The following is a 57,671-nucleotide window of genomic DNA, read 5'->3' as shown; positions in this document are numbered from 1 at the left end:
CGGCCGTGAGCATCAGCCCCATTCGGGTTCCTAGTGGAACATAAAGGGGCGCTTGCGCTGGCGTGCATATTCGGGCTGGAACCCCCGCCGTTGCTGGGTTTGACGTGCAAGACAGAATGACCGACTTTCAGCGATGTGCAAGCGGATACGATTGCACAACCCCATCGGGCTTCTTAGTGGAACATAAAGAGGTGCATACGCTGACGTGCAAAATCAGCCTGTAACCCGCATGGCTGCTGGGTTTGGGCTGTATTACGCCAGGTGCGTTTTTGAGGGGTATGTCATATACCACAGGGCGGAATCGGCCGCAAAGCCGCGCCAGTGCTGGCTTTGCGTTGTCATACACGGGAATTTGACGTTGATCGCGGCCAGGCCGGCGGCTGTGCCGACCTTGGTATTACCAAGTTTTTGGCGACTGGACGATGTGTACTTTACCGAAAAGAAGCACTTCTCTCATAAAACGTCTGATATGAACCAGAGTGCATAATTCGCGTGAGGTGTTGGATACATGCCGAAGACTCCTGGAGACCTTCGGCGAACAGTGGCGGTGGTCAGAACAGAGCACGGGGGCAGATACCGGCATTCGGACACGACCTCGGCTGTAGCGACTGATCAGCTTAGTCGGTCGCTACTCGATACGACCTGACGCGCTGGAGTCAAATTGGTTATCCAATAGATTGAGGGCGATTGCATGTGACCTTGCTGCCTGATTGGTGCTGCTGGCTGGTGGGCCATCGCTATGCTGCGTTGAGGTTGGAGCGCAGATGTGCTGCGCGTTCGCGGATGGCGGCCAGGTCTTCCTCGCTGATGCGTTGCAGCTGCTTGTACATCATCGCCATGCGGTGATTGTTCTCTAATCGGCCGCGGTTACGGTCCAGGAAATCCCAATACAAGGCGTTGTACGGACATGCGCGCTCGCCCACGCGCTGCTTTTTGTCGTAGTGGCAGCCCTTGCAGTAATCGCTCATGCGGTCGATGTAGGCCGCGCTGGAAATGTAGGGCTTGGTCGCCAGCAGGCCGCCGTCGGCGTATTGGCTCATGCCCAGCGTGTTGGGCAGCTCGACCCATTCGAAGGCGTCGATGTAGATGCCGAGATACCACTGGTGCAGTTCTTTCGGCGAGACCCCCGCCAGCAAGGCAAAATTCCCGATCACCATCAGCCGGTTGATGTGATGGCTGTGCGCGTGTTCCAGCGATTGGCCGATGGCGCTGGACAAACAGCGCATGCGCGTTTCGCCGTTCCAGAACCACCATGGCAGCGGCGTATTGTGCCCGAACACATTCAGCTCCACATAACCCGGCATGCGGTGCCAGTACACGCCGCGCACGTATTCGCGCCAGCCGAGGATTTGGCGGATGTAGCCTTCGGCCGCCGCGATAGGCGCGAGGCCGTCGCGCCATGCTTGTTCAACGCGTGCGATTACGGTGTGCGGCGACAGCATCTTCACGTTCATCGCAAACGATAGCAGCGAATGGAATAGTCGCCACTCTTTGTAACTCATCGCGTCCTGGAAGCGGCCGAAATGCGGCAGGGCGTGCTGGATGAAGGCTTCCAGCTGCACCAGCGCTTCTTCGCGGTTCAGCGGCCAGCGGAAGTTATCGGCTTGCGGCTGGCCGAAGCTGCGCGCACCGGAGGCCTCGATGGTGGCCCACAGCGCGCTGTGGTCGTGGCGCGGCCTGGCATCGTTTGGCTCCCATGGCATGCCGGGCCACGACTCTCGGTTGTCTTGATCGAAGTTCCAGCGGCCGCCGGCTGGCGCGCCGGTCTCGCTCACCATTACGCGATGACGCAAGCGCATGTGGCGGTAGAAGTGTTCCATCACCCAGTTGCTGCGCTGGCCGAAGAAGGTGGCTGCTTCATTGCGCGCGCTGTAGAAATGCTCGGTGTCGGCCATTTCGGTGGCGATCGTCAGGCTGGCCGCGTATTCTTGTAACTGCTGATCGAGCCGCCATTCGTCTGGCGCTTGCCATTGCAAGGCGCGGGCTTGATAGTGGGAGATCAGCTGATTGAGATTGCCGGAAACGGATTGCACGTTGTCGGCATCGTCGATGGCGAAGTAGTGCACCTTGTGGCCGCCCGCGTGCAGGCGCGCGGCAAAATCGCGCATGGCGGCAAAGATGGCGATGATCTTCTGTGCGTGATGCAGCACGTAGTCGGTCTCCTGCCGTACTTCCATCATCACGTAGATCACATCGTCGCGCACTTGCTTGTACCAGCTGTGCTGGCAGTTCAGCTGGTCGCCAAGGATGAGACGCAGTGTGGTCATGGCACGGCGGCGAAGCGGCGGCGCAGCCAGCGGATTGGCGCGCCGACGACCGGCAGCTTTTGCAGCAGTTCTTCCGCCGCGTCCCAATAGTCGCGGTGCAGCGTGACCAGGCCTTCGCTGTTGAAGCGGAAGTGCGAAGCGCCGGCTATCTCGTACACTTGGCCGCGCAGCGTGCAGACAAAGGTCCACGTGGCAAACGCCTGATCGCCTTGCAGGATGCGATCACCGATGATGAAGTGCGGGTTCTCGGTATGCGTGAACATGTGGCGCATGATGGTTTCGATGGCGGCCACGCCGCGCACGTTGTTGAATGGATCGCGGAAGTGGGCGTCGGCTGCGTAAAGCTGGCCGGCGCGACTGATGGTCAGCGGCGTCATTGTGGCGTACCAGTCGAGCAGGGCGTCTAGTTGGGTCATGGATGTACCAGTCGTGAAATCAGCGGGAAACGCAGGCGGTATGGCAGCCAGCGGAGCAGTTTTAACGCCAGCGTGAAACGGCGTGGGAAGTGGATCTCGAAACGTCCCGACGCCAAACCGCGCCGGATCGCGCGCGCAGCGGCTTGCGGTGTTTGCAGGGCCGGCATGGCGAAGTCGTTCTTGGCGGTCAGCGGCGTTTGCACGAAGCCGGGATTAATCAGGTAGACACTCAAGCCGCGCGGACGCAGGTCCACGTACAGCAGTTCGGCCAGATTAATCAGTGCAGCCTTGGTGGGGCCGTACACGCTGGCATTCGGCAGGCCGAAGTAGCCGGCCACACTGGCGACGATGGCAATGCCGCCGCTGCCGCGTTCCAGCATGGCCGGCAGCACGGTGGACAGGCCGGTGTAGACGCTGCCGAGATTCGTTTGCAAGGTGCGTGCCGCGCCGTCTGGGTCGACTTCCCAGCTGCGTTCGGGATGATAGGCGGCTGCGCAGAAGACGATCAAATCAATTGCGCCGAATGCCTCGCAGATTTGCGCGTGACGGTCACGCCATGCTTGCGTATCAAGGATGTCGAACGGCGCCACCAGCGCTTGCGGGTGAGCGCTGGCCACTGCCTGCAAGCGCTCGGCGCGGCGGGCCGACAGCGCTACGCGCGCTCCAGCCTGCAAGGCTTCCTGTGCTAGCGCCGCGCCGATGCCGCTCGATGCGCCGATGACCCACACCCGCAGTCCGGCCCAATCGCGCAATGGATGATTTAAGGGACGCATGCACGCCTCCTGAACGTCAATGTGACTTGGCCTAATTCAAAGCCGAACTTGCGCATGCTGGCGCGGTTCATCATGGTGCAGCGGTCGATCAGGAAGATCCAGTCGTCAAACTGCATTTCGTAGGTGGTGCCATCGACCGGCAGCAGCAGGGTGTATTGCCAGCGTAGGGCGTTGCCGGCGACTTCGCCTTGCGCTTCTCCTTTGACGTCGGCCGCAGTGCCGCGCCACAGGCCATCACCGTTGCGCGCCAAATGCCATACGCGCTGCTGCGTGGTGCCGTCGTCGTAGCGGAAGCGTTCATCCAGCGTGAGTTTGTTCTGTTCACGCGTGCCGGTGATCTCGACGTGGAAGCGCTTGACCACTTCGCCGTTACGGCGCTGGAACATGCCCCATGCGTCGGTGGTGCCGGTGAAGTACTCGGCCAGATCCAATGCCGGTGTGACGTTCTTATAGTGCTGCACATCGGTGCCAGCACAACCGGCCAGCAGGAAGGGCAGCAGTGCAAGGTGTCGAAGCTTCATGTTGGACTCCTTAATGTCGCAATGGCCAGCAGTTTGAGTAGGCAGGGTAGGACGGCGTAGGCCAATAGCAGGTGCGTGCCGCCGCCTGCGCCGGGCTGGTAGCCGAGCCATGCGAGTAGCGGCAGCGACAGGCCGGCCAGCGCCAAGGCCAGCTTGCCGAGTAGGGTGAATAAGCCGAAGCCTGTGCCGGGGCCGAGGCGTTCGCCCAGCGCTGCGGCCAGCAGCACTGGCGGCAGCGCTAGGTCGGCGCCTAGTGCCGCTCCGGCGGCGATGCATACGGCGGCATAGGGCAGCAGGTCGCCGGTGCCGAGTAGCGCCGCGCCGCAGAAGCCCAGCACAGATAACAGCATGCCGAGTCGCCAGCATTTCAGCGGCCCCAGTTTGCGGGCCAGCGCCGTCCACACGGGTAGACCGCAAGCCGCAGCGCCGAAATAGCAGGCAAGGAAAATGCCGGCGAGGTGAGGTGCGCCCAGTTGGTCGTCAATATAGAACAGCGCCAAGGTGGCCGGAATGGCGACTGCCAGCGCGTTGATAAAGTACGGCGCCAGCAACAAGCGCAGCGCGCGGTTGCCGGCCACCTCGCGCACAGTGTCGCGCCAGGAGTTGACCTCATTGCCGCCGCTGCCGCTATCGCCGCTCGTCGCTGGTGACGGCGCATGGCGTAGCAGGGCGAACATCGCGATCAAGAGCAGCAGTGCGTAGCCGATGCTGTACGCGCCTAAGCGAGGGCGAACTTGCGCTGCATCGGCGGCCAGGATGGCAGCCGGGATAAGACTGGCTGCCAGCATGCCGGCCAGGCCCATGCCTTCACGCCACGCGACCGGGCCAAGTGCGGACGGCAGGCGCGCGCCCCAAGACAGGTAGGCGATGTTGACCAGGCTGTGCGCGCCATAGGCCAGCACCAGCATCAATGCCAGCCAAGCGCCCGGCGCCACCGCCGGCGGCGGCAGCCATAGTGCGGCAAACGCCAGCGCCAGGGCCGCCGCGCCAAGCGCCATCCAGCGGCGGCGCTGTGCTTGCGCGCGGTCGAGCAGGTAGCCTAGCAGCGGGTCTTGCAGCATGTCGATCAGGCGCGCGGCAAACAGCACGCCGCCCAGCGGCGCGAGTGCGACGCCGAGATGCGTGGCGTAATAGGCCGGTAGTTGCACGAACAGCGGCAGCGCCGCCATTGCCAGCGGCGCGCCTAGCAGGCCGTAAGCGGCGTTGCTCATGGCTGGCCGCCGATCAGGCGTTGACGCAGCTTCTGATCGCGGCTGTCGGGGTTGAGCCAGATGTCGAAGAAGGCGCGGGCCAGCGCTTCATCCTCAACGTCTGCTAGCAGACGTTGACGGTCGTACAGCTGCATGCCTTTGCCGGGCAGGTAGACACCGGTGAGTTCATCGCCATCGCGCACATCGACGAAGGCCGTGTTGAGTAGCGCTTCCCAGCGCTTTAGCGTGGCGGCGGGAATCGGCGCGGCGCTCAGGCGGCGGATTTCATCGATGCTGGTGCTAACCAATCGCTCGCGGCTGATGCTGCGGTAGTAGCTCAGTTGTAGCGCGAACGGTTGCGACGCATCGAACGGCCGGCTGGCCGACCACAAGGTGGCGCGGTAGATGCGCAGGCCAAACCACGTCATATCGCCGCCGCCCAGTGCTTGCGCTTGCGGCAATTGCGCGCGCCAATCGGCGGCGGCCCATGCTGCGCAAGGCACGCCGGCCATTACGGCGGCGAGCAGCGTCGCAGCACGCAGGCAGCTGCGGCGCTTACTGCTTATGCAGAAGGAACTGGACGACATCGGTACGGCCCTCGTCAAATGCGGCTTCGCAGTAAGCGAAATACAGATCCCAGATGCGCATGAAGTGGTCATCGAAACCTTGTGCAATCACTTGCGCGCGCGTGGCGTGGTAGGCGCTGCGCCAGCGTCGCAAGGTTTCTGCGTAATCGCGGCCGAATGCGTAATGCTCATCGCAATGCAGGCCAGCGCGCGCTGCGCTGCGTTCAAAGCGCTCCACACTAGGCAGCATCCCACCGGGGAATATGTACTGCTGAATGAAGTCCGTGCTGCTGCGATAACGCGGGAAGTAGCGCTCGCCGATGGTAATCGACTGCACCAGCGCCTTGCCGCCTGGTTTGAGGCGTGCTTGCACGGTGTCGAAATACTGCGGCCAATAACGCTCGCCGACTGCCTCGAACATCTCGATGGAGACCACGGCGTCGTACTGGCCGTCGATGTCGCGGTAGTCGCGCAATTCCAGTTGTGCGAGATCGCCCAGGCCCGCAGCCGCGATGCGCTGCTGCGCCACCTGCAATTGCGATGGCGAGATAGTCAAGCCATGCACATGGATGCCTAGCCGGGCCGCATGCTCGGCAAATCCGCCCCAGCCGCAGCCGATTTCCAAAACGCGGTCGCCGGCGCGCAAGCCCAGCGTGTTGATCACGCGCTGGTACTTGCGGCTCTGCGCCAGCTCCAGCGGCTGGCTATAGTCGCCGTCGAAGATGGCGGCCGAATACGTCCAGCTGCGATCCAGCCACAAACGATAAAAGTCGTTGCCGATATCGTAGTGGCTATGAATATTACGGCGGCTGCCGTTGCGCGTGTTGGGACGCAGCCAATGGCGCAGGCGATACCAGCAGCGCGCCAGCACGCCGCCAAACACCGCCGGTTCCAGCGCCGCCTCATTGCGTATGGCGAGCCGCAGCAGTGCCACCAGGTCAGGGCTATCGATCCAGCCCGCGCCCCACGCTTCGGCCATGCCGATGTCGCCGGAGCGCAGGATGCTGCTGCAAGCGCGCCAGTCGTGCAGTTCCAGCGTGGCGCTGGGGCCGACGTGGGCGTCGCCGAACACCATGCGCGTGTGATCGGGCGTGATCAATTCCAGGTGGCCATGGCTGATGCGGTTCAGCAGATTTAAAAACAGCCTTGCAGCGGCGGGCGCGGTCTGCGTGGCGGTCGACAGCGTATGGTTCATCGGAGCGGCTCCTCGTGGACGGTGGTGTGATTGGCGGAACGCGGCGGCTTGCGGAAGAAGGGCACACCCTTGATCCAAAGGCGCAAGGCCTGCCAGTGAATGCGGAACACGATGCCCAGGCCTAGCAGCGGATAGCGCAGCAGGGCAGCGGCCAACGCGCGGTCGCGCATAGGCTCGGCGCGGCCTGATAGTGTGGTGCGTATCAGCAGGCCGTCTTCATCGTGGTAATCGAGGGCGGTACGCGGTTGCGCGCCGGCCGTATGGAAGCGGAAGCGGTAGCTGCCGGTCAGATTGCAAAACGGCGACACATGCATATGCTTGATGCAGGTGGCGGTGCCATCGTCGGCCACTTGCAGCAGGTAGCGATGCGTTTCACCGAAGGTGTTGTTGACCTCCGCCAGCACAGCGCATAGGCGGCCGGCAACATCATGGCAGTGCCAGAAGCTTACAGGGTTAAAGGCGTAGCCGAAAACACGTGGGAAGGTTTGCAGCCAGATTTCGCCATCGGCAGCGATGCCGTGAGTGGCGAGCAAAGTGCGCATCCAATGTTCGAGACTGGTACCGTCGCGCGGGCCATAGTCACGCGTGCGCAGCGACAGCGGGCGGCGGCGGTCAACGCCAAACCAGCGCGATTGGCATTCGCCGAGCCGCGCTAAATTCAGGCGCACGTAGAACACCGGGTAGACAAAGCGGTTCAGCACCGGTCGCAAACGCGCGTGCATCACGCGAGCGTGGATTAGCTGGGCTGGCGATGGCTGGTTCATGGCAGCGTTGCCCATGCAGGTGCTGCGCCCAAGGCGGTGGCGATGCGCAAGGCCGACTTCAAGCCATCCTCATGGAAGCCGTAGCCAGTCCAGGCGCCGGCGTACCAGATACCGCCGCCGCCCTGAATCTGCGACAGCGCGCGCTGGGCGTCGATGGCTGCTTGATCCATGATGGGATGATCGTATTCAAAGCGCGCCAGCACGGACTTGGCTTCCGGCGGTTTCGGCGGATTGAGCGTGACCACCACCGGCTGCTCAAACGGCAGGCTTTGCAGTTGGTTCAGCCAATAGCTGACGCATACCGGCTGACTGCCGTCGCTCTGGCGCGACGACAGGTAATTCCATGCCGACCATACCTTGCGCCGCTGCGGCAGTAGGCGCGCATCGGTGTGCAGCCAGGCGGTGTTGGGCTGGTAGCGCACCGCGCCGAGGATGGCGCGCTCGCTGTCGCTGGCATCGTCCATCATGGACAGCGTGGCCGGAGCGTGCGTGGCAAGGATCACTGCATCGAACGCTTCTTCTTGCGCGCCGGCGGCGACAATGACGTGGCCGTTTTCACGGCGCACGCTGCCGACCGGCGTATTGAGGCGGCAGTCCGGCAGCGTGGCGGCGATGGCTTGCACGTAGTTGCGCGAGCCGCCGCGCACGGTGCGCCACTGCGGCCGGTTGTTCACCTGCAGCAGCGCGTGGTTCAGGCAGAAACGCAGGAAGGTCGCGGCCGGGAACTGCAAGATATCCTGCGGCGAACTAGACCAGATGGCCGCCGCCATTGGCAGCAGATAGGCGTCGCGGAACATATCGCCGTAGCGGTTGCGCGCCAGCAGTTGGCCCAGTGTGGCGCCATCCGCTTCGCATTCGGCGAGAAAATCCTCGGCGCGGCCGTTGAAATGCAGGATGTCGCGCAGCATGCCGAGGAAGGCCGGGGAAGCCAGCCGGCGGCGCTGGGCGAATACCGTGTCGAGGTTGGTGCCGGCCCATTCCAGCGCGCCATCGTTCATCGACACGCCAAACGACATATCGCTGGCAATGCTTTCGACGCCCAGTTCAGCGAACAGGGCGATCAGGTTAGGGTAGGTCTTTTCGTTGTAGACGAGGAAGCCGGTATCGACCGCGCAGCGCTGGCTTTCCAGTTCGATGTCCACGGTGTTGGCGTGGCCGCCGAGGTAGCTGCCAGCCTCGAACAGCACCACATCGTGGTGGTGATTCAGGAAGTAAGCCGAGGCCAGGCCGGAAATTCCGGCGCCCACCACGGCAATGCGCTTGCGTGCAGTTTTCATAGGTTTTTAGGCGTTAAGCCGCCTGCTTTTATACCGACGTGATAATATTACTACTAACAAATCAGAAACGCTACTGATTAGTAGCGAAAATTTACCGATGAGTATTCTTTCAAAATTCAGCTTCAAAGATCAGGCATTCAAGCTGCGTGAAAACGCTATCCTCGACGCGGCCACGGCCGTGCTGGGCAGCAAGGGCTACGACTTGATGACGATGGACGACGTGTCCGGGGCGGTGGGCATTTCCAAGCCCAGCCTGTACAAGCACTTCAAGTCGAAGGAAGAGTTGGTGGGCGAGGCCATGATCCGGCTGCTGGATGGCGCGATTGAGCAGGTGGCGGGACTGGATCCGGCGCTCGGCCCGCAGGAGAAGCTGTCGGCCTTGCTGGAGTGGGCGCTGCGGGTGCGACTGGATGGCGGCTTGCCGTTCCTGCCGTCCACTAGTCCGCATGTGCGGGATATGTTGATGCGCAACGTGAAGTACATGCTGCGCGTGGTGAAGCTGAACCGCCAGCTGGAGGGCTTGGTCAAGCAGGCGCAGAAGGACGGACAGTTGAACAAGGCTTTGCCTTCCGACGCCATCCTGTTCAGCTACTACGCCCGCACCTGCGATCCTGCCGTGGAGTACTTGAAAAAATTCAGCAAGATGGCGGACGACGATATCGTCCAGCACATGCTGACCATTACATTTAGTGGGCTGCGTTGAGCGGCTTGACTGGCGCGTCGATCACCACTTTGCTGCGCACTTTCTGCGCATCTTCAATTTCCAGCGTCAGCGGCACTTTGTCGCCGTCTTTCAGCGGCTGCTTCAGATCCAGCAGCATCAGGTGATAACCGCCCGGCGCCAGCTTGACTGGCTTGCCGGCCGGCAGATCCAGCGATGGAATCTGGCGCATGCGCATCATGTCGTTATCCATTTTCATCTCGTGCACTTCGACCACGCCGGCCGCCGGCGAGCTCACGCCCACCAGCTTGGTGTTTTGCGTCGAGGTCAGCGTCATGAAAGCGCCGGTGGCTTTTTGTGCGGCCACGGTGGCGCGCACCCATGGTTCGCCCACGGTCACCTGGGCCAGTGCAGGCAGGGCCGCCATCAGCAGCAGGGAGAGCAGTTTTTTCATTGGAATAGTCCTTTCAGAAAGCCGGTTTCTTTTTTCGGCGTCATCAGCTTGCGCAGATCGTCGGCGCATTGCTGGGCGGTTTGTTCGTGCTTCATGGCGAGACGAATCTTGCCGTTGGCGTCGAACACGTAGGTGAGGGCGGTGTGGTCCATGGTGTAGGAGCTGCCGCTCGGCACCTTGCGGTAGAAAATCTTGAAGTCCTTGGCGGCCTTGGCGGTTTGCTCAAGGTTGCCGCGCACGGCGACAAAGGTCGGGTCGAAAGCGCGCGTGTACTCGGCCAGCAGCGGCGCGGTGTCGCGCTCGGGATCGACGGTAACGAACACCACTTGCAGCTTGTCGCCGTCGGCGCCGAGCAGGCGCTTGACTTCGACGGCACGCGCTAGCGCCGTCGGGCACACGTCCGGGCATTGGGTGAAGCCGAAGAACAGCATCACATACTTGCCTTTGAAGTCGCGCAGCGAAGCCGGCTTGCCGTCGCCGTAGAACAGCTGATAGTCCGGGCCGATGCTGGCGCCGGTGATGTCGATGGCGTTGAAGCCGGCGGCATGCGCGGTGCGCGTGACCAGCGGCAGGGCGGCCAGAGCGGAAATGAATAAGCGGCGTTGCATAAAATTCCAGTCAAACGAAGTGACAGCCGACAATTATAAATAAAAAAAACCGCCACCGTTTTTACGGGGGCGGCTTGCCGTGTGTTGCGCTGCGATTACTTGAGCGCGAGGTACTGTTTCTGCGCGTTGCGCAGCTGCGGCTGGCCGGCGTTGCTGCCGAGGTTGAAGATGCGCACCACGTCTTCCAGCTCGTGCGCCTGGTCTTGCAGCGCTTGCGCGGCAGCGGCGGCCTGTTCCACCAGCGCGGCGTTTTGCTGGGTCACCTGGTCCATCTGGGTGATGGCTTCGTGCACCTGGCCGATGCCGGCGCGCTGCTCTTCACTTGCGTGGCTGATTTCAGCCATGATGTCGGTCACGCGGCGCACGCTGTCCACCACTTCTTGCATGGTGGTGCCGGCTTGCTCCACTTGCTTGCTGCCGACTTCCACCTTGCTGACGGAGTCGTCGATCAGTTCCTTGATTTCCTTGGCGGCGGTCGCCGAGCGCTGCGCCAGATTGCGCACTTCCGAGGCCACCACGGCGAAGCCGCGGCCTTGCTCACCGGCGCGCGCCGCTTCCACGGCGGCATTCAGTGCCAGGATATTGGTCTGGAAGGCGATGCCGTCGATCACCGAGATGATGTCGGCAATCTTGCGCGAGGACGCGGTGATCGAACCCATGGTGTCGACCACCTGCGCCACCACTTCGCCACCCTTGGCGGCGATGCCGGAGGCGGCCAGCGCCATTTGATTGGCTTGCGAAGCGTTCTCGGCATTCTGCGTCACGGCGCTGCTCAGTTCTTCCATCGAGGCGGCGGTTTCTTCCAGGCTGGAGGCTTGTTCTTCGGTGCGGCCCGACAGGTCCAGGTTGCCCTGGGCGATTTCGCTCGACGCGGTAGTGATCTGCTCGGCACCAAGGCGCACTTGGCCGACCACGCCCGAGAGGTTGTCGCTGATGTTGTTCAGCGAGCGCAGCACGAGGCCGATTTCATCCTTGTTGTCGATCACGAGATGCACGTCGAGGTCGCCCTTGGCGATCTGGTCGGCGGCTTCGGTAGCGCGCGCCAGTGGACGCGACACGATCGAACGCACCAGCAGGAACAGCACTGCGGCAAACAGCGCCAGTGCGATCAGGCCAAGCAGGGCGTAGCGGTTGCGCAGCTGGGCGGCTTCCTGCGTGATCTCCTCGGTGTAGGTGCCGCCGACGATCAGCCAGTTCCAAGGCTTGAAGGTGTGGAACTCGACCATCTTCTCGCGCGGCGCATCGCCCGCCTTGTCAGCCCAATCGTAGGTGAGGCCGCCTTCCTTGGCGTCCAGCATCTCCTTGATAAACTGACGGCCGTCGGTGCTCTTAATGTCCAGCACGTTCTCGCCTTCCTTGGTCGGGTGCACCAGTTCCACGCCCTGGTTCTTGCCGGCGGCCGCGTTCACCACGTAGACATAGCCGGTCTCGCCGATCTTGATGGCCTTGATTTTTTCCTTCAGCATGGCCATGTTCTTGGAAATATCGAGGCCGATGAACAGCACGCCGATGACCTTGCCGCTGCTGTCTTTAATCGGATCGTACTGGGTAATGAACTGCTTGCCGAACAGGGTGGCCAGGCCGATGTAGTTGTTACCGGCGCGCAGCAGCGGGTAGCTCGGGTGGGCGTGGTCGAGCTGAGTGCCGACCGCGCGGTCGCCGTTTTCTTTTTTCAGCGAAGTGGTGACGCGCACGAACTCTTCGCCGTCAGCGGCAAAGATGGTGGCAATCACGCCGGTATCGTTGGTGAACTTGTCTGGAACGCTGAAGTCCAGGTTGAGCGCCTTGCCGCCGTGCTTGAGCGTGGGGGTAGGCTTGCCGCCGATGTCCACGGTGGCCGAGGGATCGAGCGTGAACTGGCCATCGCCGAACTCGGCGGCAAACAGGCGCGCAAAGCTCGACGCTTCGTTCATCATGGCGGTGTTGAACACTTCCACGGTGTTGGCAATGCCGCCCAGGGTGCTGGCGACGTTGGCCTTGGCGCGCTCTTTCAGCATGGCCGAGGTGCTCAGGTTAATCAGGGTGAGCAGGATGGCCAGGATGACACTGATCAGGCCAAAAGTAAAAACGGTAATTTTGGTACCGACACCCCAGTTACGGGGATTCATCATTATTGTTTTCATGGATCTCTTAGAGAAAAAAGATACTGCGATTGAGGTCGCTCGGAATCGAGCATGCTCCGGGGATTGGGGAGCATCTGCGTACGGCCAGTGGAGCGCTGCCGCTTGGTTGGATCAAGGCAGGGCCGTCAAACATGAAACTACGCCCATTATGATAGCAGATTTTTGCTAGAAGGCAACGAAACTGGCGAAGGTCTCGAAAGATTTCTATTTATAAAACAATGGCTTATGGAGAAAGTTGTATGGAAATAAGTATTTCTACCTAGTAAATCCAGGTGAAGAGTGTTTCATTTCAGCTACCCTTAAGCTTAGACAGAGAAACTCTGAAAAGCCAGTCCCGTGTGGACACCGCTATCCTGTAGAATGAGATTGCACCATCTACGTAGCGAAATCGATCAATTATGTTTCGGAGTAAGCCGATGAAGAAGCAAATGCTGTTGGTGGCCGTCCTGGCGGCCCTGTCAGTGCAGGCCGGCGCCGCCGTGCCGGAAAAAACGGCCGACACCGCCCTCAAGCCGCAACCCGGTCAAACCCAGGCCGCCCTGTGGGCTTCCCGCGTACTGAGCAAGCTGCACTACAAGCCGGCGCCGCTGGACGACGCCATGTCGGAGAAAATCTTCGACCGCTACTTCAAGTCGCTGGACGCGGAGAAAATGTTCTTCACCCAGGCGGACATCGACCAGTACGCCATCGTGCGCACCCGTCTGGATGACGCCATCACCGGTGAAAACCTCAGCGTTCCGTTTGCCATCTTCAACCTGTACCAGCAGCGCTTCAACGAGCGCATCGCCTATGCACGCGAACTGGTCAAGCAGGGCAAGTTTGAATTCACCTCCGACGAAAGCTATCAGTACGACCGCGAAAAAGCCGAGTGGGGCAAGAGCGACGCGGAAGTCAAAGACCTGTGGCGCAAGCGCGTCAAGAATGAATGGCTGCGCCTGAAGCTGGCCGGCAAGGACGACAAGGCCATCCGCGAGACGCTGGACAAGCGCTACGAAGGCTATTTGAGCCCGTCGCGCAAGCTGACCAATGAAGACGTGTTCCAGATCTTCATGAATGCGTATGCGATGTCCATCGAGCCGCACACCAACTACCTCGGCCCGCGCGCGGCGGAGAACTTTGACATCGCCATGCGTCTGTCGCTGGAAGGCATCGGCTGCGTGCTGCAATCGCGCGATGACTACACTGTGGTGCGCGAAGTGGTGACCGGCAGCCCGGCTGGCTTGTCGGGCAAGATCAAGGTCGGCGACAAGATCGTCGGCGTAGCCAAGGACGAGAAAACCCCGATGACCGAGGTGCTCGGCTGGCGCCTGGACGACGTGGTGGCGCTGATTCGCGGCCCGAAAGATTCGACCGTGAAGCTGGAAATCATCCCTGCCGACGGCGGCGCCGACGCCAAGCACCAGTTCGTTTCGCTGGTGCGCCAGAAGATCAGCATGGAAGAGCAGTCGGCCAAGAAGTCGATTTATGAAGTGAAGGACGGCGCCACCAAGCGCCGCGTCGGCGTGATCTCGCTGCCGACCTTCTACATGGACTTCGAAGCGCGCCGCAAGGGCGACAAAGACTTCAAGAGCGCTACCCGCGACGTGGCGCGCCTGCTGGCCGAGCTGAAGAAAGACAAGGTCGACAACGTGCTGATCGACCTGCGCAACAATGGCGGCGGCTCGCTGACCGAAGCGGTGGAACTGACCGGCCTGTTCATTGACAAAGGCCCGGTGGTCATGCAGCGCAACGGCGACAACAAGGTGGAAGTCGAGAGCGACACCAATCCCGGCATGGCGTGGGATGGGCCGATGGGCGTGCTGGTGAACCGTGGTTCGGCCTCGGCGTCCGAGATCTTTGCGGCGGCGATTCAGGATTACGGCCGCGGCATCATCATCGGCGAGCCGAGCTTCGGCAAAGGCACGGTGCAAACCTTGTTCGGACTGGATCGCTTTGCCCAGAACGACAAAGTGCACTATGGCGAGCTGAAGTTCACCATCGCGCAATTCTTCCGCATCAACGGCGGCACCACCCAGCTGCGCGGCGTCACGCCGGACATCAAGCTGCCGACCATGGGCGATTCGGACACCTTTGGCGAATCGAGCTACGAGAACGCGTTGCCGTGGACGCAGATCAAGCCGGCGATCTACATCCCAACTGGCGACATGAAAGAAATCGTGCCGCTGCTGGATAAAAAACACGAGGCGCGGGTGGCCAAGGACAAGGACTTCCAATACCTGGCCGAAGACATCGCCCTGGTGAAAAAACAGCGCAAGGAAAACTCGGTATCGCTGAACGAAGCCGTGCGCCGCAAGGAGCGCGACCAGCAGGAAGCACGCGCCAAGCTGCGCGAAGCGCGTCTGCTGTCGAACACGCCGGGTGCGGATGATCCTATCCTGGTGCCGGATCCGAAAGAAGCGCTGAAAGTCGCTACCGGCAAACCGACCAACGGCAAGGCCGCCAAGGTTGCCGGCGTCAAAGGCGCACTGCGCAGCGACGACGGCCTGCAAGGCGCCGAGCGTTCGTTGGCCGCCGAGCTGGAGGCGGAAAAAGCCGCCAAAGCCGCCAAAGATGTGCTGCTGAACGAAGCAGTCCACATCCTCGCGGACGAAGTGGCGGTCCTGAAAACCGACACCCGCATGGCCTCCCGCGTGCTGCCATACGCTGCCGACACCAAGTAAGCCTCACTGCGTAACAACCGAAGCCGAGTCCTGCATCACGCAGGCCTCGGCTTTTTTATGCCGCCACGGCGCTGCGGGTGATGTCGGTGAGCCAGTCGGCGAAGACGCGGACGCGCTGGGGGATGTTGCGGCGGTGCGGGAAGAGTAGGCGCATGGTCATGGCGGCAGGCTGGTGGTCGGGCATGACGGCGGTGAGTAGCCCGGCGTGGATGTCGGCGCGGGCGCGTAGCGTTGGCTGTTGCGCTATGCCGAGGCCAGCGCGGCAGGCGGCGGTGTAGGCGACGCTGTTGTTGACGGTGACTTTGTGGCGCATGGCGATGTGCAGCGTGCGGCCATCTTGCACGTATTCGAAGGCCGCCGGTAGGCTGGCGGGATTGGGCTGGTAGTTGATGAGCCAGTGGTCGCCCAAGTCTTCCAGCGTCGATGGCATGCCGTGCGCGGCGACATAGGCGGGGCTGGCGACGTTCATCAGTTCCATCTCCAGCAGTGGCCGGTAGACCAGCGATTCGTCCACCACTGCGCCGGCACGCACCACCAAGTCAAATCCCTCGCCGAGCAGATCGACCCGGCGGTCGGTGCTGAAGATGTCGACCTGGAGCTCGGGATGCGCCGCGAGGAATTCCGGCAGGCGCGGTAAGACGATGTCGGACGCCATTCCCAGCGGCATGTCAACGCGCAAGCGGCCGCGCAGTTGCGCGCCTTGCTGCTGGAACAGGGCGCCGATTTCATCGAGATCTTCCAGTAGTCGCTCGCAGCGTTCCAGCAGCGCCTCGCCCTCGCGCGTCACTTGCACGCGGCGCGTGGTGCGCTGGAGCAGGCGCGCGCCCAGTCGTTCTTCCAGCCGCTGGATGGCGTTTGAAATCGAGGTGCGCGGCAGCTGTAAATGCTCGGCTGCCTTGGTAAAGCTCGACAAGCGGGCCACCCAGCTAAAAATCCGCAAGTCTTCCGGTTCCGGTGTGATTGGTTTCATTTTTGGATTAGTGATGTTGGATTTCGGCAGATTATCTGTCGATTGTACCGATATACACTCCATTCCATCATCACACAAGGAGTTCGACATGAAAACAGCATTGATTACCGGCGGCAGCCGTGGCTTGGGCAAATCGGCCGCCATTTACCTGGCCAAGGCTGGCTGGGACGTTGTGATCACCTTCCAATCGCGCGAGGATTTGGCGCAGGAAACCGTGGCCGAGGTGCGGGCATTGGGCCGCAAGGCAGTCGCGCTGCGGCTGGACACCGGCGTACCGGCCGGCTTTGCCCAGTTCACCGACGGTTTCCGCCAGGTGCTGGAGTGCGATTTCGGCCGCAGCCATTTTGACGCGCTGGTCAACAACGCAGGCAACAGTTCCAACGTGCCATTTGCCGAGACCAGCGAGGCAGATTTCGACGCGCTGATGAACGTGCACCTGAAAGGCGTGTTCTTCCTGACCCAGTCGCTGTTGCCGCTGCTGGCGGATGGCGGCAGCATCCTCAACGTCTCCAGTGCGCTGGCGCGCGCCTCGGTGCCGGGCAAGTCGGCCTACGCCATGATGAAGGGTGGGGTGGAAGTGCTGACGCGCTACCTGGCCAAGGAATTGGGCCCGCGCCGCATCCGCGCCAATACCTTGGCTCCCGGCGCCATCGCCACCGATTTCAGCGGCGGCGCTGTGCGCGACAACCCGCAGGTCAGCGCCTTCGTGGCGGCCAATACCGCGCTGGGCCGTGTCGGCCAGCCGGAAGACATCGGCGGCGCGGTAGCCGCGCTGCTGGCACCGGAAAGCGGCTGGGTCAACGGGCAAGTCATCGAGGCGTCGGGTGGCATGTTCTTGTAATGCTATTCAAAATGTGAATGTCTATCATTGGAAAGATAAATTGGACTGATATGCTGTAACGCAGCATACTTCACCTGTCTCCTCTATTCTCCTCCAAGGAAATAGACTTCAGCCCGCTCCCAGAGCGGGCTTTTTTTTCGCCTGCATTTCGCCTGCATGTTGCCAAGATCGGTTAAGATTTCCATAAGTCAACGTTTAGGTTCAGATAAGTGTCTCCTACTCAACTCAAAATTGCATTCGTGGTGCTGGCCTTGGGCGGCGCGGCGGTTGGTGGTGGTATTGCCTATTTGCTCGTGCCGAAACCGGCTCATCACGACGCTATCGGCGAGGTGGCGCGGCCGTCGGCGGCCGGCACGCCAAGCAAGTGGCATGCGCGCGTGTCCACCATCGCCGGCGATGGCATGCCCGGCGCCAGCAACGGCCGCCGCACCCGTTTTAGCGATCCGTTTGGCGTGGTGCTGGACCAGGAAGGCAATCTGTACGTGGCCGACGGCGGCGACAATAACAGCATCCGCAAGATCGATATGGCCGGCGACGGCTCCACATTCGCCGGCGGCACCGAGGGCTACGCCGAAGGCAAGGGTAGCCTGGCGTCCTTCAACACGCCGTCCGGCATGGCGATCGACAGCGCCGGCAATCTCTACGTGGCCGACACTGGCAATAACGCCATCCGCAAAATCACGTCGGAGGGCGTGGTCTCGACGCTGGCCGGCGATGGCCTGGCCGGCGACAAGGACGGCAAGGGCGCTGGCGCACAATTCAATGGCCCGGTCGGCGTGGCGGTCGACGCCGCTGGCAATGTCTTCGTGGCCGATACTTACAACGACCGCATTCGCCGCGTCGCGCCGGACGGCACGGTCACCACCATCGCCGGCGGCAAGCGCGCCGGCAAGGCAGACGGCGCGGCGGCGCAAGCCCTGTTCGACACACCGACCGGCATCGCACTGGCCGCCAACGGCGACCTTTACATCGCCGACACCGCCAACCACGCCATCCGCAAGCTCGATAAAGACGGCAACGTCAGCACCGTCGCTGCCGCCAAGGAGGACGACCGCGACTCGCTGCTGCGCTCGCCGGTCGGCATTGCGTTGACCAAGGACGGTTTCCTCTACCTCGCCAGCAGCGCGCATGGCCGCGTGGCGCAGATCACGCCGGCCGGCGAAGTGGCGGCGCTGCAAGATGTCGATCATCCGGCCCAGCCGAATGTCGGCGCAGATGGCGGTGTGCGCCTGTACTCGCCGCGCGGCATCGCGGTGTCGAAAGACGGCTCGCTGTTCGTGACCGATGGCGCGACCTTCCGCCTGCATCACCTCGCCATCGTCAGCGCCGACGAAGAGCCGGTGGCCGATGGCCCGCTGCCCGGCCTGCCATCGCACAGCGCCACCATGCAGTGGCCGCTCAAGCCGCAAAACAAGGTGCACGAAGTGGTGGGCCTGATGGGCGAAGTGCGCGGCAATTTCGACGGCGAGAGCCGCGACCATTTCCATACCGGTCTCGACGTGCAAGGCGCGATCGGCACGCCGGTGCAAGTCATCACCGCCGGCAAGATCACCGATCCGCGCGCCAGCTGGGGCTACGGCGAACTGTCGGAAGGGCTGTCGCTGGCCGGCCTGCAATACGTGCACATGCGCGTCGGCCGCGATGCCAAGGACAAGATCATCGATCCGCGCTTCCTGCTGTCCCGGAACGAGAAGGGCGCGGCCGAAGCAGTGCGCGTCAAGCGCGGCACGCGCTTTGAAGCGGGCGAAACGCTAGGCACCATCAACCGCATGGCGCACGTGCATCTCGACTACAAGCCGAACGGCGGCCCGCTGAATCCGCTGCTGCTGCCGTTTGTCGATCTGGAAGACACCATCGCGCCGGAGATCAACAGCATCAGCGTGCTCGATAAGCAAGGCAAAGCCATCACGGAAAAACGCGACGGCCGTTTGTACATCCCACGCAGCCTCGGTGAAGTGCAAATCGTGGTCGATGCCAGCGATCAGATCAACGGCAACCAGAAGCGCCGCCGCCTCGGCGTCTACAAGCTTGGCTACCAATTGCTGAACAAGGATGGCGACACCATCCCCGGCATGACCGAGCCTATCATCACGCAGCAGTACGACCGCTTGCCGCGCAACCGTGAAGCAGTGAAGCTGGCCTACGCCGCCAACAGCGGCATTACCGTGCACGGCGCCAGCGAAACGCGCTTTGCCTACGCCATCAATAACAAGCTGATCAACGGCAAGCTGACGCCGGGCGCGTGGAAGGTGGGAGAGTTGGGGCCGGGCCATTACATCCTGCGCATCACGGCGGAGGACTATGCCGGCAACGCCGCCAATCGTAACCGCGAACTGGCGGTCACGATCGACTAGGCGGTTAAAGCATCAGGTCATATTCCCGGACAGCAGGAACGGCACCATCACGGCCGTGCTTTCCAGCTTGTTCCGCACTTCACCTTGGTCTGCCGCCAGCGATGCGTGCGACGGCAGGCTCAGCGTGGCCGGCACTTGGTTGGGTTGCAGCGTAACGCCAATGCTGGCAAGCGCGGCGATGGGGCTGCGCAGCAATTGTTCACGGAATTTGCTGTCCGTCAGTTTGTCGAGCATGGAACTGAGGTCGCTGGAAGTATGCATGGTTTAACCCTCACAGAGTTAGTGGATGATAGGCAGTGGTGTGCCTGCTGCCGAGTCCATCGTACGGCAAAGCCTGCGCGCTGCCAAGCATAAACATTGCTGCCGTTTCGGCCATGCGCTAGACTCGGCACACCGTTCCCTTCTGGAGTGATCGACATGAAGCTACGCCGCTGCGCCGTGCTATACATTGAGTCCCGCGAAGAGTTATCGATAGATTGGCCGGCAGTCCTGGCCGGCGGTAGCGCCCTGGCTGCCAACACGCATTGGGTGGCGCTGGCGCCGCACCTCGACCAGGAATTGACTATCGATGCGCAAGCATTGGCCGCGCTGGGCGGCATCGGTCAGACCGTGTGGCGGCCGCTTGCAGATTGCGAGCAGCAGTATGGCGCCGCTTGCATTGCGCGCCTGCTCGATCAAGGTTTGCTCATCAGCGATAACGCCGACTATGCCAAGGCGCGCGAGCGCGACGATACTTTGCGCGGCGCGCATTGGCGTCCCTTGTCGGCGCTGACGCATACCTTCAGCCGCTGGCGCGAAGTCAACAGCGAGAACGGCATGGAGGCGCCAAGCTTCCAGGCGCTGCTGGAACGCTACGGTGAACCGCCGCCGCCCACCTTGGAATTGCCGGATAACGGCGCGCTCAAATTACCGGCCGCTGCTGCCGGCCCGATGGATGATCAGCTGTTGCAACGCTATACCGGCCGCAATTTCGATTTGCAAGCGAGCTTGCCGCTGGACGTGGTGGCGCGTTTGCTGCACCGGACTTTTGGCGCGCAGGAAGTGCGGCAAGTGGGGCCGCATGCGTCCGTGTTGAAGAAGACCAGCCCGTCCGGCGGCGGCCTGCATCCGATTGAGGCCTTTGTGCTGGTGCAGCGCGTGGATGGCGTGGCGCCGGGTTTGTACCACTACCATCCGATCGATCATGCGCTGAATCCGCTGCGCACCATGGACAGCGCGGCGGCCGCTGAATTGGCCAAGCAGGTCCTGGCCGATCAGCACTGGCTGGCCGATGCGCCCTTGCAGGTGTTGATGGTGGGACGCGTGGAGCGCAGTTTCTGGAAATACCGCAATCACCAGAAGGCGTATCGCGCGCTGGCGCTGGATGCCGGCCACCTGTCGCAGACCTTCTATTTGCTGGCGGCGGAAGCGGGGCTGCCGGCGTTTGTCACGGCGGCCATCAACGATGCCGATATCGAACAGATGCTCGGACTCGATCAGCTGCGCCACGCGGTGGTGGCGGTCGGCGGCTGCGGGCCGGCGCGTAGCGGCCCGCGCACCATGGTCGAACTGCGTTACGGCGAGACCGACGCGATTTGATCCGGCGCGCTGCGGTCCAGCGCCTGAATGCCGTCGAGTACCGTCTCCAGCGCTGCGCCAAACGCGGCCAGCGCGTCTTCGCTGCGCGCGTGGTGCGGCGAGAGGAGCAGTTGCTCCAGGTCGCCGGCGGCCGTATGTAGTTCTTGCATGGAGAGGTTGCCGGCAGCGCCGCGCACTTTGTGCACCAGCAGCGCTGCTTGCTCGTAGGCGCCGGCCTCAATGGCCGCCAGCAGGCGTTGCGGACTCGACTCGAAGTCTTGCACGAAGCGGTCTAGCAACATGGCCAGCAGTTGGCGATTGCCGCCGAGGCGTGCCAGCACTGCCTCCATGTCGACACCGGGTAGGGCGGCGACGGTGATGGCCGGCGCGCTGGCGATGGGCGCTGAGGCAGGCGGGGGCGCGGCGGGGGCAGGGCGCGTGGCAGCTGCGGCAAGCTCGTCTAGCACGCTGCTCTGCTTGCGCAGCAGCTGCTCCGCCAGCACAGAGAACAGACGCTCAGGATCAATCGGCTTGGTGACGTAATCGTTCATGCCCATGCCAAGGCTGCTCTCGCGGAAGCCAGCCACGGCGTGGGCCGTCATGGCAATCAGCGGCAGTTGTGCGTGCTGCGGCTTGCTGCGGATGCGCGCCGTGGCTTCGTAGCCATCCATGCCGGGCATTTGAATATCCATCAGCACCGCGTCGTAGCTTTGCAGATCCACCATCTGCACCGCCTCCACGCCGCTGCCGGCCAATTCCACTTGCACGCTGGCGCGCAGCAGCACCTCGCGCGCCACTTGCTGATTGATGACATTGTCGTCCACCACCAGCACCCGCGCGCCGGCAATGCGCTGCGCCATCTCCGACAATTGCGGCAAGGCCGCGCTGGCAGGGCGCGCGGGCAGCGCCAGTCCCAGCCCGACCAGTACAGCTTCCAGCAACGGACGCGGCTGCAGCGGCTTCACCAGCGTGGCGACGATGCCCGCTTGCGCGGCTGCCTGCGCCGCCGGCTCGCGCGTGAACTCGGTCATCATCAGCACCAGCGGCAGTTGTGCGTGTGCGGCTTCGGCATGAATGCGGCGCGCCACATCAGCGCCATTCGCGCCTGGCAGATCCCAATCGACCAGCACCAGGTCGGCCGGCTGGCGCGCCAAATAGTCGAGCGCCGCACCACCGCTGGCGACCGATTGCACCTGGAAACCATCGCTGCGCAACTGCCGCTCCAGCATGTCGCGCAGCATGGCGTTGTCATCGATCACCAGAATGTGTTTGCCTTCCGCTTCAGCCGGCAGCGGCGACGGCACCGGCTGCGCACCTTGCTGGCGATGCACGGTTAACTCAAAGTGGAAGCTGCTGCCGTGATCGGGCTTGCTGTCGATGCCGATCACGCCGCCCATAGCCTGCACCAGTTGCTGCGAAATTGCCAGCCCCAGCCCGGTGCCGCCATACAGGCGCGTGGTGCTGGCGTCGGCTTGCGAGAACGCCCGGAACAAGCGCGCCTGCTGTTCGGCGCTGATGCCAACGCCAGTATCTTGCACCGTGAAGCGCAAGCGCACCGGCGCATCGGCGGCGCCGATCGGCTCCGCCAATTCCACGCGCAAGCCGATGTGGCCGCGCGCCGTGAACTTCAGCGCGTTGCCGACCAGGTTGACCAGCACCTGGTTCAAGCGCAGCGGATCGCCGACCAGGCGCAGCGGCACTTCCGGCGTGGCCCACGCCAGCAGCTCCAGGCCTTTTTCGGCGGCGCGCCACGAGAACAGATCGGCAATCTGCGCCAGCGTTTCGGCCAGGTCGAAGGGCACGGCTTCCAGTTCCAGTTTGCCCGATTCGATCTTGGCGAAGTCCAGCACATCGTCGATGATGTTGAGCAGATTCTGTCCGGCGCGGCCGATCTTGGTGAAGTAGTCGTGCGGCTTGGCGGCCAGGTCGAGGTGCGTGCCGAGGCCGGCAAAGCCGAGTATCGCGTTCATCGGCGTGCGGATCTCGTGGCTGATATTGGCGAGGAATTCGCTCTTGGCGCGGGTCGAGGCTTCAGCGTCGGCACGCGCGCGCTGGATGGCGCTGATGGCGCTGGCCTTCTGGAAAGCCGACACGAACGGCTCCTTCAGCGCCTTGAACATCTCCAGTTCCTTGCGCGCAAACGGCGTGCTTTGCTTGAATACCAGATAGCCTTGCACCTGCTGTTCGACGCGGATGCGTACCGCCAGCATGCTGCTTTGCTTGAGGAACATATCGGGCGCGATCACCGTCGCGGCATCGACAAACTGCGCCTGCGCCGCCGCCAGCGACATGCCGGCACGCGCCGACGGCAGCGCGTCGTGGCCCCAGCTGGCGCGGAGCGCCAGCGGCCCGCCGGGCGCTTCGCAAATCAGCGCGTAAGCAACGCCGACTTCGCCGATGGCGCTCGACTCGCGCAGAATCGTGTGCAGCAGCGCATCGAAATCCAGCTCGTCGTTGATCGACTTGACGATGGCGTGCACGCGCTCAAGGTGCAGCGTGCGCGAGTACACCTGCTGCTGCAAATTGCGCACGCGCCAGCGGTACACGCCCCACGCCGACGCCAAAATCGCCAGCGTGGCGCCGAGCCGCGCCCACCAGGTCTGATACCACGCTGGCAGGAAGTGCAGCTCCATGCTCAATTCATGCGGGCTCCAGGCGCCGTCGCGATTACTGCCGCGCATGTGCAGCCGGTAGCGGCCGGGCGGTACGTTGGCATAGGTGGCGGTGCGGCGGCTGGCGTCGGCTTCGACCCAGTCCTTGTCGTAGCCATCGAGACGGAAGGCGTAGCGGTTGCGCGCGCTGGCGGAAAAGTCGAGCGAGGCCACTTCCACCTCGACCTTGCGGGTGCCCGATGGAATCGCCAGCGGCGGCGCGCCGGCAACCATCAGCGGCGCCGGCGCGACCGTATCGCGATCCAGCAGTACCGAACTGACCACCAGCGGCGGCTGGTAGCGCCACGGCTGCGGCAGCTTCGGCTGCACCACCACGTAGCCGCCCGAGGTGCCGAACACCAGGTCGCCGCCGGCAGTCTGGCCTACCGCGCCGACGATGTAAGGCTGGAACACCAGTCCGGCCGGGCGGTCGAGCGTGTTTACGCGTAGCGTGGCGGTGTCGATGGCGGTAACGCCGTCCGAGGTCGAGGCCCACATGCGGCCGTCCTGGTCGGGGTGCAGCGCGGCGATGCTGTTGGACGGCAGCTTGTGGCTGGTATCGAGCCGGTGGAAGCGGCGCGTGCCGTCGGCGTTGCGGCCGTCGAGGATGCCGATGCCGTTGTTCAAGCTGCCGACCCAGAGCCGGCCTTGCTGGTCGAATGCGATGGTCGACACGATGCTATTCGGCAGCGAGTTCGGATACGCCGCTCCCGGCAGGATTTGCTCGGCGCGGCCGGTGGCCGGGTCAAAACGGTTCAAGCCATGGCGCGTGCCGACCCACAGCGCGCCATCCGGGGCGGCGCGCAGGGCGGTGATGCGGCTGTCGCTCAAGCCGCCGAGTTCGGGCGCGCCTTGGCCATACACTTCGGCACTGCGGCTGCGCAAGTCGTAGCGCATCAAGCCGGTCGGCACGCCCAGCCACAGCACCTCGCCTACCCTGACGATGGCGCCGATGCGCGGGTAAGGATCGCCCAGCGGCAGCGGCACGCGGCTAACGCGGCTGCCCTTGCCGCTGGTGTGATAGAGGCCGAGCGCGGTGGCGATCCAGGCTTCCTGCGGTTCGGCCTCGGCCAGGCCGAGCACCAGCCGCTTGGGCAGGGCGGTCTCGGGCGAGGCCGGATCGGGGCGCAGGCCGGCCGTGCGGCTGCCGTCGGCAGCGATCAGGTCGATGCCTTGGTCGCCCAGCGCCACCCACAGCCGGCCGCCGCTGTCGCTCATGAAGGCGAAGGCGGAAATCTCAGGCAGGCCGACGCCATCGAGAATGGTGTCGACGGTGCGGTTGGCGGGATTGTGGATATTGACGCCGCGCTCGTTGGCAACCCACACCAGGCCGCTGTGGTCGCGCCAGATGGCCGCCACGCGGTCGTTGGCGAGGCTGATGGAAATGGCCGGACGGTGCACGATGCGGCGGCCATGGCCGCTGGTGTCGAACTCGATGATGCCGCTGCCGTAGGTGGCGGCCCACCAGGTGCCGGGCACGGTTTCGACCAGCGCCAATACCATGGCGTTGCCGGCATCCTTGACCTGGTCGATGGCCAGCAGGCGCGCGCCGTCGCCGGCGCGGGCGATGCCGATGCCGCTTTTCAGCGTGCCAAACACCACCTCGCCGGCGCCGCTGCTGGACAGCGACAGCACGGCGTCGCTGTTGCCGTTGGCAATCGGCAGATCTTCGACGCGGCCAGTGCTGGCGTCGCGCCGCGCCAGGCCGGCGTTGGAGCCGATCCACAGGTCGCCGGCCGCGTCCATCGCCAGCGCGCGGATCTGGTTGCTGCGCGCGCCGCCGGCGGCGCTGGCGTCACGCGGGAAGTGGCCGATGGCGCCGCCGCGCATGGTGTCGATGTAATCGAGGCCGGCGGCGGTGCCGACCCAGATGCCGCCGCGCGCGTCGTTGGCCAGCGCGCTGATGGCCGGACTACTCAATCCGCTGGGCCCGGCCGGGTAGCGCACGAAGCGTTCCGTGAGCTTGTCGTACATGGCGACGCCGCCGGTGGTGGTGCCCAGCCATAGACGGCCTTGGCGGTCGACGTGCAGGGTCTGGACGAAGTCACCGGGCAGGCTGTGCGGATCGTCGGCGTTGAAGTAGAAATTACGCATGCGGTAGCCGTCCCAGCGGCCGAGGCCGGACTGGGTGGCAAACCACATGAAACCGTCGCCGTCTTGGGCGATGCTCATGGTGACCGGGTTGGGGAAACCGCGTTCGGCCGGCACCAGGTGCTCGAACATGGTGGGCGCCAGCTTTTGCCAAGGCGAGGGCGCGGCGCCGGCCAGCAGCGGCGCCAGCGCTAGCGCGGCCAGCGCAGTGCGGCCGGCAGAAGTAAAGAAGAGATCGCGCACAAGTAACCGTTTCATAGTCCCCATGCCCGGTAGCAAGGGGTATTGCGACTGAAAGCATACGGAATAGTTGGTCTACTGTCTATTTATTACAGCAAGGTGTGCACGCTTGCGGACACGCGTTGACAAAAAATATTTATCGGAATATATTTTGAATTCGCAATTGGAATCGTTTCCAATTTGTTCGAAGTGTGGATAGAGGAGACAGAATGAAAAACCAGAAATTTGTCTTATCCGCCGTTGCCGCCAGCCTCGCGCTGGCGTATGGCATGCCTGCGCAGGCCAGCGTCACCAGTCCCGTGATCGGCGCTCTGCTGTGGTCGGAAGAGTTCAACGGGACGTCGCTCAACACCGGTTTGTGGACGGCTTACGACGGCAACGGTTGCCAGATCAACCTGTGCGGTTACGGCAACCAGGAGCTGGAGTACTACAGCCCGAATAACCTTTCGATCGTCAACGTGCCGTTTGAAACGGCCACGCGGGCGCTGGCGATCCAGGCGCGCAGCCAGACGGTGGGCAGCAACGTCTTCACCTCGGGCAAAATCGATTCCTTCAACAAGGTGCAGGTGCAGTACGGCATGGTCGAGATCCGCATGGCGCAGCCGGCGCTGGGCACCGGCCTGTGGCCGGCCGCGTGGATGCTGGGCGTGAGCCCGCAAGCGTGGCCGCGCAAGGGCGAGATCGACATCATGGAATCGGGCCACAAAGCCAGCAGCCGCGCGGCGGCCGGCACGCCGACGCCGTCCATCGACAAGTTTGTCGGCTCCAATGTGATTACGTGGCAGCAGGCGGCATGCGTCCCCGGCAACGAGAGCTGCGCGGCGTCGACCGCCTGGCAGACCAAGAACTGGTACGTGCCGGCGCAATCGTTTGCGAATCGCTTTGTGATCTACCGCTTCTACTGGACTGAATCGCAGATGCGCTTCACCGTGATCGACAATGGGCTTGAGTATGATATGTACAACAGCCCGCTGCCGGTCAACTCGACGGCTTTGCAAGCGCCGTTCTACCTGCTGTTCAACCTTGCGGTAGGCGGCAACTTTACCGATGCGGCGACGCCGGCGCAGGTGACGGCGCCGCTGCCGGGCACCATGTACGTCGACTACGTGCGCGTGTACCAGCTCGATGGCAAAGGCTCGGTCAAGCTGGGCAACCAGACGCCGGCGGAAGTGGGCAAGTTTGGCGTCTACACCGACAACACGGTGGTCAACAACAAGCTGGAAGCGGGCAATACCTCGGACATCTTCGTGTGGAATACCGCGTCCACCTCGGCCGGGACGATTGCGCCGTATGAAGGGGCGAATGCGATGTCGTGGAGCTTCAACACGCCGGGCTCGTGGTTTGGCGGCAGCGTGCAGGCTAAGCAGGCGCGCGATATGAGCGGCTTCCGCAACGGCAATCTGAAATTGAAAATCAAGATTCCGGCCAACGTTGCCTTCACGGTGGGCATACAGGATACCTACACCAACCAGAACTCGGTGAAATTCCCGGCCAATGCCACGACGTACGGGCTGGTGCGCAACGGCGACTGGGGCACGGCGACGATACCGATTGCCGATCTGGCCGGGCCGAAAGTGGCGCTGCAATCGATGCTGGACATGTTCCAGATTGCCAGCGATGGCGCGGCCTTGCCGCAGTCGGCGTTCCAGATGTCGGTGGACGACATCATCTGGGACTGCGGGGTGCCAACGCCGACGCCAACGCCAACACCAACGCCAACGCCAACGCCAACACCAACGCCAACGCCAACACCAACACCAACGCCAACGCCAACGCCAACACCAACGCCAACACCAACGCCGACGCCAACGCCAACGCCAACGCCAACGCCAGCGCCGGCAGTATCGCAAACCAGTGCGACGATGTTGAAGTTCACCGTCAACACCAGCAGCTGGGCGGACGTGCACTACAGCGTCAACAACGGCGGCCAGTTAAACGTGCGGATGACTCAGGCGAGCGGCGTCAACAGCTACACCGCAAGCGGGCTGAAAGCGGGCGACGTGGTGCGCTACAACTTCACCTACTGGGACACCACCAACAACTACGCCGTCGACACCGCCCAGCAAACCTACACCATGCAATAAACTCCGGGGTCAGTTCTGCCAATCGCACACGGGCTCATGTACCAATGGCAGAACTGACCCCGGTTTTGGTTTAAGGGGTGACGGTGGCTTTGAGGGGATGGGCGGCGCGGGCGGCTTGGAGTTTGACTTTCTCTTGCCACTCGGCCGCCGTCTTCACATGGCCGGCGCGGTCCCATGCCGCGCCGATGTAGTAGCGCAGCGGTTTGCCGGATTCGACTGGCGCGAGGATCAGCTCGTTGAGCGCATCTTCGGTGGTGCCGGTCGAACCTGGCAGCACGATGGCGGTGCCGAACGCGCCCTTGGTCGCTTGCGTGACCCATTGCGTTAAGGCCACGCCGTCGCGGCCAACCGCGATTTTTTCATCCTGATTTTTGTCGGCCGGTTTCTTGTTGAGGCCGACCGCTACCGTCAACTGCTGCGGACCGCTGAAGGTGAAGGTACTGTCCATGGTGTCGAAGTCCTGGCCTGCATCGACGGTGAAGCGTTTGACCTCGCTGACCTTGGCGCCCGCTGCATCCCACGCATCGTAGGTCAGTTCAAACACGCTGCGGATCGGGCCGTTGGCCAGCACTTTCCACGAGGCGTAGTTGCGGCCTACGTACAGCTGCTTGCCGTCCCACACGCCGGTGCCGCCAGCGCCGCGCGATTTGCCGACGTTGTACATGTCCATGCCTTCACCTTCGTCATGGTGATAGTGGTCATGGCCTTTGTTGTACCAGCGGTCGACGATTGGATAGCTGACGCGCTTGAACCAGATGTCCAGCCCGCTCGTGACCAGAACCTCTTTGCCCACGCCCGCGGTGTCCGGCGCGCCCAGCGCGGGGCCGTAGGTGCGGTGCGCAACATGGTCGTTTTCCCAGCCGAAGTCGTCCAGGCGTTCCGGCACGTAGCGGGCGAAGGTCTTGGCGGCGAACGGCTGCGTTACGGTCTCGGTTTTCTCGACGGTGAAGGTCGCCTGCTTCTCGCCGGCGGCAAAGCTGTGCTGGAAGTACAGTTCGCCATAGGCGACGCCAATGCCTTGCGGATCCTTGGCCTGCGGCTTCACATTGCTGACCTGGTAGGGCAGCACGTTGCCCTTGCTGTCCTTGACCGCGATCTTCTGGATCAGTGCACCCGGCAGCGCGCGGTTGATCTCGCTCCACGGAATGGCAATGGTTTCCGATGGGCGTGCCAGGTCGAGGTCGTTGGTCACGGTGATCCTGGCCAGTTCGGCCGCGTGCAGTGCGCCGCCAGCCAGCAGCAACGCGATAGGCAGAAGAGTAGTGCGCATGGCGGTCCCTTTATTCATGGCTGTAGTTGGTCGCGCCCGCGTCTTTCGGCACGTAGTGGTAAGTGCGCAGTTTGACCTGGATGTCGATCTTTGGATTGTTGAGCAGCTTGATCATCTCGGCGCCAGCCAGCAGGGCCGGGCCGTAGCCGTGCAGCGCGTCGACGCTGGTCGGACGGTTGTAGTAGTAGATGTGATCGCTGGCGAAGGTGGTGCCTACACAAGTGCCTTCCACCTGGCCGCGCGCGTTGATGCGGGTCGACAGGCCGATCCAGCCGGCTTGCGCAATCGAGCCGTAGGTGGCGGCGTTGATCCAGCCTTCATTGACGGCGTGCGCGATCACGTAGGTGAAGATGGCGCTGGCCGAGGTTTCCAGGTACGAATCATGGCGGTCGATCATCTGGTGCCACAGGCCTTCACCCGATTGCTGTTCGGCGATGCCGCGCAAGCTCAGGCGCAGCTGCGCCAGCACCTTCGGGTAGCCGGGATGGTCTTTCGGCAGCACGTCCAGCAAGTCGCTCATGGTCAGCACGGCCCAGCCGTTGGCGCGCGCCCAGTAGAAACGCGGCGCGTCCGGGTTGTTGGCGTTCCAGCCGTGGGTGTACAGGCCGTTTTGCGGATTGAACAGGTAGCCGGTCATCTGCAAGACGTTTTTGACCGCGTCGTCGTAGTACTCGCGCTTGCCGGTCAGGCGGCCCATTTCGGCCAGCGCCGGCACGCCCATGTACATATCGTCGGCCCACAGCGACACCGCTTGCGGCCGCTCGCGCGCCAGGGTGCCGTCTTTCAGGCGGAATTGTTTTTTGTAGACCCAGTTGCTGCACACGTCGATGAACTGGCTCATGTCCGGGCCCACTTTGGCGAAGCGCGAACGGATCAGCGCGGCGCACATGGAGCCGGCGTCATCCAGCGAGCGCGGCTCGATGAAGCGGGCGAAGCTGTTGTTGCGCTTCAGGTGGAATTGCTGTTCCTGCGCAGTGAAGTAGGGCAGCTTGTCGCGCATGAACTGGAAGTGGCGCTCGGTCATGGCCGTGTATTTTTTGTCGCCGGTGACGGCGGCGGCTTTCAGCAAGCCCGCATGCACCACGCCCATTTCATATACCTGGATGCCCCATTCGGCGCTGCTCGGCTCGACGATGGCGTCGGCCACCGGCTTGCTGAAGTCGGTGATTTGCACGCCGGTGTCTTTGTGGATCACTTTGGTCGGCGTGGTCGCTTCCATATAGCCACGGATGCGGTCCAGCGAGGCGGTGATTTCGGCCACGGTCGGCTTCTTGTAGGGCACGGTGTAGGTGCCTTCGCCGGCGTCGTAGACGCTCTTGTTGTCGGGGTTGCGATACGGCCCCTCGGCATGGGCAGGGAGGGCGAGCAGGGTGGCGGCAACAGCCGCGAGCAGGGCGGTAGGGGAGGTCACGGGTTTTGTCTCGTTGTTGTTAAACGTTTATTTGGTCAGACCATTCTAAATTGGTCTGGCCACTTTTGCAATTCGGACAGGCCAATTTTGTGGCGCGCGAAAAAGCTTGCGAGAAAGTGAACGAATACCTTCATTCAGTCGCCCTATAAAAAGAGGGAGAGGAGTACAATCGTTTGGAACGGTCGTGCTTTTTAGAACAACGAGGAGACAGCATGGATTTGACTTACACGGCTGCGGATCTGGCGTTTCGCGACATGGTGCGGGGCTTCCTCGACACCAACTTGCCAAGCGACCTGCAAAAGAAAGTCCGCAACCACCTGCGCCTGGGCCGGCAGGATTATGTGCGCTGGCACCAGATCGTCGCGCGCCAGGGCTGGGCCGCGCCCGGCTGGCCGGTCGAGCACGGCGGCACCGGCTGGAGCGCCACCCAGCGCCACATCTGGGAAGAGGAGTGCGCGCGCGCCGGCACGCCGCCGATCCTGCCGTTCGGCGTCAACATGGTGGCGCCGGTCATCATGGCCTTCGGCAACGAGGCGCAAAAAGCCCATTACCTGCCGCGCATCCTCAATTGCGACGACTGGTGGTGCCAGGGCTATTCCGAGCCCGGCTCGGGCTCCGACCTGGCTTCGCTGAAAACCACTGCCGAGCGCGATGGCGACTATTACATCGTCAACGGCCAGAAGACCTGGACTACGCTGGCCCAGCACGCCGATATGATTTTCTGCCTGGTGCGCACCGACAGCACGGTGCGCAAGCAGGAGGGCATCTCCTTCCTGCTGATCGATATGAAAACGCCGGGCATCACGGTGCGGCCTATCATCATGCTCGATGAAGATCACGAGGTGAACGAGGTCTTCTTCGATAACGTCAAAGTGCCGGTGCAAAACCTGATCGGCCAGGAAAACAAGGGCTGGACTTACGCCAAGTATTTGCTGGGCCACGAGCGCACCGGCATTGCGGCGGTCGGCCGTTCCAAGCGCGAGCTGCTGTTCCTGAAAAAGATCGCGTCCGAACACTACAAGCACGGCAAGCCGCTGATGCAAGACCCGGTGTACGCCGCCAAGGTCGCCAGTCTCGAAATTGAATTGATGGCGCTGGAAACCACGGTGCTGCGCGTGCTGACGCGCGAGTCGCACGCGCCGGGGCCGGAAGCGTCGCTGCTGAAAATCCGCGGCTCGGAAATCCAGCAGCAGCTGACCGAGCTGATGGTTGAAGCGCTGGGCCCGGATGCGCTGCCCTTCGATACCGACTACCTCGAAGGCAAGGCCGACCACGCCGTGACCGGCGACGACGCGGCCGCGCCGCTGACCGGCTACTACTTCAATTTCCGCAAGACCTCGATCTACGGCGGCTCGAACGAGATTCAAAAAAACATCATCACCCAGATGATTCTGGGACTGTAAGGGGCGGCGATGGATTTCAATTTCAAGGAAGAACAGCAGCAGTTCGCCGACGCCCTGCGCCGCTGGGTGGACAAGGATTACGGCTTCGACGCGCGCCAGCGCATCGTGCACTCGGCCAGCGGCGTGTCGGACGTGGCGTGGAACACGCTGGTGGAGCTGGGCATGACCGCGCTGCCGGTGCCGGAAGCGCAAGGCGGCTTCAGCGGCGACGCGGTCGATATGCTGGTGGTGATGCAGGAGCTGGGACGCGGCCTGGTGGTCGAGCCCTACTTTGCCACTGTGTGGGGCGCCAAGTTTTTGCAGCTCGCCGGCAACCAGCATCACCGCCTGGAAGATGTGGCCAAGGGCGAGCTCAAGCTGGCTTGCGCGCTCGGTGAAAAACATGCGCGCCACGATTTGGCCGACATTAAAACCATCGCCAGCATCAATGGCGAAGGCTACCGCATCGACGGCACCAAGACCGTGGTGATCCACGGCGCACAGGCCGGCGCGCTGATCGTTTCGGCGCGCAGCGCCGGCACCCAGCGCGACACCAACGGCATCAGCCTGTTTGTGGTGCCGGTCGAGACGCCGGGCGTGGTGATCCGCGACTACCGCACCATCGACGGCCAGCGCGCGGCCACGGTGCAGTTCAACCACGTGGCGGTGCCGGCCTCTTCGCTGCTGGGCAAGATGGGCGGCGGCTGGGACTTGCTGGAAGAAGCGGCTGACTACGGCGTCAGCCTGCTGTGCGCGGAGGCAGTGGGCGCGATGGACGCCATCTTCAACGCCACGCTCGACTACCTGAAAACCCGCAAGCAGTTCGGCATTGCCATCGGCAGCTTCCAGGCCTTGCAGCACCGCATGGCCGATATGTACATCCATCTGGAACAGGCGCGCTCGATGGCGATGCTGGCGGCGGCGCGCATGTCGTGCGATGCGGAGGAGCGGCGCCGGATAGCGTCGGCGGCCAAGGTGAGGATAGGGCAGGCGGCGAGGTTTATCGGCCAGCAGGCGGTGCAATTGCACGGGGGGATGGGGGTGACCGACGAGTTGCCGGCCGCCCACCACTTCAAGCGCTTGACGATGATCGACCTCACGCTAGGCGACGTCGATCACCATCTGGAGCGCTTTGCCGCGCAACGCGGCTTCCAGCAGCACTCTTAGCGCGGGGTGCGCACCTGGCGGCGGCGGCGCGCCACGGCGCCGACCAACGCCAGGCCCGACAGCATCATGCCGTAGGTGGCCGGCTCCGGCACTGCCGTCACCGAGTTGATCCAGCCAACGTGCGAGAAGGTCGCGGTGGAACCGGACATGTCGCCGTAGCTCGACTTGTTGGAGTCGGCCAGGTCGCAGCCGCTCAGGCCGAAGTACTCGCAGGCGCCGCCTTGCCAGCCCCAGCTGTGTACGCCCGACAGCAGCCATTCCGTGCCGCTCCAGATGAAGTCGCCGCCGCCGGAGTCGCCGCCCGAAATCAGCGCTTCTTTAACGCCGAGGCCGGTGCCGCTGGTCCAGCCGGCGCCGATTTCGGCGCCGATGCGGCCGAGCGTGTTGTGGGCGGCGGTGCCATCGTCGAAGTCGCTCATGTAGGTGACGCCCGGCGCGTAGTAGGCAGCGTCGTAGCCCCAGCCGGGGATGGCCGCGTCGGCGTCCTTGTTGAAGGTCTTGCTGTCGACGTCGAAGGTGTTGAAGCCGTAGTGGCCGAAGCCGTAGTCGTCCCAGTTGGTGCCGCCGGGCAGGCTGCCGTTCGAGGTGGTGCCGTAGCCGGCCATCAGGAAGGTCTTGCCGACGTCGTTGGTGGTGCTCAGCTTGTAGCCCTGGATGGAGGTGACGGCCTGGTCGAGCTTGAGGATGGCGATGTCGGCGCCGGTGTCGAGTTCGCCGGTCCAGTTCGGGTTGACGTAGGCATTGCCGACGGCCACGGTGCGGCTGACGGTGGCGACGTTGTTGACCACCCCGAAGTCGACCTTCATGCTGGTGAAATTGTCGGCACAGTGGGCGGCGGTCAGCACGTACTGGCCGCCGGCCAACAGCGAGCCGGAGCAGGCCCAGCTACCCGCGGAATTTTTGAACGACAGGCGCGCCACGCCGTCGAGCGCACCGGCCACGCCGTTGAACGACTGGCCCGGCAGGAAGTGCCAATTGGACGGGTCGGAGGTGTTGCCGGTAAGCGGCGTCAATAAATCGGCGTTGCTGGCTTGTGCTGCCGAGGCTGCCATTAGGCTGGTGGCGATGGCGACCAATTTTAGTGCTACGGACTGGAATCTCATGAACTCTACCCCTGATCGATAATGATTATTGTGAAGTTTGCTCTTTGAATTCCGCGCGTCGTTCAACGTCGCGGAATTATCAATATAGCATTATCTCTGCAATAAGAATTATGTATTTTTCACAAATACATTTTTGCAACAATCTATTGCCAAACCAGGGGTTTTTGCGCTAATTAGCGCGTGGCGGCTGCGTCTCTGGCGGCCTGCTGCGCGCGGGCATAGCTCTCCATCACGGCCGCATAATTGGGCGCGGCCAGTGCATACAGCTGCGCCAGGTCGGCGGCTTCCGGGCGTGCCCAGGTACGATGCAGTTCCGACAATAGCGCATTGGTGCTGGTGGGCTTGACGCCGCCCTGCACGAAGCGCGCCAGGGAGACGCGCGACGCCATCTCGCTCGGATCGCCGGAAGCATCGATGACGGCATACACGTCGTAGCCCGCCGCGACCGCGTCGAGCGCGGGAAACATCACGCAAACACTGGTCCAGACGCCGGCCATCACCAGCGTTTTGCGGCCGCTGGCGCGTACTTGCTCGACAAAGTCTGGATTGTCCCAGGCGTTCACCTCGCCTTTGCGCGGCACGTACACGGCATGCGGCGCCAGCTCGTGAATTTCCGGCATCAGCGGGCCATTGCTGCCGGCCGGCTCCGAGGCCGTGGTGATCACCGGGATCTTCAGCAAGCTGCACAGCCTGGCGATCATCGCCACATTGCGCCGCAGGTCGGCGACCGCGATATCCTTGACCGTCTGGAACAGGCCGGACTGGTGATCGAGCAGCAGCACCAGCGTGTCGGCCGGATCGAGCAGGCGCGCGCCGCCGCCGGTGGCCAGCACGCTGGTTTTGGGATTTGCATTGGTTTGCATGGTGGTTCTCCTGTGTTGAAGTTATGGGCGGTACATAGTTGAATGCTGGCGCAGGGACGCCGCCAGCAAGTCGATGAAGTGGCGCACCTTGGGCGAGCCGAAGTTGCTTTCCCGGTGCAATATATGGACTGGCAGCGGCGCTTCCTCGTGCTCGGCCAGGATGATTTTGAGGCGCCCCGCGGCCAGTGCGGCGTCGACCTGGTAGCACATCAGGCGGCAAATCCCCAGGCCGGCCAGCGCCGCTTCGAGCGCTTCGTCATTGCCGGTGACGGTCAGGCGCGGTTTGATCCTCAAGGCGGTGCGGTTGCCGGCGGCGCCGAACTTCCACTCCACGCTTTGCGGCGCGCCTGCGGTGGCGATGATCGTATGCCGCAGCAAATCGCTGGGGTGCTGCGGCACGCCGTGCCGGGCCAGATATTCGGGCGAGGCGCACAGCACCCGCCGCACTTGTCCGACGCGCAGCCCCTTGGCGCTGGAGTCCGGCAAATGCCCGATCCGTACCGCCACGTCGACGCCTTCGTCCACCAGGTTGACGAAGCGGTCCACGAAGTGGCCCGAAACCTCAACCTCGGGATAGCGCTTCAGGAATTCGACGATGCAGGGCATGATGAACATGCGGCCGTAGCCGGCAGGCGCGGTGACCGAGAGTTCACCCTTGGGCGCGGCGTTGCCGCCGGCGGCGACCTCGTTGGCTTCGGCGATGCTGGCCAGGATCTCGCGGCTGTCGCTGAGGTAGCGGCGTCCAACCTCGGTGAGCCGGACATTGCGCGTGGTACGGCGCAGCAGGCGCACGCCCAGCAACGCCTCCAGCCCGCCGATGGCGCGCGTCACCGAGGCCGGCGACAAGTCGAGTCGCCGCGAGGCGCCGACAAAACTTTCCTGCTCGCCCACAGCAACGAATACTTGCATGAGGTGTATCTGATCCATAACGTGGCTTCTCCAGATTGGTTCGGCGGAAGACCGAATCCATGGAAGCCAGTTTGAACGATATTTATCGCTGCAGCGCGGCCCGCGGCGAATATGGCGCCGCGTTTTCCCCCTTAACGGGGGGAGCCGCAACAGTGAAGGATCAGAGGCTGAGGATGCCCCGTTCCAGCCCGATCATCACCGCGTGCGCGCGGTCGCGCGCCTGCAGCTTCAGCAGGATGCTGCTGACGTAGCCTTTGACGGTTTCGGGGGAGAGGCTCAAAGCCTCGGCGATCAAGGCATTGGTGTTGCCGCGCGCGACCAGCTTGAGTACATCGATTTCGCGCCCGGTGATGGCATTGCCGCCGCGGGTCGCCACCAGGGCATGCACCAGCGATGGCGGAATGCAGTGCTTGCCAGCGTGGACGCTGCGCACCGTTTCGATCAGCGTCTTGCGCACCGCGCTCTTGAACAGATAACCGACCGCACCGACTTTGATGGCGCGCGCGGCGTTGAGATCGCCTTCCAGCGTGGTCAGCACCACCAGCCGGGCGGCAGGGAATTCGGCGCGGATTGCGACGATCAGGTCGATCCCGCTCATGTCGGGCATTTGCAGATCGACCAAGGTGACCGCAGGGCGCGTTTCACGGTACAAGGCGAGCGCCTCCGCGCCGTTGGCAGCCTGGCCGACCAGATACAGATCCGGTTCGTTGGCGATGACGCTGGCGACGCCCTGCTGGAACAGGGGATGGTCATCCACTGTCAGGACGGTGATCGGTAACGGCTGGTAAGCGCTCATGCGGGTGGGGAAAAGTCTGACGTAATATCAGACTACACCAGCCACCGCATGAGCTCAATCCCTCAATAGTCCTAGGATCAAAGGCCCGGTATCAAAGGCCCAGTTCGGTCAGGCCGGGATGGTCGTCGGGACGGCGGCCCAGCGGCCAGCGGAACTTCCGGTCAGTCTCGGCGATCGGCAAGTCGTTGATGCAGGCAAAACGCCGCTGCATCAAGCCATGCTCGTCGAACTCCCAGTTCTCGTTGCCATACGAGCGGAACCAGTTGCCCGAGTCATCGTGCCACTCGTAGGCATAGCGAACCGCGATGCGGTTGTCGCCAAATGCCCACAACTCCTTGATCAGGCGGTAGTCCTGCTCCTTGGCCCATTTACGCGTCAGCAACTGTACGATCTCTGGACGGCCGGTGGCGAACTCGGCGCGGTTGCGCCAACGGCTGTCCGTTGTGTACGCGAGGCTGACTTTCTCGGCATTGCGCGTGTTCCAGCCATCCTCGGCCAGGCGTACTTTCTCGATTGCGGACTCGCGGCTAAACGGCGGCAGCGGCGGGCGGGTTTCAGTGGTGGCTGTCATGCTGGCTCCCGGATTCACGGCTTGAGGGTGCGGCCGAGGAAGTTGCGCATCAGCGCGCCAATTGCGGCGCTATCTTCTTCCAATGCGAAGTGGCCGGTATCGAGCAGGTGCAGTTCCGCCTTCGGCAGGTCGCGCAGGTACGGATGGGCGCCGGCTGCCGGGAAGATCTTGTCGTTCTTGCCCCAGGCGATCAGCATAGGCGGCTGGTGTTTGCGGAAGTAAGCCTGCCATTCTGGATAGTGGCCGGGATTGGTGCCGTAGCTGTAGAACATTTCGATCTGGATATCTTTGTTGCCGGGACGATCCAGGTAGGCTTGATCCACGGTATACGCGTCGGGGCTGATGCGCGTTACGTCGCGTACGCCCTCGGTGTACTGCCACTTGGTGCCGCCGATTTCCAGCAGCGGGCGCAGCTTGTCTGCATTGGCGGCCGTCTTGTCGGCCCAGTAGGTTTTGACCGGCGCCCAGAACTCGTTGTCGAGGCCTTCGTTGTAGGCATTACCGTTTTGCACTACGATCGCGGTAACGCGCTCAGGGTGGGCGGCGGCCAGACGGTAGCCGATAGGCGCACCGTAATCCTGGACATACAGCGCATAGCGCGACAGGCCGACGGTCTGGGTGAACTTGTCGATCACCTTGGCCAGATTGTCGAAGCTATAGGTGAATTTATCCATCGGCGGCATATCGCTCTGGCCGTAGCCTGGATAGTCGGGCGCAATCACGTGATAGCGGTCGGCCAGCAGCGGAATCAGGTTGCGGAACATTTGCGACGAGGTCGGGAAGCCATGTAGCAGCAGCAGGGTAGGGGCGTTCTTCGGCCCGGCCTCGCGGTAGAAGATCTTCACGCCATCGACTTGCGCAGTGCGATAGCTGACACTGGCGGTGCTGGCGACATTGCTGGCCGCTGGTGCGGCGTGGGCCGCGGCGTGGACAAACATGGCCAGGCTAAGCGTGGCCACGGTCTGGCCAAGAATGCGGGAAATGTTCACGGTGACATCCTTTATTAAAGTAATACGCGGTTTAAGGTGTCTTCATTGTAGAAAGTCGGCCGTGGCGCGTGAATGACGTCCAGTGAAATTGTAAATTGTAGCTAGCGTAATGATGTCCCCACCGCCCCTAGGCATAATGCTGGGTATTAACCCACCCTGACGATAACCATGAAAAAAATCCTGGCAGTGGCAGTAATGGCCTGGCTGGTATTGAGCGGCGCCCCGCGCGCCATCGCCGAGCCGGCCAAAAATCAAGCCCCGGCGCCGATTGAATTGCAGCACACCGCATGGACCGCCCGCGATGGCGTGCCGCCCAACATCCGCAGCATCGAACAGACTGCTGACGGCTGGCTGTGGCTGGGGGCCGAAGACGGCCTCTATCGCTTTGACGGCGCCAAATTCGAGCTGTACCAGCCGCGCTCGGGCAGCCTGTTCAGCGGCGGCGTCCTGGCCATGGGGCGTCTGTCCGACGGCCGCTTGTGGATGTCGTCGAACGGCGCCGACCTGGCGCTATTGCAGGATGGCGTGGCCACCAGCTACCAGGAGGCCGACGGCCTGCCGCATGCGGCGATCTACAAGGTGGTGCAGGAAGCCAACGGGCGCTTATGGCTTGCCACCTCGACCGGTATCCACCAGCTTGAACCGGGCGCCAAGCGCTGGCACGACGCCAATGCGGCGCTCGGCCTGCCTGCCAAATTCCTGGTGCTCGATTTGATGCAAGACCGGCGCGGTACTTTCTGGCTGCTGAGCACTGCCGGCCTGTTCTCGCGCCCGGCAGGCGCCACGGCGTTTACCAAGGTGGCGGAACGGAACGTTTCCGGCCGGCTGGCGGAAACAGCGGACGGCCGGGTATGGGCATCCGAGCCCGGCGGCCGCGGCGTGCACCTGTTGTACACACCACCCGGCATCAAGGCCGTGTTGCCGGATCTGCGGAATGCCAACAGCATCAGGTTCTTGTTCGATCAGGCGGGCAATTTGTGGTGGTCTGGCGGCGAGGGCGTGCGCCAGATGATGTTTGACGGCGGCAATACCATCGTGCGCGAGCTCAACGTCCACCAGGGGCTGTCGGGGGCATCGGCGGAAGCGCTGTTCCAGGACCGTGAAGGCAATATCTGGATCGCCACCCCCGAAGGACTGGATCAGTTCCGTCCCCGCCGCGTGCAGGCCTTGCAGTTGGCGCCGATTATGTCCTTTGGCGCACCGTTGCTGGCCGGTAGCCATGGCGATGTCTGGATCGACCAGTATTACTATCCCGCGCTAGGCGCCGAGCCCGTGCAATATGGCCCTGGCGGCGGTGATGCCACGCTGGTGACGGTGCTATATCGCGATCCGCGCGGCCAGCTATGGAGCGGGGCGCGCGATGGCCTGTGGCAGGTTAACGGCAGCCAGCGCGTGCACGTTCCGCCGCCAGGCAGCCTGGGCAAACGCCGGTTTATTGCCATTCTCGATATGGTCATGGATGCCGATGGCGGCCTGTGGGTATCGTTTGCCGGCAGTGGCGTGTTCCGGCTCAAGGATGGCGCCTGGACTGCGCTGGGCGGCATGCCGGAACTGGACCGGGCGGTGGTGGTGAGCATGACGGCCGACACGGGCGGCCGCCTCTGGTTCGGCGCGATTGACAATGCGGTGTTCAAGCTGGAGCGCGGCAAGGCCATCAAGCTGGGCGCCAAAGAAGGGCTGAAGCTGGGCGAGATCGACGCCATCACACCGTATCGCAATGGCGTGCTGGTAGGGGGGGCAACCTGGCTTGATGTGGTTTGACGGCAAGGTGTTCCGGCCGCTGAAGGGCGCCGGCGAGGCCCGCTTTTCCGGTGTCAAAGGCATACTGGTGGCGCCCGACGGCCGTGTCTGGATCAATTCTTCGCAAGGCCTGCAAGCCATCGATGCCAGCGAAATGGCGCGCGCGATGCAGCAGCCTGACTATGCGGTGCGGGTCTTGCAATTCAACTTCAATGATGGCATACGCGGCATCGCGGCGAGCGAGTCATCGACGCCGCGGCTGACACGGCTCAGCACCGGCGAGCTGCTGTTTGCGACCATCAGCGGCGTTTACCGGCTCGACCCGGAGCGCTATCGCACCAATCCGTCGCCGCCACCGGTGTATATCACCGGGGTCTGGTCAGACAAGACGGCGCAACCATTGTCGCCATCGCAGCTGGAAGCGCAACTGCCGTCATCGCCCGAGAGCGTGCGCATCGATTACACCGCGCTGAGCCTGACCTTGCCGCAGCGGGTGCAGTTCCGCTACATGCTGGAAGGCGTGGATACGCAATGGCAGGAGGCCGGCAACCGCCGCTCGGCGTATTACACCACGCTGGCGCCGGGCAGTTACCGCTTCCGCGTCATGGCCGCCAACGAAGATGGCGTCTGGAATACCAATGGCGCCAGCGTGATGCTGGTGGTGCCGCCGACGCTGGTGCAAACGGTGTGGTTCAAGCTGCTGTGTGCGCTAATGGCGGCGCTGCTGGCGTGGTGTGTCCACCGCCTGCGGCTGCGCGAAGCGCTGCGCCGCATGCAGCGCAGCTTCGATGTGCGGATGGCCGAGCGCGAGCGCATCGCCCGCACCCTGCATGACACTTATTTGCAAAGCGTGCAGGCGCTGATACTGCGCTTCCACAGCATCAAGGCCAAGCTGCCGAAAAGCGATGAGATCCAGCAGCAGATCGACGCCGCCCTCGATGCCGCCGAAGCAGTGGCCGAGGAGGGCCGCGACCAGTTGATGGAACTGCGCGTCAACCACGTCTGCCAGGGCGATCTGGCGCCGGCGCTGGCAGCCGCGTGCAGCGCGGCCTGCAGCCAGCAAGGCGTGGCGTTCTCGTTACACGAGCAGGGCGCGCGGCGGCCATTGAAGGCCGGGATCAAGGACGAGCTGTTTGCCATCGCCCGCGAGGCCGTGGCAAACGCGCTACACCATTCCGGTAGCCCGCAGGTGCGGCTGCAACTGGTCTACGGCGCCACCAGCTTTAGCCTGGAAGTCCGCGACCAGGGCAAGGGCTTTGAGGACGAGGTGCTGCAGTTGGGCAAGCGCGAACGTCATTGGGGACTGACCGGCATGCGCGAGCGGGCCGCGCGCATAGGCGCCACCCTGGCGATCCACAGCACGCCCGGCACTGGCTGCGCCATCGAGCTTGTGCTGCGTGCCAAACTGGCGTATTTGTAGGCTGGCGATCTAGCTGTCGAGGCTCAGGCAGTAGCGGTTGCGGCCGGTTTGTTTGGCGCGGTAGAGGTTGGCGTCGGCGGTGCGGATCAGGGCGCTCGGGTCGGTGCTGTCGGATGGCGGCAGCCCGGTTGCCAGACCCATGCTCAGCGTCACTTGCGGCGCGCTCGGCGAGGTCGCATGCGGGACGGCCAGCCTGCCCACTTCTTCCAGGATGCGGTTGGCCACCACCTCGGCGCCATCGGCGCCTTCCTGCGGCAGCAGCAGGATAAATTCTTCGCCGCCGTAGCGCGCCAGCAGGTCCTGCGGGCGGGTGGCGCAGCGCTTCATGGCCGCGCTCACTTGCTGCAGGCAGGCGTCGCCGGCCTGGTGGCCGTAGTGGTCGTTGTACAGCTTGAAGTGGTCGATGTCGATCATGATCACCGACAGCGGCAGGCCGGCACGCGCGCAGCGGCGCCATTCGGCGTCGATGGTGTCATTGAAGTTGCGGCGGTTGGCAACGCCGGTCAGGCCGTCGGTCATGCTCAGTTCACGCATCAGGTCGGCCTGGCGCTTGATGGTCAGCTGGCTGCGCACGCGCGCCCGCACCACTGCCACGTTGAACGGCTTGCTGATGAAATCGACCGCACCGCCGTCCAGCGCCCGCGTTTCGTCTTCGGGCTGGCTCAGGGCGGTCACGAAAATCACTGGGATATCTTGCAGGCGCGGCGAGCTGCGCAAGGCCGCCACCACCGCGTAACCGTCCATGCCCGGCATGACGGCGTCCAGCAGGATCAAGTCCGGCTGCTGGTCGCGGGCGATTTGCAGCGCTTGCTCGCCGTCCAGCGCGAACAGCACCTCGTGCTCCTCGCGCAGCGCATGGTGCAGGATCTGGATATTCTCCATGGCGTCGTCCACCACCAAGATGCGTCCATTGCGGGCCAAATCGGTCCAGCTCATGCACTTTCCTTTCGCTGCAACATTTCTTCCACCATCTGGTACGCGGCCTTGAAGTTGAGGGTCTCGACTGCTTCGCCCAAGGCCTGCGCCTGCCCGGCCGACGCCAGTGCAGGGCGCAAGGCCCGGTAATGTTCTAATGCTTTCAGATTGTTATTCTGAAGCAAACCTTGTAACTGCGCCAGTTTTTGCTCCAGGTCCGGTGTGGCGGTGTGGCTTGTCGGTGCGTCTTGCGCCGGCGCGACCAGGCCGCGGGCGGTGCGGGTGACCAGTTCCAGCGCCTGTTCCAGCCGGCTCAGGGCGGTTGGCATGGCCAGCGTGTCGGCGGTATTTTCGTGCAGGACGGTCTCGGCAGCGGCAGTCAGGCGGGCGACGTCGGTGGCGCCCAGGTTGGCCGCCACCCCGCGCAGGCGGTGCAGCACTTGCGCCGCTTGCTGGCGCTGGCCGGCCGCCAGCAGGGTGCGCACCTCGGCCACGGCGCCGCCTTGCGATTGCTCGAAGCGCTTGAGCAGCGAGGTCAGGGCGTCGTGATTGCCGCCCAGCCGCGCCAGCGCGGCTTCCACGTCGATGCCCGGCAGCGGCGACAGCGGCGGCATCAGCGTGGCGGGCGGCACGGCCGGCGGCGCTTTGGCCGGCACCGGCGCCACCATGTCGCGGCTGGCATCGCGGATGGTGACCAGCCGGGTTAGTACCGAGATCAGTTCTTCCACATCGATCGGCTTGGCGACGTGGGCGTTCATGCCGGCCTCGGCGGCGCGGCGGCGGTCGTCCTCCAGCACGTTGGCGGTCATGGCGATGATCGGCAAGGTCAGCAAGCCCAGGCGGCGGATCTCGCGGGTGGCGTCGTAGCCGTTCATAATCGGCATTTGCACGTCCATCAGCACCACGTCGTAGCGCTCGGCTGCGGCGGCCAGCAATTCCACCGCCAGCTGGCCGTTGGCAGCCACTTCCACCGTGGCGCCCGCGTGCAGCAGCATGTATTGCGCGACCTCCTGGTTGATTTCGTTGTCTTCCACCAGCAGGATGCGCATGCCGTTCAAGCGGCCTTGCAGCGGCGTGTGTTCCAGCTGGCTGAGGATGCCGCTGGTGGCTTGGTCGCCGGCCAGCAGCGCGCTGACTCGCTCCAGCAGCCGCGCCGGGCTGACCGGCTTGGCCAGCACACCGGCCAGGCCCAGCGCGGCAGATTGCTGCACCAGCGTGGCCGCGCTGTGCTCGGAAGTCAGCATCAGCACCGGCGGCAGCGCCAGGCCATCCGGCAGCTGTTGCAGCATGGTCGGGCCATCGATGCCGGGCATGTCGCGATCCAGCATCAGCAAGTCATAAGGACGGCCGGCGCGGGCCCGTTCCTGCAGCAAGGACAGCGCTTGCTGGGCGCCGGCGGCGCAGGCCGTGTGCCAGCCGAAGCTTTGCCCTGCTGCGTGCAGCGCATTGCGCACGCTGGGGTTGTCGTCGACGATCAGCACCGACAGTGATTTGACGGCCGGCGCCGGCGTTGGCGCGGCCAGCGGCGCGGTGCATTCCAGCGGGCAGGCGAACAGGAACTCGGCGCCGCGTCCCAGCTCGCTGCTGACGCTGATCGCGCCGCCCATCATGTCGGCCAGCTGGCGGCAGATGGCGAGGCCGAGCCCGGCGCCGCCAAACTTGCGGCTGGTGCTGCTGTCGGCCTGCGAGAAGGCGTCGAAAATGCCGGCCTGTTGCTCTGGCGCGATGCCGATGCCGGTATCGCGCACGCGGAATTCCACCAGCATGGCGCGGTCGCCCGGCTTGACAGAGCCGGGCGCCGGCCGCGCCGACAGCACCACCTCGCCGTGCTCGGTAAATTTAATGGCGTTGCTGACCAGGTTGAGCAGCACCTGCTGCAAGCGCATCGGGTCGCCCGCCAGCTCGGTCGGGATGGCTGGATCGATGTCGTACACCAGCTCCACGCCTTTCTCGGCGGCGCTGCCGCTCAGCATGACGCTGATGCTGTCCAGGATGTGCTGCAGGTGGAAGTTGGCATGTTCCAGCACCAGCTGGCCGGCCTCCACGCGCGAGAAGTCGAGCACGTCGTTCACCAGGCTCAGTAGCGACTGGGTGGCAAACTGGATCTTGTGCAGGTAGCCGCGTTCACGCGGCGCCAGCGGTGCTTCTTCCAGCAGGCGCGCCAGGCCGATGATGGCGTTCATCGGCGTGCGGATCTCGTGGCTCATATTGGCCAGGAACTCGCTCTTGGCGCGGCTGGCGGCTTCGGCGCGGTCGCGCGCCAGAATCAATTCCTCGTTCACTTCCTGCAAGTGCAATTCGGCTTCCTTCAATTCGGTGACATCGGAGACTAGCATAAAGAAACCTTTTACGGCACCTGTATCGTCGACATCGGGGATGTAATTGACCCAGATGTGGCTGGTTTCGCCAGACGGCCACTGCAGCTTGCCGGCAAAGCCTTGCGCCTCACCCGCCAACGCCGCTTGGATGTAGGGCCCGCGCTCGTCGCACTGCTGCTGGCCGACCACGTCCGGCATGTAGGCGCCGATGATCTGTTCCTGGCTGACGCCATGCCAGTCGAGGAAGAAGCGATTGCCAAAGCGGCAGCGCAGCGCGGCGTCCCAATAGGCCACCTTGCCGGGCAGGTTGTCGGTCACGGCGCGCACGAAGTGCTCGCTGGCGGTAAGGCGTTCGGCGGTGGCGCGCAGTTCGGCCTCCACGCGCTTGTGTTCGGTCACGTCCAGCAGCAGGCCGGTAATGCCGGTGATCTTGCCGTCAACGCCGAACTGCGGATAGTAGCTGACCACCCAGTGGCGCAGTTCTTCCGGCGAGGAGGCCGGGTGGCCGGCGCGCTCGATGCCGGTCAGCGGCTTGCCGCTTTCCAGCACGATGCGGTAATCCTCCAGCACGGCGTTGCGCACGGCGTCGTCCGGGATCATGTCGCCGATGTGGCGGCCCAGGTGGGCCACCACTTTTTGCTGGTTCAGCGCGGCGAGGTAGTCGTTGATGCGCAGCACGCGCAACTCGGCGTCCACGTAGCTGAGGCCGACCGGCGCGGTGGCGTACAGGGTTTCCAGCTGGCTGCGGTTTTTTTCCAGTTGGCTGGTGCGCTCGGCCACCAGGCTTTCCAGTTCCTGGCTGTGGCGGTGCAGGTCGCCTTCAAGTGCGTGCAGTGCGTGCGCCAGCATGTCGGCTTCGGCGAAGGTGGTTTCCGGCATGGCAAACGGCTTGCCGCTGGCCAGCGCCTGCGCCGGCCCGACCAGTTCGCGCACCGAGCGGGCAATGCGCCCGCCGACCGACCACGCCAGCGAGAAGCCGGCCGCCAGCACCGCCAGCATGGTCAGCGAGATCGGCGCGACCGCTTGCAGCAACTGCTCGGTGGCGCGCGATTGCGGCGTCGAGATCGCCACCACCGCGCCGTTGACCGGCGCGCGGCTCAGGCCCATGTAGACCGGCGTGCCGGCGGCGTCGTCGGTTTGCAGCAACACCTCATGTTTTTTATTGAGCTGTTCGCGCAGCGCCGGATCGGCCGCGTGGCCGAGCAGCAGGCGCGGGCCGCCGGCCTGGGCGATGATATTACCATCGGGGTCGAACAAGGTCATCGCCTGATCGGCCGTGATGTGTTCGTCCTTGAGAATGCGCGCCAGCCGGTCTGGCTTGAGCAGGGCGGTGATGGCGTAAGCGACCCGGCTTTCAAGGAAAACCGGCACGTCGATCGTTAGCAGCGCGCTGCCTTCCACTACCACCACCGACATCTGCGGCCGGCCATGGCCGAACAGCGCCGTCAAGCGGCGCGCGTTGTTGGCCTGGTTGAGGGTGTCCGGCAGCGGCGCGCCGACATTCAGCACGGCTTTGCCGCCGGCATCGCTGACGATGAACTGGGACGCTGGAAACTGCGGGCTAAGCAAGGCACCGGCTTGCAGACGCAACGCGTTGAAGTCGCCGGAACGCAGGCTGGGCGAGGACGCCAGCGCGATGATCGCGCCTTCGCTTTGCACCAGGTCGCGGTCGATTGCCGCGGCGACGGCGCGCGCGGCTTGCTGCGTATCGGTCTTAAGGGTTTCGCGTTCGTTGCTGTAGAACTGGGCGACCAGGGCGCCGAAGCCGATCACCGTCGGCAGTGCGCACGCCAAGACCAGCAGCGCAATCTGCGAGCGGATGGATGGCAGTTGTTTGCGTTTTTCTTCTGGCACGCGGCTGGCCTCGGTAGGGTGCTGGCACGATAGTAGCCGAGGCCGCCGTTTTCATAAAGGGCTTTTACTTAGATTGCCTTGCCCTGTGCATAGGCCCAGCCCAGTTCCGCCATCGGCCGCGCCATCTGGCCCGATTCCAGCGCCTGCGCACTGGCGGCGGTGCCGTCGACGTAGCGCTTCATGATGCCTTGCATGATGCTCGCAAGGCGGAACATATTGAACGCCAGGTAGAAGTTGAAGTCGGACAGCTGGATGGTCTTGCCGGTGCGCTCGGCGTAGCGGGCGATGTATTCCTGCTGCGATGGAATGCCCAGCGCCGCCAGATCCAGGCCGGCAATGCCGCGGAATTTTCCCGGCTCGATGTGCCAGCTCATGCAGTGGTACGAGAAGTCGGCAAACGGATGGCCCAGCGTCGATAGTTCCCAGTCCAGCACCGCGAGGATGCGCGGCTCGGTCGGGTGGAACAGCAGGTTATCAAGGCGGAAGTCGCCGTGCACGATGGCGGTGTCCTCGCCGGCCGGGATGTTGGCCGGCAGCCAGGCGATCAGCTGATCCATGGCCGCTATGGTTTCGGTTTGCGAGGCCAGGTATTGCTTGGCCCAGCGCTCGATCTGGCGCGCGAAGTAGTTGCCCGGCTTGCCGTAATCGGACAGGCCGATGGCGTTGTAGTCCACCGTATGCAGCTGCGCGATCACGCGGTTCATTTCGTCGTAGATGGCGGCGCGCTCGGCGGGCGTCATGCCGGGCAGGGCTTGGTCCCACAGCACCCGGCCTTCGACGAATTCCATAACGTAGAAGGCGCGCCCGATCACCGCCTCATCGGTGCACAGCGCGTATTGGCGGGCGGCCGGGAAGCCGTGCTTTTGCAGCGCGTCCATCACGCGGTACTCGCGTTCGATGGCGTGGGCGGAGGGCAGCAGCTTGGCGGCCGGCGCGGGCTTGGTGCGCAGGACATAGTGCTGTCCCGCGATGCTGAGTTTGAAGGTGGGATTTGACTGGCCGCCCTTGAACTGCTCGACCGCCAGTTCGCCTTGCGGGTAGCCTTCCACGTGCTGGCGCAGGTAGGCGTCCAGCGCGGCCACGTCGAACTGGTGGCGCGCCGATACGGCCTTGGTGCCGATGAATTCTTCAAACATAGCTGTCTCCTGCTTATTGTTGGTGACAGCTATTCTAAACCAATAAAAGTACGGGCGTGCTTTTAATTTTAGAAGAACAGGGCGGTGCGCTGGACGATGCTGCCGTTGTTGGTGTAAGGGCTGGTGGCGCGCACCGAGCCGGTGTTGTATTTGCCGTCATCGAGCTTGCTGTCGACTTGTTCGGCGAACGAATCCGGCAGGTTGTCGAGGCGCACGCCGTTGCCGCCGCGGCCGGCCACCACGTCGTTGTAGATGTAGACGGCGCCGCCCTGGGCGCTGGTCATGAAGTCGGTGGTGCCGTTGAACGAGCCAGTGATGAAGCCGGCCAGCGCGAGGTGCTGCGGCGCCAGCAGGTACTCGCCGATCTGGCCGTCGCCGTTGCCGTTGCCGGTGGCGCCGGGCGCATGGGTGGTGCCTTGCACGTCGTCGCCGGGCAGGGCGCGGAATTTGTCCTGGTAGGCGTTGACGGCGGCGGTCAGCGAGGTCGATTGCTGGATAATGTTTTTAACGCGGGCGCTGTCGATCAGCCCTTGGCCTTTCAGCACGCCGCCCAGCAGCAGGCCAATGATGACTAGCACGATGGCGATTTCAACCAGGGTAAAGCCGCGTTGGCGTGCAGTGATGGGGCGCATAGGAGTCCTTTCGTTGTTATCTGGGTAGTATAGCAAGCGGCCTAGGGCTTGTGGTTGGCATTCAACTGATCTAGCCGGTCGGACAGGAATTGCAGTTCGTGCGGATCGGTGATTTGGCCGCTGCGCAGCAGGCCGCCGATCAGGGCGCGGGCGGCGTCGCGCTCGTTCATGTCTTCGGCGATGAAGATTTCCAGTTCGCGCGCCCATGGCGGCACGCTGGCTGCGGTGGCGTGCAGGCGGATGGCTGCGGCGTAGCGGCGCGCCAGCGGCAGGTCGTGCAGGCGGTGACGCGCCACCAGCGCCGCGTGGGCCAGCCATGGCCAGCGGCGGTTGGGATCTTCCTGGAAGCGGCTGTAGACTAAGTCCAGCATTATCCGTGCGCGTGCTGAATCGGTGACTGCGCCGTAGACTTCGCTGGCGGCCAGCAGCGGGTATTGGCTGCGCGGGTCGAGATCGAGCACGCGTTGCAGCCAGGTGGCGATTTTGGTGTAGTCCATGTCGCGCCATGCGATGCTGACGCCAGCTTGTTCGTCGAAGCCTTGGACGTACAGCATGGTGGCCTTGGACAGTGCGACCGGGTCGCCCAGCGCGGCCAGTTGGAGCGCAGCCAATGATGGCGCCGGCGGCAAGTCCTGCGCGCGCGCGCGCGGCGGCGGGCGGCCGGCTTGCCAGCCGATTTGCACCGCCAGCGCAAGCAACACGGCCAGCAGCACGGAGCGCGGGGCGGAGCGGGTAGCTGGTTGCATGTGCGGCCCCTCTTAGATGGCCTTGCGATGCAGGTCGAACAGCGCGGCGGCGGTCATCAGTGCGACGTAGATTGCGGTTTGCGCGGCGATGGCCGCTAGTTCTGCGGCGCTACCGCTGTGGTAGACCAGCCAATCGCTGCGCGTGAATTGATCCAGGTGCGGCAGCAGCAGCGCCAAGCCGTCGATGCCGGTGTTGAGCGCTTGCTGGCTGGCGCTTTGCACGCTGCCCGCACCATGGCCTAGCAACTGCAGGGCCGCGATCACGCGCGCCAGCAGGTAGAACGAGAACGCAGCGGCCAATGCCGGCAGCACTTGGCTCAAGGTCAGCATGCACAACACGCTGAACGCCGCCACGATCCAGCATTCGCACAACAGCGAGAACGCCCACAACGCCGCTTGTGCGGGCGGCGCAAAGAATAATCCTAGCGCGCCAAACAAGGCGGCAGGCAGCACCGCCAGCGCAGCAAAGCCGGCCAGCTTGCCGAACAAGTAGACCGCGCGCGGTATCGGCAACGCCATCAGCAATTCCAATCCCTTGTCATTGGCTTCGCGCGCCATGCTGGTGACCACGAAGGTGGCGATCAGGAACACCGCCGCCAGCCGTAGCACCGCGCCTAGCAAGGCGGCCTGCAATTCGCGGCTCTCGGTCAGCGCCAGCTCGTTGAGGAAGCCGCTGACCGCCACCGCGCCTGCCGCCATCACCAGCAAGAGCCACAGCAAGCGATTGCGTAAAGCTTCCAGCAGCGTGTAGCGGGCGATCGTGAGCGCTGGCGAGATCATGGCAAGCGCTGTGCCGCCACCATGCGGTTGTACAGGATGTTCGGCGAGATCCACAGCACCAGGTCATCGAAGGCGCCGCCGGACGCGCGCGCGTCGTCGCTCGGATCGCGCGCAATCAGCGCGGTGCCGGAGCTTTGCAGATTGGTTTTCTCATCGAGATTGCCGGAACCTGCATCGGCCACGATGGTGTTTTGATCGCTGGTCGCGCCGTAGCCATTGCGGCCGAACGAAATCAGCGCGGCGGGAATGTCGTTGACGGCGGTCGCCGCCACCAGTTGGCCGTTGCGGTTGCGGGTGGCGATGGTGATGTCGCGCGCGGTCTTCAGTGTGAACGGCGCGCCGGAATCGGCAAACTCCGGCGTTACGGTGTAGCCCATCAAGCGGTTCCAGCCATCGAGCCGGTTCACGCCGAGCGTGGCCCATGGCAGGAAGCCGTAGCGCTTGTTGCAGACATTGCTGGTGCGGTCTTCCAGGCCGTTGGTGGCGGAGATGGCGGGGCAGGGCAGGTAGCCGTTGCGCAGGGCGAAACCGAACAGGGCTTCGCGTGCTTCGTTCATCACGCGCTGGGTATCGCTGACGCGGCGCTGCTCCATCTGCGACGACAGCGGCGCAATCAGGCCGCCGATCATCAAGCCGACGATCAGCAGCACGATGGCGATTTCCACCAACGTGAAGCCGGCCTCGCGGCGGTGCAGGGTCTTACTGTTCATTGACATCCTTGATGCGGCTTTCATTCAGGTCGTAGCGCTGGCCGGCCTTGAGCGTGATCTTGCGGCCGGAGGGCAGAGTCACTGTGACGTCGGGCGAGCCTGCGTCTTTGCGCGACAGCTTGTTTTGCAGGCCTGGTTGCGGCACGCCGTTGAGCCAGACCACGGTGCGGTTATCGCTGCTTCGCAGGACGCCGGTCATGGTCAGCAACGACGCGCCGGCTGGCGTTGGCCCCGCGCCGGCAGTAGCCGGGCCGCCAGCGGACGCGCCGGGCGGAACACCAGCTTGGCCGCCAGCCGGGCCAGCAGGCAGCGCAGCGGCGGGGGCGGAGGCCGATGGGCCGATTGCACCGGAGATGGGGCCAGCACCGCCGCCCGAGGCCGAGGTGTAAATCTGCACGCCGCTCGGTATGCCGGAGGCGGATGCCGCTGGCGGCGGGCCGCCCGGCAAACCCGCCGCCGGTGCGGTACCTTGCGAGTTAGGCAACAAGGCCGCCGAGCCGCCGCGCGTGGCTTCCATCTGCGCGCGTTCAGCGGGCGTGGCGAACAAGCGGCCCAGTGTAACCTGCGCGTGCGCCGGCGATGCGGGCAGCATTGCCGCCAGCATCGCTAGCATTACCGGCATTGAGCATACGCTGCGCATCATGATTTGCCTTTCGGCGAGGCGACCGTCAGTGACGGCGCTTTCGGTGCGGTGTTCAGCGTGATCCAGTTCAGCGTGCAGTCCGCGCCCAGGCTAGAAGCTCCCGGCGTACCCGCCACCACGCCTAGCCGCTTGATCGAACAATCCTGGACTGCAAAGTAGCTACTGTCGCGCAGCGCCTGGAAGAAGTTGAACAGATCCAGTTCATGCAGCAGCTCCATGTGCAAATGCATGCGGCTGCCGCGCAACTGAAACTCGCCCAGATCGAGCGGCCCTTCCAGCTGTACCACCACCTGCGGCTCAATCTCATAACTGAGCGGCGGCAGTTTGAGTTGCTCCTGCGTTTGGCGTATCGCATCCAGCCACTCCAGCCGGCGTTCGTCGCCGATCAAACCGCGCTGGCGCAGTTCCACAAAGCGATGCTGGAAATTACGGATGTCGCGCTTCTCGTTATCGACCTGCGCGTAGCGCGAATACGCCGCATCGCGCAGGCGCTGCGAATGTTCGGCCAGATCGCTGGCATCCTGCCGTTTGTAATCGCTGAGCAGCACACCAGCCACCGATACGATCACCGCTGCGCACAGCGTCAGCAGCGCGGTGCGGATCAGCGCAAACTCCGCAATCCAATACGGCAGCGCTACCGTGTCTGCCGGTTTCTTTTTGGCTGTGATGGGATTAGGGCTCATGGCTTCCACACCAGGTTCAAGGTGAATTTGGCGCGCCCGGAAGCCGCAGCCTGCGGCCCCGACTTACCTGCCAGCTTCACGGACGACCGCGTATCTACCGGCGGCTTATCGATTTCCACGCTGATGCGCGGATGCTTGGCCAGCGCTTGCGCGAACTGGTTCATGCTATCGACCGCACCGCGATAGTCATCCTGCTCGCCGATGATCTCCGCCTCCAGCAACAGCGCTTGCGGCGCGCGGTTCGGAATGCCCGCCGCCAGCGACGAAATCGGTGCCGCCTGCGTTTCATCCTGCCCCGGTTGCGGCGCATTGGCGGCGGGCAGCGTGAGCTTCCAATCCATTTGCAGCAAGCGGATATTCGGCGAGGTCTCCAAGGCCTGGCTGATGACGGTCGCCATGCCCAGCGGCGTGGCCGACTGCGTGGCCAGCATGCGCTCGACGTTGACTGCCGCCCGCATATTGGCGGTGGAGGTGACGCGCGGCGGCATCTCGGCCATCACGTCGCGGTAGCGCTTATCGAATTGCGCGGCTTCAGCGCGCAAATGATCGCTGTCGATGTCGGCGCTGATTTGCTGCCACAGGTTGTAGCCGGTCCAGCCGGCGCAGAACACGGTCAGCACCGCGCTGGTGGCGTACATCCACACGCGCGCTTTCCACAGCTTGTAGTAGCGCTGCCATGCGCCGAGCGTGTAGTGGGTCTTTGGATCGCGCTGCGCGAGGAAGGCCAGCAGCATCGGCTCGGCCATGTGTTCAGCCACTTCGGCCACTTTGCCTTCGCCGAGTTTGAGTCCGGCGCGCGCGGCCACCGACTCCAGCGTCACAAAACGGAACTCGGTTTCCGGGCCGTCCTTGCACTGTTCATCGAGCGCGCCGCTGTCCTCAGCCGCCGTCACCACCACCGTTTGCAGCGCAATGCCGCGTCCCAGCAAGCGCTGGCTGGTCAGGAACTGCTGGGTCTTGGCGGTTTCCGTGCCGATGTTGACCGGATTGCCGTCGCGGTCTATCGCCGGTGTCAAACGCGAGAACTTCACCATGCCTTGCTGGAAGTAGCTCTGGCGCCAGCCGGCCGATTGCTGCGTCACCAGCAGCAGGTGCTCGTCGCGCAGTTTCAGCTTGTGCGCCAAGTCCTCGCTCAGCAGCGTGGTCGAATACACGCCGGCCAGCGGCATGTGCAGCTGTTCGAGCGCTTCCACCCACGGCTGCACCGACGATGGATTGGTCAGCGCCGACAGCAGCACGATGTCGTCGCGGCGGCCGTTGGTCTCGCGGCCCTGAATTTCGTGATGGCGGAACGGCGTCTCGCGGTATTGCTGCTGCAAGCGGCGTTGCAGCAGCTTGCTGGCGGCCACGCCGCTCACGTGCGGCATGGTCACGCGCTGGAAGTCTTCCTCGATCAAGTCCGCGAGGATGTACGCCGACGAGGCCCGGTGGCTGTCGACGTAGTCCATGAAATCGTCGATGCCGGCGCGGTTGTTGGCGAAGACGGTGCCGCCGGTCAGCCGGCCGCCTTGCCACAGGTAGGCGCAAAGCTGGTCGCTGGTGAGGTAGAAGAGATGTTTGCTGAACACGATGGCCTCAAGTCCTGATCTTGCTGATCGTGTCGTAGATCGGCCCCATCACCGACAGCATGATCCAGCCCACCATCACGCCCAGCACCACGGTGATGGCTGGTTCGATCATGGACTGGACTTTCTCGATCGACTCTTTCACTTCGCGGTTGTAGAAATAGCTGACGTTATGCAGCGCGCCATCGAGCGCACCGGTGGCTTCGCCGACCTTGAGCATGCGGATCACCAACGGCGGGAAGATGCCGGTGTTGGCGAAAGCGGCGGTGATGCCTTGTCCTTCCGAGATTTGCTGCGCCGCGCGGCGCAAGCCTGCCGCCACCACGCGGTTGCCGACGATGCCTTCGGACAGGCGGATGCATTCCAGGATGGTGATGCCGGAGGCGTACATCATCGCAAAGAAGGTGGCAAAGCGGGCCAGGATAATCTTGTGCAGCACCGGGCCGACCAGCCAGATGCGCAGCTTGAAACCGTCGGCCGTGTAGCGCGCCTGCTCGCTGTTGGCCAGCCAGGCGCGCAGGCCGAAGAAGGCCACCACCGGCAAGGCCAGCATGATATACCAGTAATCGATGAAGATGTTGGAGACGAAGATCAGCGCCTTGGTGTGCAGCGGCAGCGTGTTGCCCATGTTCTTGACGAAGGACGTCAGCTGCGGCACCAGGTAGATCATCAGGAAGAACATCACGCCGGTGACGAACAGGCCGACGGCGGCCGGGTACATCACGATCTTCTTGGTTTGCGAGGCCAGTTCGTCCTGCCACTTCAAGGTCTCGGACAGGTTTTTAAAGACCTCGGTCAGCTTGCCGCTTTGCTCGCCGGCGGTAATCAGGCTGGTGAAAGTAATGTCGAACACTTCCGGGTAGGCCGCCATCGATGCCGACAGCTGCTTGCCGCCCTCGATATTTTCAATCAGGCCGGTAATCATTTCGCGGAAGCGCGGGTGGTCGATGCTGTCGCGCAGGTCGTTCAAGCCGTCGAGGATGGAGACGCCGGCGCCGGTCATCTGCTCCATGTGGAAGCAGAAGTTGATCAAGTCCTTGCGGGTGATGACGCGCTTTAGCGCGATGACCTTGTTGCGCGAAACGCGGCAATCGATCAAGTCCAGGCCCATGCGATGCAGGCGCAGCTCCAGATCCGGCTCGTTGGCGGCGTCCATATTGCCCGGCTGGATAGCGCCGGCTGCATCCATCGCGCGGTAGAGATATTGCGGCATCAGCTCAGCCTTTCGGTGAGATCCACCACGCGGCCGACTTCTTCCAGCGTGGTCACGCCTTCCAGCACGCGGCGCAAGCCGTCGTCGATCAGGCTATGGAAACCGCCTTCGGCTGCGGCTTTTTTCAATTCGCGCGAAGAGGCGCGGCGCGCCACCAGTTCATCCAGCGCAGGCGTCATTTTCAGCAGTTCGATAATCGCGATGCGGCCCTTGTAGCCCTGGTGCGAGCATTTGTCGCAGCCGACCGGGCGATACAGGGTTTGCGGGCCGCTGTCGTCGGGGATGGCCAGCAGGCGGCGTTCGATGTCGTCGGCGACGTGGGCTTCGCGGCAGTGGGTGCACAGTTTGCGCACCAGGCGCTGGGCGACGATGCCGATGATGTTGCCAGCCATGATATCGGGCAGCACGCCGATATCGAGCAGGCGCGGGATCGAGCCGATGGCCGAATTGGTGTGCAGCGTTGAATACACCTGATGGCCGGTCATGGCGGCGGCAAAGGCCATTTCGGCGGTTTCCTTGTCGCGGATTTCGCCGACCAGAATCACGTCCGGGTCTTGCCGCATCATCGAGCGGATGCCTTCCGCAAACCCCATCTTGGCCGATTCGTTGACCGAGGTTTGGCGGATCATATTCATCGGGTATTCGACCGGGTCTTCCAGCGTCATGATGTTGACGCTCTCGGTGTTGATGTGGTTCAGGATCGAATACAGGGTGGTGGTTTTACCGGAGCCGGTAGGGCCGGTCACCAGGATCACGCCGTCGGGACGGGCGATCATCAGTTTCAGCAAACTCAGTTCTTCTTCGGCGAGGCCCAAGCCGTCCAGCGGCACAATGCCTTTCTGGCGATCCAGCACGCGCAGCACGAAGTTTTCGCCGTGCGTGGTCGGCTGAGCTGAGGCGCGGAAGTCGATCTGGCGGCCGGAGAATTTGATCGAGATGCGGCCGTCCTGCGGCGCGCGCGTCTCGGCGATATTCATGGTCGACATCACCTTCAGGCGCACTGCCATCGCCGGCCAATAGGATTTATGCAGGCTGCGGATCTGGCGCAGGATGCCGTCGATGCGGTAGCGGATGCGCAGGAACGATTGCTCCGGCTCGAAGTGCAAGTCGGAGGCGCCGTTCTGCACCGCGTCGGCCAGAATCGCGTCGATCAGCCGCACCATCGGCTGGCTGTATTCGTCGGAGGTGGTGCCCAGGCTGGCGTAATTGACTTCGCCGGTTTCGATCTCGTGCAGGATGCCGTCGATCGACAGCTCAAAGCCGTAGTACTGGTCGATGGCGCGCTGGATGTCGGACTCGTTGACCAGCAGCGGCGTAATCGTGATGCCTTTGACCAGCATGGCGCTGATCTGGTCCAGCGCGACGATGTTGCTGGTGTCGGACATCGCCAGAATCAGGTTGTCGGTGGCGCGCTCGTACACAATCGGGAACACGCGATAGCGCTTGGCCACATCCTTTGGAATCAGCTTCAATGCAATGGCGTCAACAACAAGGCTGTTGAGATCAGCGCTTTGGGTGTTGAGGTTTTCCGACAGCGCTTCGCGCACCGTGGCCTCGGTCACGAAGCCCAGTGTAATCAGCAGTTTCCCGAGTGGCTCATTGCTGCTTTTTTGCTCGATCAGTGCGATGCGCAGCTGGTCTTCGCTGATGATACCTTTTTGAATCAGCAGTTTGCCGAGTGGGAGTTTGGGTTGTTCTGCCATGTGTTAGCGTGCGGCGGTGTTCAGTTCATGCATGCGCTTGCGCAGCGCGTTGCGGTCGAAGCCGACGGCCCTGTCCTGCGCCAGCGCCAGCGCGCGCTGGTAGTAGGTGAGCGCCAGTTTGGGCTGGTTCAAACGGTCGAGGCCAACGGCGAGGTTGAAGGCGTAGTCGGCATTTTCCGGCGCCGCACCGGCGGCGCGGAAGTAGGCTTGCTGCGCGTCCGGCCAGCGGCCTTGTTGGGCGTACAGGTTGCCGAGGGCGAACAGCACCGGCGCCGCTTCGGGATTGGTGGCGAGGATGGCTTTCAGGCGCGCTTCGCTGAGGCTGATGTCGCCTTGGCGCAGGCCGATCAGGCCGGCGGTGGCGGCGCCGTCGTTGGGCGACAGTTCCAGCAGGCGCAGGTAGTAGGCGGCGGCTTTGTCTTTCTGGTTCTGGCGCGCGGCCACGGTGGCGGCGCCGAGCAGGGCGTCGCGGTTGTTCGGGTCTTGGCTGAGCGCGTCGTTGTATTGCTGCTGGGCGGCGTCCAGGTCGCCGCTGTTGAAGGCGGTGTAGGCGTTGTCCAGTGCTGGGGCGATTGGCGATGGCTGGATGGTGCGGGCCACGCGGATTTCGCTGTTGTCCGGTGCGGCCAGCGGCGGCAATTGTTCGGCGCGCGGGGCGGCTGCGGCTGCGGTGGCGGCCTGGATGGCGACCCGGGCGGCGGCCAATTCTGCTTCGGTTTGGGCTACGCGTTTTTCCAGCGCTTGCTGGGCGGCGCGGTTGCCGCCGGTTGGAGCCAGCATCGGGTCGTCAAGGTCGGCCGGCGGCGCGGCTTGCGCGGCGCCGGGGCCGAGGGCGGCGACGACCACCTGGGCAGGCGTGGCGCCGGTTGCGCCGGGTGGCGGCATTGGC

47 protein-coding genes (1 of these 47 running past the window's edge) are annotated in these 57,671 nt (G+C 63.6%); 10 read left to right on the top strand and 37 right to left on the bottom strand.

Features of this window, described 5'->3' with window-relative positions; all coding sequences use genetic code 11:
• The 10 genes from GTP45_RS12695 to GTP45_RS12650 all read right to left on the bottom strand — a co-directional run.
• A protein-coding gene (locus tag GTP45_RS12695) for a hypothetical protein (RefSeq protein ID WP_161014265.1) crosses the window boundary here: on the bottom strand, positions 1-22 show its start. The gene continues 245 nt to the left of window position 1, outside the view; 22 of the gene's 267 nt are visible here — the first part of the coding sequence; it begins with the start codon at positions 20-22; the stop codon falls past the left edge of the window.
• Positions 23-737: 715 nt separating this feature from the next.
• Positions 738-2,267: a cryptochrome/photolyase family protein gene (locus tag GTP45_RS12690; protein ID WP_161014264.1), complete on the bottom strand. Its 1,530-nt coding sequence runs from the start codon at positions 2,265-2,267 to the stop codon at positions 738-740.
• Entirely contained in the window at positions 2,264-2,683 is a 420-nt protein-coding gene (locus GTP45_RS12685) for a nuclear transport factor 2 family protein (RefSeq protein WP_161014263.1), read from the bottom strand. Before GTP45_RS12685 ends, GTP45_RS12690 begins: the two co-directional genes overlap by 4 nt.
• A complete protein-coding gene (locus tag GTP45_RS12680; RefSeq protein WP_161014262.1) occupies positions 2,680-3,456 on the bottom strand; it encodes an SDR family NAD(P)-dependent oxidoreductase in 777 nt (258 codons plus the stop codon). Before GTP45_RS12680 ends, GTP45_RS12685 begins: the two co-directional genes overlap by 4 nt.
• Entirely contained in the window at positions 3,444-3,977 is a 534-nt protein-coding gene (locus GTP45_RS12675; RefSeq protein ID WP_161014261.1) for a DUF3833 domain-containing protein, read from the bottom strand. Before GTP45_RS12675 ends, GTP45_RS12680 begins: the two co-directional genes overlap by 13 nt.
• Positions 3,974-5,188, bottom strand: coding sequence for an MFS transporter (locus GTP45_RS12670; RefSeq protein WP_161014260.1), 1,215 nt, complete (start codon positions 5,186-5,188; stop codon positions 3,974-3,976). The genes GTP45_RS12675 and GTP45_RS12670 overlap by 4 nt, the downstream gene beginning before the upstream one ends.
• Complete coding sequence (locus tag GTP45_RS12665) at positions 5,185-5,754, bottom strand: chalcone isomerase family protein (RefSeq protein ID WP_161014259.1); 570 nt, start codon at positions 5,752-5,754, stop codon at positions 5,185-5,187. Before GTP45_RS12665 ends, GTP45_RS12670 begins: the two co-directional genes overlap by 4 nt.
• Positions 5,723-6,928, bottom strand: a complete 1,206-nt coding sequence (locus tag GTP45_RS12660) for an SAM-dependent methyltransferase (protein ID WP_161014258.1) — start codon at positions 6,926-6,928, stop codon at positions 5,723-5,725. The genes GTP45_RS12665 and GTP45_RS12660 overlap by 32 nt, the downstream gene beginning before the upstream one ends.
• Positions 6,925-7,692: a DUF1365 domain-containing protein gene (locus tag GTP45_RS12655; protein WP_161014864.1), complete on the bottom strand. Its 768-nt coding sequence runs from the start codon at positions 7,690-7,692 to the stop codon at positions 6,925-6,927. The genes GTP45_RS12660 and GTP45_RS12655 overlap by 4 nt, the downstream gene beginning before the upstream one ends.
• On the bottom strand, positions 7,689-8,969 hold the full coding sequence (locus GTP45_RS12650; RefSeq protein ID WP_161014257.1) for an NAD(P)/FAD-dependent oxidoreductase: 1,281 nt from the start codon (positions 8,967-8,969) through the stop codon (positions 7,689-7,691). The genes GTP45_RS12655 and GTP45_RS12650 overlap by 4 nt, the downstream gene beginning before the upstream one ends.
• A gap of 97 nt (positions 8,970-9,066) precedes the next feature.
• On the opposite strand from GTP45_RS12650, the gene GTP45_RS12645 reads away from it, so the two are divergent.
• Complete coding sequence (locus GTP45_RS12645) at positions 9,067-9,672, top strand: TetR/AcrR family transcriptional regulator (RefSeq protein WP_161014256.1); 606 nt, start codon at positions 9,067-9,069, stop codon at positions 9,670-9,672.
• Here GTP45_RS12645 and GTP45_RS12640 read toward each other — a convergent pair.
• From GTP45_RS12640 to GTP45_RS12630, 3 genes are all read right to left on the bottom strand, one after another.
• Positions 9,656-10,084, bottom strand: a complete 429-nt coding sequence (locus GTP45_RS12640) for a copper chaperone PCu(A)C (protein ID WP_161014255.1) — start codon at positions 10,082-10,084, stop codon at positions 9,656-9,658. The two genes, GTP45_RS12645 and GTP45_RS12640, sit on opposite strands and share 17 nt — an antisense overlap.
• The gene (locus GTP45_RS12635) at positions 10,081-10,692 is read right to left on the bottom strand and encodes an SCO family protein (protein WP_161014254.1); all 612 of its coding nucleotides are present in this window, start codon (positions 10,690-10,692) and stop codon (positions 10,081-10,083) included. Before GTP45_RS12635 ends, GTP45_RS12640 begins: the two co-directional genes overlap by 4 nt.
• Positions 10,693-10,787: 95 nt before the next feature.
• Positions 10,788-12,800 carry a methyl-accepting chemotaxis protein gene (locus tag GTP45_RS12630; RefSeq protein WP_161014863.1) on the bottom strand — a complete coding sequence of 671 codons (2,013 nt, stop codon included), beginning with the start codon at positions 12,798-12,800 and terminating at the stop codon, positions 10,788-10,790.
• Between the two features lie 431 nt (positions 12,801-13,231).
• On the opposite strand from GTP45_RS12630, the gene GTP45_RS12625 reads away from it, so the two are divergent.
• Complete coding sequence (locus tag GTP45_RS12625; protein WP_161014253.1) at positions 13,232-15,475, top strand: carboxy terminal-processing peptidase; 2,244 nt, start codon at positions 13,232-13,234, stop codon at positions 15,473-15,475.
• Positions 15,476-15,530: 55 nt separating this feature from the next.
• Here GTP45_RS12625 and GTP45_RS12620 read toward each other — a convergent pair whose 3' ends face one another.
• Complete coding sequence (locus GTP45_RS12620; RefSeq protein ID WP_161014252.1) at positions 15,531-16,445, bottom strand: LysR family transcriptional regulator; 915 nt, start codon at positions 16,443-16,445, stop codon at positions 15,531-15,533.
• Between the two features lie 88 nt (positions 16,446-16,533).
• Here GTP45_RS12620 and GTP45_RS12615 point away from each other — a divergent pair, with 88 nt between their 5' ends.
• Positions 16,534-17,286, top strand: a complete 753-nt coding sequence (locus GTP45_RS12615) for an SDR family NAD(P)-dependent oxidoreductase (RefSeq protein WP_161014251.1) — start codon at positions 16,534-16,536, stop codon at positions 17,284-17,286.
• A gap of 209 nt (positions 17,287-17,495) precedes the next feature.
• A complete protein-coding gene (locus GTP45_RS12610; RefSeq protein WP_161014250.1) occupies positions 17,496-19,640 on the top strand; it encodes a gluconolaconase in 2,145 nt (714 codons plus the stop codon).
• Positions 19,641-19,652: 12 nt separating this feature from the next.
• On the opposite strand, the gene GTP45_RS12605 is transcribed toward GTP45_RS12610, so the two are convergent.
• Positions 19,653-19,901 carry an NHLP-related RiPP peptide gene (locus GTP45_RS12605; protein ID WP_161014249.1) on the bottom strand — a complete coding sequence of 83 codons (249 nt, stop codon included), beginning with the start codon at positions 19,899-19,901 and terminating at the stop codon, positions 19,653-19,655.
• 156 nt (positions 19,902-20,057) lie between these two features.
• Here GTP45_RS12605 and GTP45_RS12600 point away from each other — a divergent pair, with 156 nt between their 5' ends.
• Positions 20,058-21,218, top strand: a complete 1,161-nt coding sequence (locus tag GTP45_RS12600; RefSeq protein ID WP_161014248.1) for a putative peptide maturation dehydrogenase — start codon at positions 20,058-20,060, stop codon at positions 21,216-21,218.
• Here GTP45_RS12600 and GTP45_RS12595 read toward each other — a convergent pair.
• Positions 21,194-26,197: a response regulator gene (locus GTP45_RS12595; protein ID WP_161014247.1), complete on the bottom strand. Its 5,004-nt coding sequence runs from the start codon at positions 26,195-26,197 to the stop codon at positions 21,194-21,196. The genes GTP45_RS12600 and GTP45_RS12595 overlap by 25 nt on opposite strands.
• Positions 26,198-26,388: 191 nt before the next feature.
• Between GTP45_RS12595 and GTP45_RS12590 the strand changes: the two genes are divergently transcribed.
• A complete protein-coding gene (locus GTP45_RS12590; RefSeq protein WP_161014246.1) occupies positions 26,389-28,263 on the top strand; it encodes a glycoside hydrolase family 16 protein in 1,875 nt (624 codons plus the stop codon).
• 70 nt (positions 28,264-28,333) lie between these two features.
• On the opposite strand, the gene GTP45_RS12585 is transcribed toward GTP45_RS12590, so the two are convergent.
• Both GTP45_RS12585 and GTP45_RS12580 read right to left on the bottom strand, forming a co-directional pair.
• Complete coding sequence (locus GTP45_RS12585) at positions 28,334-29,533, bottom strand: BT3233 family polysaccharide utilization protein (RefSeq protein ID WP_161014245.1); 1,200 nt, start codon at positions 29,531-29,533, stop codon at positions 28,334-28,336.
• Positions 29,534-29,543: 10 nt separating this feature from the next.
• Positions 29,544-30,944 carry a glycoside hydrolase family 88/105 protein gene (locus GTP45_RS12580; RefSeq protein WP_161014244.1) on the bottom strand — a complete coding sequence of 467 codons (1,401 nt, stop codon included), beginning with the start codon at positions 30,942-30,944 and terminating at the stop codon, positions 29,544-29,546.
• Between the two features lie 212 nt (positions 30,945-31,156).
• Here GTP45_RS12580 and GTP45_RS12575 point away from each other — a divergent pair, with 212 nt between their 5' ends.
• Complete coding sequence (locus tag GTP45_RS12575; protein ID WP_161014243.1) at positions 31,157-32,347, top strand: acyl-CoA dehydrogenase family protein; 1,191 nt, start codon at positions 31,157-31,159, stop codon at positions 32,345-32,347.
• Between the two features lie 9 nt (positions 32,348-32,356).
• Positions 32,357-33,493 (top strand): acyl-CoA dehydrogenase family protein, encoded by a 1,137-nt coding sequence (locus GTP45_RS12570; protein ID WP_161014242.1) that lies wholly within the window; start codon positions 32,357-32,359, stop codon positions 33,491-33,493.
• On the opposite strand, the gene GTP45_RS12565 is transcribed toward GTP45_RS12570, so the two are convergent.
• From GTP45_RS12565 to GTP45_RS12540, 6 genes are all read right to left on the bottom strand, one after another.
• A complete protein-coding gene (locus GTP45_RS12565; protein ID WP_161014241.1) occupies positions 33,490-34,596 on the bottom strand; it encodes a S1 family peptidase in 1,107 nt (368 codons plus the stop codon). The genes GTP45_RS12570 and GTP45_RS12565 overlap by 4 nt on opposite strands.
• A 173-nt stretch (positions 34,597-34,769) precedes the next feature.
• Positions 34,770-35,459, bottom strand: a complete 690-nt coding sequence (locus GTP45_RS12560) for an isochorismatase family protein (protein ID WP_161014240.1) — start codon at positions 35,457-35,459, stop codon at positions 34,770-34,772.
• Between the two features lie 21 nt (positions 35,460-35,480).
• Complete coding sequence (locus GTP45_RS12555; RefSeq protein ID WP_161014239.1) at positions 35,481-36,386, bottom strand: LysR family transcriptional regulator; 906 nt, start codon at positions 36,384-36,386, stop codon at positions 35,481-35,483.
• 142 nt (positions 36,387-36,528) lie between these two features.
• Positions 36,529-37,164, bottom strand: coding sequence for a response regulator (locus tag GTP45_RS12550; RefSeq protein ID WP_161014238.1), 636 nt, complete (start codon positions 37,162-37,164; stop codon positions 36,529-36,531).
• A gap of 91 nt (positions 37,165-37,255) precedes the next feature.
• A complete protein-coding gene (locus GTP45_RS12545; protein ID WP_161014237.1) occupies positions 37,256-37,735 on the bottom strand; it encodes a nuclear transport factor 2 family protein in 480 nt (159 codons plus the stop codon).
• 14 nt (positions 37,736-37,749) lie between these two features.
• Complete coding sequence (locus GTP45_RS12540) at positions 37,750-38,724, bottom strand: alpha/beta fold hydrolase (RefSeq protein WP_371874447.1); 975 nt, start codon at positions 38,722-38,724, stop codon at positions 37,750-37,752.
• 168 nt (positions 38,725-38,892) lie between these two features.
• Between GTP45_RS12540 and GTP45_RS12535 the strand changes: the two genes are divergently transcribed.
• Both GTP45_RS12535 and GTP45_RS12530 read left to right on the top strand, forming a co-directional pair.
• Entirely contained in the window at positions 38,893-40,485 is a 1,593-nt protein-coding gene (locus GTP45_RS12535) for a ligand-binding sensor domain-containing protein (RefSeq protein WP_161014236.1), read from the top strand.
• Positions 40,475-41,884 carry an ATP-binding protein gene (locus GTP45_RS12530; RefSeq protein WP_229258486.1) on the top strand — a complete coding sequence of 470 codons (1,410 nt, stop codon included), beginning with the start codon at positions 40,475-40,477 and terminating at the stop codon, positions 41,882-41,884. The genes GTP45_RS12535 and GTP45_RS12530 overlap by 11 nt, the downstream gene beginning before the upstream one ends.
• A 9-nt stretch (positions 41,885-41,893) precedes the next feature.
• On the opposite strand, the gene GTP45_RS12525 is transcribed toward GTP45_RS12530, so the two are convergent.
• The 13 genes from GTP45_RS12525 to GTP45_RS12465 form a co-directional block, all read right to left on the bottom strand.
• Positions 41,894-42,820 carry a diguanylate cyclase domain-containing protein gene (locus GTP45_RS12525; protein ID WP_161014234.1) on the bottom strand — a complete coding sequence of 309 codons (927 nt, stop codon included), beginning with the start codon at positions 42,818-42,820 and terminating at the stop codon, positions 41,894-41,896.
• Positions 42,817-46,971, bottom strand: a complete 4,155-nt coding sequence (locus GTP45_RS12520) for a response regulator (RefSeq protein WP_161014233.1) — start codon at positions 46,969-46,971, stop codon at positions 42,817-42,819. Before GTP45_RS12520 ends, GTP45_RS12525 begins: the two co-directional genes overlap by 4 nt.
• A 68-nt stretch (positions 46,972-47,039) precedes the next feature.
• Positions 47,040-48,107, bottom strand: a complete 1,068-nt coding sequence (locus GTP45_RS12515) for a phosphotransferase (protein ID WP_161014232.1) — start codon at positions 48,105-48,107, stop codon at positions 47,040-47,042.
• A 68-nt stretch (positions 48,108-48,175) separates the two neighbouring features.
• Positions 48,176-48,739 carry a prepilin-type N-terminal cleavage/methylation domain-containing protein gene (locus tag GTP45_RS12510; protein WP_161014231.1) on the bottom strand — a complete coding sequence of 188 codons (564 nt, stop codon included), beginning with the start codon at positions 48,737-48,739 and terminating at the stop codon, positions 48,176-48,178.
• A gap of 41 nt (positions 48,740-48,780) precedes the next feature.
• A complete protein-coding gene (locus GTP45_RS12505) occupies positions 48,781-49,485 on the bottom strand; it encodes a hypothetical protein (RefSeq protein WP_161014230.1) in 705 nt (234 codons plus the stop codon).
• Between the two features lie 12 nt (positions 49,486-49,497).
• Positions 49,498-50,265: an ABC transporter permease gene (locus GTP45_RS12500; protein WP_161014229.1), complete on the bottom strand. Its 768-nt coding sequence runs from the start codon at positions 50,263-50,265 to the stop codon at positions 49,498-49,500.
• The gene (locus tag GTP45_RS12495) at positions 50,262-50,975 is read right to left on the bottom strand and encodes a prepilin-type N-terminal cleavage/methylation domain-containing protein (protein ID WP_161014228.1); all 714 of its coding nucleotides are present in this window, start codon (positions 50,973-50,975) and stop codon (positions 50,262-50,264) included. Before GTP45_RS12495 ends, GTP45_RS12500 begins: the two co-directional genes overlap by 4 nt.
• Positions 50,965-51,618: a hypothetical protein gene (locus tag GTP45_RS12490; RefSeq protein WP_161014227.1), complete on the bottom strand. Its 654-nt coding sequence runs from the start codon at positions 51,616-51,618 to the stop codon at positions 50,965-50,967. Before GTP45_RS12490 ends, GTP45_RS12495 begins: the two co-directional genes overlap by 11 nt.
• Positions 51,615-52,301 carry a hypothetical protein gene (locus tag GTP45_RS12485; protein ID WP_161014226.1) on the bottom strand — a complete coding sequence of 229 codons (687 nt, stop codon included), beginning with the start codon at positions 52,299-52,301 and terminating at the stop codon, positions 51,615-51,617. Before GTP45_RS12485 ends, GTP45_RS12490 begins: the two co-directional genes overlap by 4 nt.
• Positions 52,298-53,869: a hypothetical protein gene (locus tag GTP45_RS12480; protein WP_161014225.1), complete on the bottom strand. Its 1,572-nt coding sequence runs from the start codon at positions 53,867-53,869 to the stop codon at positions 52,298-52,300. The genes GTP45_RS12485 and GTP45_RS12480 overlap by 4 nt, the downstream gene beginning before the upstream one ends.
• A 7-nt stretch (positions 53,870-53,876) precedes the next feature.
• Positions 53,877-55,079 (bottom strand): type II secretion system F family protein, encoded by a 1,203-nt coding sequence (locus GTP45_RS12475; RefSeq protein ID WP_161014224.1) that lies wholly within the window; start codon positions 55,077-55,079, stop codon positions 53,877-53,879.
• Positions 55,079-56,782 (bottom strand): GspE/PulE family protein, encoded by a 1,704-nt coding sequence (locus GTP45_RS12470; RefSeq protein ID WP_161014223.1) that lies wholly within the window; start codon positions 56,780-56,782, stop codon positions 55,079-55,081. The genes GTP45_RS12475 and GTP45_RS12470 overlap by 1 nt, the downstream gene beginning before the upstream one ends.
• Before the next feature lie 3 nt (positions 56,783-56,785).
• The coding region (locus GTP45_RS12465) for a tetratricopeptide repeat protein (protein WP_161014222.1) at positions 56,786-57,671 on the bottom strand (886 nt) is incomplete at its 5' end.

Origin of the sequence: Duganella rivi (assembly GCF_009857435.1) — a bacterium.
In the GTDB taxonomy this organism is placed as follows: Bacteria; Pseudomonadota; Gammaproteobacteria; order Burkholderiales; family Burkholderiaceae_D; genus Rugamonas; species Rugamonas rivi.
The sequence above is the reverse complement of the archived record's forward strand: the minus strand, read 5'-3'. Positions and strand labels throughout refer to the sequence as shown.

What these genes read in the sequence shown, in the direction of transcription:
- GTP45_RS12550 (WP_161014238.1), bottom strand. Translation starts at nt 37,164, where the DNA reads ATGAGCGCTTACCAGCCGTTACCGATCACCGTCCTGACAGTGGATGAC.
- GTP45_RS12490 (WP_161014227.1), bottom strand. Translation starts at nt 51,618, where the DNA reads ATGATGCGCAGCGTATGCTCAATGCCGGTAATGCTAGCGATGCTGGCG.
- GTP45_RS12680 (WP_161014262.1), bottom strand. Translation starts at nt 3,456, where the DNA reads ATGCGTCCCTTAAATCATCCATTGCGCGATTGGGCCGGACTGCGGGTG.
- GTP45_RS12605 (WP_161014249.1), bottom strand. Translation starts at nt 19,901, where the DNA reads ATGCATACTTCCAGCGACCTCAGTTCCATGCTCGACAAACTGACGGAC.
- GTP45_RS12655 (WP_161014864.1), bottom strand. Translation starts at nt 7,692, where the DNA reads ATGAACCAGCCATCGCCAGCCCAGCTAATCCACGCTCGCGTGATGCAC.
- GTP45_RS12475 (WP_161014224.1), bottom strand. Translation starts at nt 55,079, where the DNA reads ATGCCGCAATATCTCTACCGCGCGATGGATGCAGCCGGCGCTATCCAG.
- GTP45_RS12585 (WP_161014245.1), bottom strand. Translation starts at nt 29,533, where the DNA reads ATGCGCACTACTCTTCTGCCTATCGCGTTGCTGCTGGCTGGCGGCGCA.
- GTP45_RS12620 (WP_161014252.1), bottom strand. Translation starts at nt 16,445, where the DNA reads ATGAAACCAATCACACCGGAACCGGAAGACTTGCGGATTTTTAGCTGG.
- GTP45_RS12495 (WP_161014228.1), bottom strand. Translation starts at nt 50,975, where the DNA reads ATGAACAGTAAGACCCTGCACCGCCGCGAGGCCGGCTTCACGTTGGTG.
- GTP45_RS12565 (WP_161014241.1), bottom strand. Translation starts at nt 34,596, where the DNA reads ATGAGATTCCAGTCCGTAGCACTAAAATTGGTCGCCATCGCCACCAGC.
- GTP45_RS12560 (WP_161014240.1), bottom strand. Translation starts at nt 35,459, where the DNA reads ATGCAAACCAATGCAAATCCCAAAACCAGCGTGCTGGCCACCGGCGGC.
- GTP45_RS12650 (WP_161014257.1), bottom strand. Translation starts at nt 8,969, where the DNA reads ATGAAAACTGCACGCAAGCGCATTGCCGTGGTGGGCGCCGGAATTTCC.
- GTP45_RS12690 (WP_161014264.1), bottom strand. Translation starts at nt 2,267, where the DNA reads ATGACCACACTGCGTCTCATCCTTGGCGACCAGCTGAACTGCCAGCAC.
- GTP45_RS12470 (WP_161014223.1), bottom strand. Translation starts at nt 56,782, where the DNA reads ATGGCAGAACAACCCAAACTCCCACTCGGCAAACTGCTGATTCAAAAA.
- GTP45_RS12530 (WP_229258486.1), top strand. Translation starts at nt 40,475, where the DNA reads ATGTGGTTTGACGGCAAGGTGTTCCGGCCGCTGAAGGGCGCCGGCGAG.
- GTP45_RS12500 (WP_161014229.1), bottom strand. Translation starts at nt 50,265, where the DNA reads ATGATCTCGCCAGCGCTCACGATCGCCCGCTACACGCTGCTGGAAGCT.
- GTP45_RS12665 (WP_161014259.1), bottom strand. Translation starts at nt 5,754, where the DNA reads ATGTCGTCCAGTTCCTTCTGCATAAGCAGTAAGCGCCGCAGCTGCCTG.
- GTP45_RS12510 (WP_161014231.1), bottom strand. Translation starts at nt 48,739, where the DNA reads ATGCGCCCCATCACTGCACGCCAACGCGGCTTTACCCTGGTTGAAATC.
- GTP45_RS12600 (WP_161014248.1), top strand. Translation starts at nt 20,058, where the DNA reads ATGAAGCTACGCCGCTGCGCCGTGCTATACATTGAGTCCCGCGAAGAG.
- GTP45_RS12670 (WP_161014260.1), bottom strand. Translation starts at nt 5,188, where the DNA reads ATGAGCAACGCCGCTTACGGCCTGCTAGGCGCGCCGCTGGCAATGGCG.
- GTP45_RS12615 (WP_161014251.1), top strand. Translation starts at nt 16,534, where the DNA reads ATGAAAACAGCATTGATTACCGGCGGCAGCCGTGGCTTGGGCAAATCG.
- GTP45_RS12595 (WP_161014247.1), bottom strand. Translation starts at nt 26,197, where the DNA reads ATGAAACGGTTACTTGTGCGCGATCTCTTCTTTACTTCTGCCGGCCGC.
- GTP45_RS12630 (WP_161014863.1), bottom strand. Translation starts at nt 12,800, where the DNA reads ATGAATCCCCGTAACTGGGGTGTCGGTACCAAAATTACCGTTTTTACT.
- GTP45_RS12645 (WP_161014256.1), top strand. Translation starts at nt 9,067, where the DNA reads ATGAGTATTCTTTCAAAATTCAGCTTCAAAGATCAGGCATTCAAGCTG.
- GTP45_RS12545 (WP_161014237.1), bottom strand. Translation starts at nt 37,735, where the DNA reads ATGACAGCCACCACTGAAACCCGCCCGCCGCTGCCGCCGTTTAGCCGC.
- GTP45_RS12575 (WP_161014243.1), top strand. Translation starts at nt 31,157, where the DNA reads ATGGATTTGACTTACACGGCTGCGGATCTGGCGTTTCGCGACATGGTG.
- GTP45_RS12485 (WP_161014226.1), bottom strand. Translation starts at nt 52,301, where the DNA reads ATGAGCCCTAATCCCATCACAGCCAAAAAGAAACCGGCAGACACGGTA.
- GTP45_RS12660 (WP_161014258.1), bottom strand. Translation starts at nt 6,928, where the DNA reads ATGAACCATACGCTGTCGACCGCCACGCAGACCGCGCCCGCCGCTGCA.
- GTP45_RS12635 (WP_161014254.1), bottom strand. Translation starts at nt 10,692, where the DNA reads ATGCAACGCCGCTTATTCATTTCCGCTCTGGCCGCCCTGCCGCTGGTC.
- GTP45_RS12505 (WP_161014230.1), bottom strand. Translation starts at nt 49,485, where the DNA reads ATGCAACCAGCTACCCGCTCCGCCCCGCGCTCCGTGCTGCTGGCCGTG.
- GTP45_RS12570 (WP_161014242.1), top strand. Translation starts at nt 32,357, where the DNA reads ATGGATTTCAATTTCAAGGAAGAACAGCAGCAGTTCGCCGACGCCCTG.
- GTP45_RS12640 (WP_161014255.1), bottom strand. Translation starts at nt 10,084, where the DNA reads ATGAAAAAACTGCTCTCCCTGCTGCTGATGGCGGCCCTGCCTGCACTG.
- GTP45_RS12685 (WP_161014263.1), bottom strand. Translation starts at nt 2,683, where the DNA reads ATGACCCAACTAGACGCCCTGCTCGACTGGTACGCCACAATGACGCCG.
- GTP45_RS12625 (WP_161014253.1), top strand. Translation starts at nt 13,232, where the DNA reads ATGAAGAAGCAAATGCTGTTGGTGGCCGTCCTGGCGGCCCTGTCAGTG.
- GTP45_RS12675 (WP_161014261.1), bottom strand. Translation starts at nt 3,977, where the DNA reads ATGAAGCTTCGACACCTTGCACTGCTGCCCTTCCTGCTGGCCGGTTGT.
- GTP45_RS12515 (WP_161014232.1), bottom strand. Translation starts at nt 48,107, where the DNA reads ATGTTTGAAGAATTCATCGGCACCAAGGCCGTATCGGCGCGCCACCAG.
- GTP45_RS12555 (WP_161014239.1), bottom strand. Translation starts at nt 36,386, where the DNA reads ATGGATCAGATACACCTCATGCAAGTATTCGTTGCTGTGGGCGAGCAG.
- GTP45_RS12525 (WP_161014234.1), bottom strand. Translation starts at nt 42,820, where the DNA reads ATGAGCTGGACCGATTTGGCCCGCAATGGACGCATCTTGGTGGTGGAC.
- GTP45_RS12590 (WP_161014246.1), top strand. Translation starts at nt 26,389, where the DNA reads ATGAAAAACCAGAAATTTGTCTTATCCGCCGTTGCCGCCAGCCTCGCG.
- GTP45_RS12535 (WP_161014236.1), top strand. Translation starts at nt 38,893, where the DNA reads ATGAAAAAAATCCTGGCAGTGGCAGTAATGGCCTGGCTGGTATTGAGC.